The sequence below is a fragment of the Candidatus Cloacimonas sp. genome (assembly GCA_039680785.1).
Classification (GTDB): domain Bacteria; phylum Cloacimonadota; class Cloacimonadia; order Cloacimonadales; family Cloacimonadaceae; genus Cloacimonas.
In genome coordinates this window covers 1-53,582 of record JBDKSF010000036.1, presented here as the reverse complement: position 1 = coordinate 53,582, position 53,582 = coordinate 1, and the positions used below count along the sequence as shown (strand labels likewise).

Sequence of the window (53,582 nt, the reverse complement as noted above, 5' to 3'; positions counted from 1 at the left end):
AAAAGCAATGAAAATATTAGCTATGGGTTTCAGCAAGCCAGAAGTTACTCCTAAAAATTTGGTAAAAAATGGCTCGTTTAACCATTGCATATTAAAATAGCGTAAAAAGTGATAACCTAACTGATCGGTAAAGAAATTGCCGCGCCTTTGTACAAAACTGGTATTGCCATATTGTTTGCGTAATACATATTCTTGAAACATTTTCCAATTACTGGGATTGCCTTCATTGATAAAAGGTCGCTCCCCGGCTCGAACCATTAAATAAATATGTGAAGATAGCCCAACTAAAACTAAGGCAATTCCCAAAAGCCAAATTCTGCGATCCAAAACCTTTCTTAGCTCAATAAACATAATAATAACTGCTACAAGTGCAAAACCCATTTTATCCAGATCGTCAATTTGAACATTTTTTCCCACTACTCCAAAGAGGAAATATCCCACTAATAAAAAGATGGAATAAATAATGAGTTTCGGGAAAAAACTGCCTTGTTTAATGCCTTGCCGCAAAAGAGGATAACATACAATGAACAACATCGCGGGCGCTATCTGTAAGGCAGTTTGATGAACACAAAAACCCAAGAAAAACAGATAGGCAATTAACAGTAAAATGTTCTGATGCGAAAAGTCCCTGCTCTTCTGAACCCAGGTTAAAGTAAGCCAGAAAATTAGGTTTACAAAGAAAACCAAACCCGAATAAACCTCCGCTTCCACTGCATTCATCCAAAAAGTGAAAGAAAAAGCAGTATAAAAAGCTGCGATAACACCTGCGAAAATTGCCTCCCAGGGCTTCACTTTCATCATACTAATTAACTTAATGGCAATTAGATAAGTGAACATAACTGCCAGGGCGCTAAAAAGTCCGGAAATAAAAGCTGCCAAAATGGCATGCGGAATAAAACCACCGAAAATGGCTACAATAGCTCTACCCAGTAAAATATAAAAAGGATTTCCAGGCGGATGAGGAACCCCCAAAATGCTGATACAGGTTGCATATTCTCCGCTATCCCAAAAACTCATAGTGCGGGATTGAGTGCACATATATACAATTAAAGTGACGATAAAAACACTTAAGGCAATCCAGCGATTCAGCTTTATAGGAACAATATTTTGGGGACGCAGCGATTCATCGTCAATAATAATATGCGGAACTGGTTTTTGATATTCTTTTGTTATTTTTTCGGATTCTTTCGCTTTTTGCAATTGTGCTTTTTTCTTTATGTCTTTTACATCCACTGTTTTTCTCCTTTAGTCCTTTAGTCCTGCTTTTGCATAACTGGCGATGATTTGTTTTTGTGCCATAAAGAACAAAATCAAAATGGGCACAATACTGAAAGTGGAAGCAGCCATCAGTAAAGTGGTCTGCGTGGATGCTTCCTGATTAAAATAACTAAGCCCTACCTGTAACACCCTTAGTTCTGGTCTGTTAGTCATAACCAATGGCCACATAAAACTGTTCCAACTGCCAATCAAGGAAAAAATGGAAGCAGTGGCAATCACTGGTTTGGAAAGAGGAAGCATAATTCTCCATAGCATTCCAAAAGTACTACATCCGTCAATGGCGGCTGCATCAAAAAGTTCTTGCGGCAAGGATTTAAAATGCTGCCGGAACAAAAATATGGTAAAAATGTTTACACACCAAGGAACGATAAGCGCTTGATAAGTATCAAGCCAACTAATTTTATCCAGTAAAACATAAGAAGAAACAAGGTAAATTGGCTCAGGAACCATCATCATACTTAAAAAAAGATAGAACAAGAAATCCCTACCGAAAAATTCCATCCTGGCAAAAGCATAAGCTGCCAGCGGAGAAGTAATTAACACACCCAGCAAAGTGAATAAACTAACTAAAATAGTATTTTTAAAATAGATGGCGAAAGGAACTTTGTTAAATGCTTTAATATAATTATCCCAATGGAAACTGGGGACTTTAGTAATCTTTTTTACTTGCGCAGAGGGAACTTCCTTATATTCTTCAATTATCTTATTATCGTTGTTTAATATATGAACTACGCTAATCTTGCCCTTTTCCTGCACCAAAATTATCTTCTGTTGTTGATTTCCCTTATCCCAAACATAATATGTCTCTTTGGGAATAAAAACGCTTTCCTGTTTGTTAAATTCCGATTGGGTCATCAATGAAGTGGAAAGCATCCATAAAAAAGGAATGATCATTGCCAGTCCGCAAATAATGAGAACTATATAAATAAGCGTCATTCTTATTGTTTCACCCATTATGCACTTCCTTAATAATTAACATACTTTTCCAGCCGTTTCTGGTAAATGGTTAAACCCAGAATGATTATAAATAAAGCTAAAGCGACGGCGCTCGCATAACCCATTTCCAGTGTATCAAAGCCCTTTTCATAAATATAGTAAACAATCAGTTTGGTGGTATTTAGGGGACCCCCTTTATCCGTCATTAAATATACCTGCGAAAAGGTCTGAAAAGTAACGATGGTTGTCATTATCAGCACATAAAAAGTGGTTGGCGAAACCAAAGGCAGAGTAATTTTGAAGAATTGTCTGGTTTTGCTGGCACCATCTATTTCCGCTGCTTCATAATAGACCTTGGAAATATTTTGCAAACCGGCAAGATAGATGATTGTGTTATAACCCAGCCCCTTCCAAACAGTCATAATGATAATGGAAAAAAGTGCCTGCGAAGGACCTCCGATCCAACCTTTCAAGTTTATGCCCAAACCCGAAAATAACATTTGGAAAATTCCCCTGGATTCGGAAAGCCATTTTTGAGGAGCAATTCCTACATAACTAAGTAATATGTTCATTAAACCGGTCTGCTCGTTAAACATCAGTTTCCAGACAATGGATACGGCAACCAAAGAAGTTACATAAGGCATAAAATAGACAGTTCTAAAAAGACCTTTGAGCGCTTTTATGTTATTTAGCAGAACGGCAAAAAGCAATGAAAAGATAATGCTGGCAGGAACTACAATTATTACTAACCAAAGTGTGTTGCCCATAGATTGCCAGAAAACATCATCCTTCAACATATTAGCATAGTTCATTAACCCGATGAATTTTCCCGTTCCCTTTAGTGACCAATCAAAAAAGCTGATTACAAAACTCATGACAATAGGGATTAGACGGAAAGCAAGCAACAAAAACAACGCTGGAAGGACATAAAGATAGGGCGATATTTTCCACTTCGTTTTCATACTTTTGTCTCCTTCGTTTCCTCGTGAGGTAGATTGTGGGAACGATATTGATTATAATTAATTCCCAGTTTGGTACATTTATTATACAAGTTTTCTCGGGTGATGCCACTTAGTTTAGCTGCTTTACTGAAATTGCCTTTGCATTGTGTAAGCAGCTGATTCAGATAGCGTTTTTCAAAATTTTGTTTAGCGGAAAACCAATCACCGGATTCTTCCTGTTGATAAGTAGGAGAAACAATATTGGTAGAAGCAACAATGTTTTCAGGTAAGTCCTCAGGTAAAATGACATTATGCTCAGCTAAAATGACTGCATGCTCAATGGCATTTTTCAGTTCTCTGATATTGCCCATCCAGGCATAATTTAAAAAGATGGAGATCACTTCCGGAGAAAGCTTCAAATCCCCTTTGTTATATTTATTGCTGAATTCATTGGTGAAAGCGTTTGCCAACACTTTAATATCATCGCGACGCTCTCTTAAAGGCGGAATATTTAAGTGAAATACATTTAAACGGTAATATAAATCTTCCCGGAAAGTGCAGTTGGCAACGCATTCTTTGATGTCTTTATTGGTGGCGGCAATAACTCTTACATCTGTATGCACATCTTGTTCACCCCCAACCATCCGAAAAAATCCTGTCTCCAAAACCTTCAGTAACTTTACCTGAAAGGAAAGGGAGGTCTCAGTAATTTCATCCAGAAAGAGGGTTCCACCGTTAGCTTCTTGAAAATAACCGATTTTATCTCTGTAAGCATCTGTGAAGGAACCCCGTTTGTGACCAAAAAGTAAGCTTTCCAAAAGGGTTTCTGTTAAGCTGCCACAATTAACGATCACAAATTTTTGATGCTTGCGTAAACTGTTACGATGAATTAAATTGGCAAAAACACTTTTTCCAACTCCGGTTTCACCAGTTATAAGAATAGGCGTATCCAGTTTGGCGATTTTTTTCACTGTTTGAATGAGGGATTGAATTTCAGGTGAATTACCAATAATCATATCCGTTTCAATTTCGCTGTCCAACATAGCGTTCAGTCGTTTATTTTCTGCAATCAGCCTTTGCGTTTGTAAGATTTTTTCTACTTGGATATTGATTATATCAAGATCACGAAAGGGTTTTACCAAATATTCACTGGCTCCTAATTTCATAGCGGCAACTGCAGTTTCAATTGATGCTTGGCCACTAATTACTATAACAGCTGTGTGTGGATAACTTTGAGTAACATATTGAATCAAATCCAGCCCGTTTTCTCCCGGTAGGATAAGATCAATAATAGCAATATGATAACCATATTTATCCAAAAGCCCTTTGCCTGCTTTCAAACTGGTAGCCGTATCCACTTGGTATTTATCTTTCAACTGCAGTTCAAAGAGTTCCAATGTCTCTATGCTGTCGTCCACAATCAAAATTCTGGGTTTGGTTGTATCGTTCATACCAATTTTACCACGATTACCAGATTGGCGTTTTCATATTTGGCGTCAACCGTGATATCTTTATTAAAACAGAGATACTTAGCAGAATGATCTTCAGGCAATACACTGGCAAGTAAATTGTTACCGCTGGCAAAGATTTTTAGTCCCTGCAAGGTAACAAATATCTGCATTGTTATCTGATTTTCAGGGACTTTTGAGGTTATATGCAGTAATAATGCCTCAAACCATTCGCTTAATGAGATGGGACTGATTTTTCCTAACACTTCTTTTTCGAAAAAATGGGGAGTGAAAAGAAAGCGATGTTTAATTTCCAGGTAATTTTGCAAAAAGCTAAGTTCTGCATTCAACCAAGTATTAAGGGCTGTCTTTGAACTTTTTCCCCCGCGAATTTGAATTGCTTCCCAGGTCTCTTGCAGGATGTCTTCCAATTTAATTCCTGCCTTGTAAATTTGATCTGCTTCATCACAATCAACTCGTTGTTTGAGGCGATGAACATAACCTAAAATCAGGTTTAAAGGAGTTCGAACATTATGGATGAGTCCTTCAAGAATGGCAGGAGGTAAATCTTTCATTTTATTTATGGATTTGTTGGTAAGCGTACAGCCCTTTGGCAAAGACATTCATTGCTTTTTTCAGATCTTCTTTGCAAAGGATGTAGGCAATACGCAGTTCATTTTTTCCTAAGCCGGGAGTGGCATAAAATCCCTCTCCGGGAGCAGCCATAACTGTTTCTTGATCTATTTGGAAGTTTTTCAGCATCCAGATAATAAAATCCTCGGCATCTTCAATAGGAAGTTTTACTTGGACATAAAAAGCCCCTTCCGGTTTCTGACAAACAACGCGAGGGATTTTTTTCAGTTCATTCAGAACCAAATCCCTGCGAGATTGATATTCAATTCTAATTTCCTCATAATAGCTTTCCGGTAAATAAATACCAGTATTGGCAGCTAACTGATCAACTGTGGGAGGACAAAGACGTGCCTGGGCAAATTTTAACACGGAAGCCATCAGTTCCTTATTTTTACTAACAATGCAACCGATTCTTGCTCCGCAAGCGCTATAGCGTTTGGAAACGCTATCCACCAAAATGGCATTTTTTTCAAAATCGGGCACTTCCATAACGCTGGTATGAGTTAAACCATCATAAATAAACTCGCGATAGACCTCATCAGAGATAAAATAGAGTCCTCTTCTTTTTGCCAAATCAGCAATGCGGAAAATTTCCTCTTTGCTATATACTGTGCCAGTAGGATTTCCGGGGTTACAGAGCATAATCGCTTTGGTTTTATTAGTTATTTTTGCTTCAATCGTTTTATCATCAGGAAGGGCAAAACCATTTTCAGCATAAGTGGTTAGCGCCACCAGATTAATACCTGCCATTTTAGCAAAACCATTATAATTTGTATAGAATGGCTCGGGAACAATTATTTCATCGCCAACTTCACCTGTAACCATCATTGCAAAAATAATTGCTTCACTTCCGCCGGTGGTTACGATTATATCATCAGGGGTAAGTTCAATATGATAACGATGATAATATTTAACCAGTCCTTCTCTGTATAAATCAAGACCCTGAGAAGGACCATATTCCAAGACCTGATCATTAAATTCGTGATATGCTTTCAGCATTTCAGGGGGAGTGGCAAGATCGGGTTGGCCTATGTTTAAATGATAGACCTTAATCCCTTTTGATTTTGCAGCGTTAGCGACAGGATTTAGTTTCCGAATAGGAGATGCTTGTATTTCTCTTGCTCTTTTAGATAGCTCCATTTTAACATCCTTATTATCTTATTTTTCTTCTGATACCTTTATTTACAGAAGCAGAAAAAAGACAAGGAAAATTTTGGTGTGGCTAAAGTTTGCCAAAACTCAGCCCATTTTTTGAAAGCTAAAAGAAGTTCTTAGAGAAGTTATATGCCTCTGTTGTATCAATATCTATCCACAGATTGGGCTTATTCAGCATAACGGATTTAATGCGTTTTACGAAGATCAATTCCGTGATGGCATTGCTAATGGATTCCTTACCATTTTGAACTGCTTTTTCCACGGCAGAAAAGAAGTCCGATTCCAAACGAAAAATTCCACAATCCAAAGCGTCATAATTAGCCAGTTCTTTTCCGATAGCAGTTATGTAATCATTTTCGGTTTGCACTTTTGTAGCATCATCTACATCAAAATTGTCTTTATAAAAGGGATCGGTAAGCAAAAGATTAATTCTTTCAGGATATTCAATGATTTTTTGCAGCGCTTCCAGTTTTACCAGATGATCAGAAATTGAAAGTAGGAATGGCTCATCATTTACATATTCTTTCACTTTATAAACGGACAGGGCGTTACCATTTTTCCAATCGGGGTTTTCCACTATTGTATAGGGTATGGAAGGTGGGTTATTGTGCAAGTAATTTATGATATAATCTTTCTTAAAACCAACTACGACAATTAGTTCTGTTATTCCAGCCAATTGCAATTGTGCCATAATAGTGGACAAAATAGTTCCTTCATTATATGGCAGCAGGGTTTTAGGAATTTGTTTCGTTGTGTTCCAAAGCCGACTTCCCATTCCAGCGGCAATTATAACTCCCTTCATAACTTATGCTCCATTTTCGTGACCGCCTTCAGAGTAGAGCATTTCCATTTTTGCGATAAAGCGATGAGCGGCTTTTCCATCCAAACCGAAAAAGTATTTATTCCGAAATTCATCGGCTTTGGCAATCATTTCAGGGCTTGGATTTAGGGCGGTCTCAATCGCTTTGGGGAGTTGTTTACCGTTTTGAATATGGGGAAAAGCTCCTTTTAAAAATTCCCTGTTATCAATTTCCAGCAGGGGTTGGCCATCGGAATGGTTCAATTTATCACAATCAAGATCATAAACGATGCCAAATTTATTGAGGGCAATAAAATCAAAGACAGTGCTGGATGCCTCGCTTAAAATAGTATCAGCGGCAGCATAATAAGGAACGATATTGAATTCATTAAAAGGCAGAAGAACGGAATGAGGATATTTTTTCACTCTTTTTTCAAATATTCTGTGTTGCTTATGCGGTGCATATTTTCCCATCCAACTGTAAGGATGAAGTTTTATTATCAGATTATAGTTCTGGGTTTGTTCAAAGATATCGTATTTTATTTCATACATAAAAGTGGGTTTATAATTAGGGGAAAAGAGCACAGTTTTTTTGTCAGGATTCATTCCCCAGCGTTTTAATATTGCTTCCCGCTCAAATTTGCCCTGAAAATAATAATCCAGTTTGGGCAAACCAATTAAGTGAACTTCACTTTTACCTAAGTAGGGGCATTTTAACAATGACTCAACTCGGTGAGGTCCTTCCACAAAAATTTGATATTTCACCCCGGGAGAACGCTCCAAATTACGATAGAGTATATTTTTAATACCTGTTCCGTGATTCAAAAAAATCAAAAGGGTTTTTCCATAGTCCTCTGCATTGCGAAGGGTATCGCCGGCAATAACAATATCAAAGCCCTTGGTCTCATTCGTAAAACGATAACCAAGTTTTTTCCAGTCCTCAATTATTCTTTCTCTATAAGGAAATTCCAAAAAGGCATATTTGATCTTTTCCATATCCAAAGAGAACCAGACATCGTATTTAGCATCATTCAGCAAGAGGTCTATAATAGGATCAAAGGCAGCTTTATGATAAGCGTAACCAATACGAAACAGGAGTTTTATCTTCTTCATTATCTATTTAAGGATTACAAAAATAAAATAAAGTATGGAGGGAAGCTCCATACTTTTTCTTTACATTTCGTTATAATATTCCAGTCCCAAGTGAGTTATAAGGTCTTCTTTCATCATATAACGCAGCGTATTTTTCAATTTCATTTGTTGAATGAAGAGGTCGTTTTCCGGATACAATCCAGGAGCTGTCATCGGGGATTTCCAGAAGAAAGAAAGCCATTCTTGCACTCCCGACAGATTACAACGCTGTGCCAAATCCATAAATAAAATCAAGTCCAATAGAACAGGAGCGGCTAAAATGCTGTCTCTGCACAGGAAATTTATCTTTATTTGCATCGGATAACCGAGCCAACCAAAAATATCTATATTATCCCAACTTTCTTTATTATCGCCACGAGGAGGGTAATAATTAATCCGCACCTTATGATAGAGGTCTTTATAGAGCTGGGGATATTTATCGGGTTCCAGAATGGTTTCCAGCACCGAAAGTTTACTTACTTCTTTGGTTTTAAAGCTATCGGGATCATCTAAGACCTCACCGTCTCGATTACCCAAAATATTTGTGGAGAACCAACCACTAATTCCAACCATTCTTGATTTCAAACCAGGTGCGATAATTGTTTTCATCAGGGTTTGGCCTGTCTTAAAATCCTTACCGCCCACGGGAACTTTTTTCTCTTTCGCCAGCTTTCTTAAAGCCGGAATTTCCAGATTTAAGTTCGGAGCTCCATTGATAAAAGGAACGCCCATTTTTAGGGCAGCATAAGAATAAATCATTGAAGGAGCGATGGCAGGATGGTTATCTTTTAAGCCCTGTTCAAAACTTTCCAGCGTATTATGAACGGGATCTGCTTCTAAATAGACCTCAGTGGAGGCAGCCCAAGCCATAACGAGACGACTGCAATTTTTTGCTTCTTTGAAATGTTTGATATCTTCCATTAATTGCTGTGCCAAGTCCATTTTGTTAACGCCGGTTTTAACATTGGTGCCGTGTAGTTTTTTTACATATTTATTATCAAAAACCGCTTTCTGAGGTTTGAGAGAACGCAAGTCAGGTTCAATTTTACTTAGCAGTTCTTTTTCCAAAACTCCTGCTTTAAGAGCGGCTTCATAGGCATCGTTTTCAAAAATATCCCAAGCCATAAATTCCAAATCGCCAAGGTTTGATAGGGGGACAAAATCCTTAATAAGAGGAGTTCTATTTTCTGTCCTTTTGCCTAAACGAATGGTTGCCATCTGTGAAACCGAACCAAAGGGCTCGGCGATGCCTTTTTTTACTGCCTGCACTCCAGCTACAAAAGTAGTGCTAACTGCGCCTAAACCAACCAACAGAACGCCAAGTTTACCCTCGGCAGGTTTTATTTCATTACCTCTAAGCATTTTATTTCTCCTTTCATTCATTTGCTTATTTAGAGTCACTTATTATGTAATTGCACTTGTGTCAAGCACAATCCGCTGGTCATAATCACTTATTAAAGGTAGGGATTATCCGCCTAAAAGGGAGAGAGAATTGCACAGCATTGTCACCACCCAGAATATTTTCTCCAATAAGTATGGTAGCTACTATGGACTATGCAGCATATATTTGGGTGAATGCGTACTTGCTCGCAAGGCATATATAACCGGTAACCATCGCATAACCATCCCGTATTAAAATATGGGATGGTTATAGCATAGTTCTGAAAAACATAGCGCTTACGAGTAAGGATGGGTTAGCGAATAAATACCCTTGGGTCACTAATGGTAAGTGTAAATATTAGTTTTGTTAAAGGCGGATGCAACAGATATTATTTGGCAAAAGCGAGATATCGGATTATTATATTTTATGGGACTTCTTTTGGGAATGCAGGTTTCTAATAAGCTGGTATTTTAGCCAATATGACATTAGAGAAGGTAGAGTGAAATGATTAAGGACTTAAATGATGTGAATTTTGATCAAGCAACATCCGGAGCGAAAGTTGTGATAGAATTTTGGGCGCCGTGGTGTGGTCCGTGTGAAGTTCTGGGTTCAATTATGGATGAAATAGCAAAAGAGTATCCGGAAATGGAATTCTACAAAATTAATGTAGATGAATATCCTGCTCTGGCAGATAAACATAGTATTCATAGTATCCCCACTTTGTTATTTTATCAACGCGGAAAACTGGTGGATTCCATTATCGGAGTTGTCTCAGTAGGTGTAATTGTAAAGCGATTAGAACGAATTAATTCCTGAAACAAGATAATACTTGTCAGTTCAAGGCAGAAAAAAATAATGGCAACTTGAGAATTTGTGGACTGACGAGGAACCTATAGTGCCTAATCAAGAACTGACCAATAACATAGAGTATATAAGTTTTAGAATAGCTTTGGCAGGATTAAAAATATTACCTTCCCAGATGGCGAAAGCAGTGCTTAAAGGTCTATTCTGGTTTGGAGGTATGGTTATTGGAATTCGTAAAAAGGTTGCTCTAAAACAAATTGGCAAGGTTTATCCCAATAAGACAGCCCGAGAAAGAACTGCAATCATAAAAAAAATGTACCGTAATATGGCGCTATCAGTTTATGAGAGCTATATTATGGATGATAATACGCTTTATAACAATATCCGGCTAAGAGGGAAAGAACATATTGATGAGGCATTATCTTTGAATAGAGGTGCCATATTAGCTACCGCTCATTACGGAAATTGGGAAGCAGCCAGAGTTTTACCCAAAGCAGGTATTCCACTTAGTGGAATTGCAAAACCCCAAAGAAATGTCCTATTTGATAACTATACCAATGCAATTCGGAAAAGATGTGGAATGCACATAATCAATATGAAACGCGGTTTAAGAGAAATGCTAAAGGAATTAAAAGAAAATAGAGTAGTAGCATTTCTGATTGATCAAAATGCAGGTGGGTCTGGTTTAGTGATGGATTTTTTAGGATTTCCCGCTTCTCACTGGAAAGGAGCAGCCAAAATTTCTTTGCGTTATCAAATTCCTATAGTTCCAAGTTTCGCACTTAGAACAGATGATGATAAAATTGAGATAGAATTTTATCCACCTATTTTGCACCCAGATTGGGAAGATAAAGAAGAGAACTATAAAGTAATTTTGGCAGAACTGGATAAGATTTTGGAGCAGCAAATTAATAAACATCCAGAACAATGGTTTTGGGTTCATCTTAGATGGAAGCATTCCTGCAATATGCTTGCCTGATGGAAAGGCGTTAATATTCCTAAAGGCAAGGGAGAATAATTATGTTTATTGACCACCGTTATGAGGTTTTGGAGCAATTAGGCAGCGGTTCTTGGGCTAATGTTTTTAAGGTGCGTGATATTAGAACAGGGAAAATATACAGTTTGAAACTGTTTCAATATATATCTTCGGAGGAATTATACTCGCGATTTACTGCGGAAGAAATGCACCATATAACTCGCTTGGAACATCCAAATCTTAGTAAAGTCGTAGATTTTGGCAATATTGGTGACCACATATATTATCTATGTGAATTTTTTGATGGTAAACAGCTTTCCACCTTCAAGTTCGGTAAAAATAAAATAAATCAAATATATGAAATTGCCGTCCAGATTTGTTATGCTTTGAATGCCTTGCATACCCAAAACATATTGCACAAGGATTTGAAACTGGAAAATGTGCTTTACAGAATGGAAGGGAATACTATAGTGCTTAAATTGTTGGATTACGGTTTTTCCAAAATAGACACAAACAGAGATTCTCAAGCGGTTTCTGGAACTCTTCCTTATCTTGCTCCTGAGGTTTATTTGGGTAAACCGGCGAGCAAAGCCAGCGATTTTTATTCTTTAGGGGTTATATTATATAAACTTACTACGGGCAGTTTTCCTTTTAGCATAGATCAAATATCAGCATTAATAACGGGTGGCAATCAATATATAATTCCCAATTTTCCCAGTGAATTGAATAAAAATATCCCTTTGGCTCTGGAAAAATTAATCCTGCGTCTGTTGGATCAAAATCCGGATAATCGTTTTACTGATAGTGAAGAAATCGTAAATTACATCAATAGAATTCAACCTGTGCAATATCCTTTTTCCGTTTCCTGGTCGATGATCAATACTTTAAAATTCAATAGCTACCTGATAAGAGATAAATTCTCGCATCAAATTCTTGATTATATTCCGGTGATAGAAAAAGGAAACGGCAAAATAATTTCTGTGATTGGGGGAGATGGATTGGGGAAAGACAGCATCATTTCCTTGTTTCGTTACCATCTCTTCAGCGGTAAATACTTTATTTATGACTATACTTGTTCTAAAACTGATCATGAGGCATTTTTTGCTTTAGTTAAAGAATTTGTGCAATCCCTCAGCAATGAAGATATGCAAAAATACAACGGACTGAAAATGATTTCGGAAAAATTCCGCTTGTATCTGTTTGGTTCTGAACAAGAAGCGAAAACAGTCACTCAATCCAGCAGTGAATTGAAACTTGATTTTGAATCCGTTAAAAGCTTGCTGATAGACATTTCCAGTGATAAACCCATTATATTCATCATTCGTAATTTTCAGTTCGTTCATCATAATACGATTGATTTTCTCAATTATATGTCTTCCTATATAGTAAAACATCCTATAATGATTGTTATCAGCAGTAATGATTACAATAAAATAAACCAGATTGAGCATAGTGTGCTGATTAATATTCCCAGCTTGAATTTGGAAGAAAGCCGCAGTTATATAAACCGTTTACTGGCAAGTTTTACTTCTACATATCATAAAGATGAGGTGCCGGAAGAATTAGTCACGGAGATATACAAACGCTCTGCAGGAAATCCTCAATTTATTGTGGAAATCCTGATTGACCTTACTCAACGCAATAAACTTTATTATAACAAGGTGATGCACTATCCTGAGAATCTTTCTGATTATCAATTGCCAAATCGTCTGTTACATTCAATATATTCTCGCTTGAGCCATTTAAAAGAAGTAAACTATCTGCATTTGCAAAAATTGAGCATAGTGCAGACACCTTTAAGTAGAGAACTGATGCTTTCTATCTTAAAAATAAAGGATACGGAACTGTATTCTTTGTTAAATGATGGCATTTATAACGAAATATTGAGGAAACACGGAAAGAATTATTATTTTACCATCAAGGAAGCAAAACAGCGTCTATATAAAGAATGCAACGAAAAAATGCATATCTTAATATCCCAAAGAGTGCTGAAGTTCTATGCCAAAGAAACAATCTTGGATTATGAATCCTGCCGGGGTTTAATTATCAATTCCTTTATAGCTAACGATCCAGTTAGCGCGCGCTTCTACTATTTGAAAATGTATGATTTGCTGAATCAGGAATATAGACAGGAAGAAGCATTTGAAGCAATTTTGAATGTGCTGAATCTGGATTTGGATCCTTCCCTGCAAATATCCGTAAAAGATATTATTACCGATATCAACAAGTTTCAGGAAAAAACGGAAATAACTGGTTTCTATGAAAGAGCCAATTTCATTATTCAGGAATTCAGCAATTTTCCTGATATTTTTGAGAAGTATTATCTGTTGGGGACGGTAGATTTGATGGCGGAAAACATACAGACCGCACTCACTATATATCAACAAGCTGAAAATTTCATCGTTACAGGCAAACAGCAACTACTTATTTGGCTTGGTTATTCGCGAGTTTATGCTAAGATAGATACTGAGAAAATGAAGTATTATGTGGATAAAGCTCTAAAGCAAAAAATGACTCTCGAACTGGAAATAACTTTCATCGATCGTCTGGCTGTTTACTATTCATTGATGAAAGATTTGGATATGGCAATTAAGACGGTAGAGGACTATCTGGAAAAATTGCCTCCCGAGCATAATGCTAATGTTATGATCTGTTTGGCGGCTATTCATAATGACTTAGGTGTTTTTTACAGTGAGCAGAAAAAAATAGAAGAAGCGAATGATCATCTTTTTACATCCTTAAATCTTTGGCGTCGATACAATATCAAACGCTATTTGGGGCTTATTTACAATAATATTTCAGATCTGTATCTGAGACAGGGTTTTACGGTTATCTCAGAACACTATTCAGAACTGGCATATCAATATTCGGATGAGCTTAATCTTCTTGTATCCAAAGCATTGGCTTTGTTGAATCAAGGTGAAGCAAAAATTAAAATGGGAGATTTTCTTACGGCTGAGCAAAAATTGCTGGAATGCGAATCACTGGTTCTTTCCAAAGGTAGCAATATTTTTCTTCAGGCGGTGAAAAGAAACCTTGCCTTGGCAAAAAGTAAAATTAAGGGTTTTGGGCATTACTTCAGTTTCATTATGGACAATGAGCCGGAATTAATCAATGGTCAGATAAAGGAATTGAATCCTCTGGTAAAGACCTATTTCTATTATTTGCACGAAACGGCAAATGCCAAAAAACTGAGAAAATTATTAGCAAAAAATGTACATATCAATTACAAACATATAAATGAGGAAGAGTTTTATCATAATGCCCTTGCCTTGTCAGCAATGGCGGAAAAGGACTTTGAAGGTGCTTTGAATGAACTTAAAATTGCCTTGCGTTATGCAGGTGAGATTAACAATAACTATGCAATAGCGGTCTTCTATGTCCTACAAATCCGTTGCTATTATGGCTTGGGGGAGGTGGAACGAGCTCGTGAACTTATCGAAATAGCTTCGCCTATTATTAGAGAAAATCAATATCGTTATTGGCAATGCGAATTGAATGTGCTATCCTTAAAACTTGACCTTTTGGATGCGGACATTCCCTTGCGAGCAATTTTAAGAAAAGTGAATGAATATCTGGAGGATTGGAGTTCCTACGAGTATTATCAGCTAAATGTTGAATTGTATCAAATAAAAATCCAAATACTCACAGAGCTGAAGCAAGATGATTTTGCCGCGGAAGAATTGAGAAAATATAAAGCATATCTGGAGAAAATAACCGAAAACATCAGCAATGACGATAGGCAGAACTATTTAAGCGTAAATCTCTATTATTTGAATAACCTGAAAAAGTTTACTCTATTGCCCACTGCATCACGCACAAGAGAAATTATCAAAAAATGGAATGAGATGCTATTTAATATAACTAACATTAATAGCATAGACAGAATAAAATTTCTGATAGAGAAAGGCCTGATCCAAGTTTTATCTCCTTGGCAATTCTGCTTGATGCAATATTCAGATAGAATGTCTTCTTATTCTTGTTTCCAAAGCTATAATACAGGGAAGGATAATTTATTCAGCGCAGAATTTGTGCCCTACATAGAAAAAGCGTATAAAATGGATAGTCCGGTTGTCTTTGAACAAGATAACAGGCATTTAATGATAGTTCCTTTTCAGATTGGCTCTAAACGGATTGGGTTTTTGCAACTTTCCGATAAAGGAGAAATGCCTTACACTAAACAAGAATTATCCATTATGCGCAATACAAAACAACATCTTGCCGCTTTGCTTATTAGAATAGAGGATTTTAGTCAGATTACTCTGCGCATAGCAAAAATGAACCAGTTGATGTCCATTACGCATAATTTAATGAGAACGGTAAATATAAATGAACTGGAAACGGCTATTGTTGCCGCTTGCATAGATTTTACCAATAGCACGCGGGGTTTTCTGATTAAAAGAGACAGCGATGGAACTATTATCTATAAAGTGCAGCTAAATTCTGCCAAACAAATTTTACCGGTAGTTTCCGGAGTGAGTAAAACAGTATTAAGCTCGTCTCAAAGTAGTCAGGAAATCATATCTACTTACAATGCCGTGGAAGACAACCGTTTTAAAAGCGCTATTAGCGTTCAAGATTATGTGTTGCATACAATATTTTGTGCTCCCGTGATTGTAGATAACGCTGTTTATGGATATATCTATCTGGATAATTTGAACGATAACACGCGGGAGATGTATTTAAATATCGAGATAATCAAGCTGCTATTGGAGCAAATTAATATTGCCTTAAAGAATGCTATGCTCTACGAGAATTTACTGCAAAAGAATAACGAACTTAATACATTTGAAACGCTGAAGGATGAATTTATGGCTATTGTAGCACACGAATTAAATACTCCTTTAACAACTTTGCAGGGTTATGTAACTCGTTTGAAACGCAATCTCTTTGCTGATGAAGAAGAAAGAACGGATATCATAAACAAGATTGAAAATTCGGTAAAAAAGCTGATTCTCACTACCAATGATATTACGACAATGAATACTTATAACTTAACCAATTCTTTACCTCTTACAACTCTGTCCGTGCAGGAAATATTGGAAATCGTATATCAGGAAGTGCAAATTCTTTCCCGCAATCGCAAGATGTTTATAAAATTGGAAGTTGAGAAAGATTTGCCACCCATTAAAGCTAACTGGGAAGCACTGCATTTGATGGTATATAATTTGGTCTTAAATGCCATTCGCTTTACCAATGATTTTGGCACCGTGATTATTGGTGCACGAAAATCAGCATTCCAAAGTGAAAAAATAGATGGAAAAGAAGCATTAGTCATCTATGTTCAAGATAATGGAATCGGCATACCTGAATATCAACTAAGGAATGTGTTTCGGAAATTCTATGAACTGAACGAAATTTATGCACATAAATCTGGGACCATAGAATATCGTAGCAGTGGACTTGGCTTAGGATTAACTACTTCCAAACGCATTGCAGAATTGCATTCCGGTAAAATTTGGATTAAGAGTAAAGAAAACGAAGGCACCACTGTCTTTGTATCTATACCATTAAAACCTAAAAGCAAGGTTTAACAAATCTAATGAAATGGATTTATACCGCTCTGTTTGCCCTATTCCTGATTTGCTTATATGCAGCTGAGCCAACTGTAAAAGAAGATGGCTCTTCAGTGATGGCGGAAACAAGCAGTGATACATACACTTATAAGTATATAACAGAACTCGTCCAAGAAGGTGATTCTCCTAATTTGGAGAAAGAAATAATTATGTTTAAGGTTACTTATCCCGATTCACCTTATCTTCCTTATGTAAAATACATAGAAGGAAATCTGGCAATGGAACGAGGAGATTATTCAACCGCCATTTACATTTTTGAACCGTTGCTGAAAGTAAACTTAAATCAAACTGTGCTTGCCGATTTGATACTGAATTACGCTTATTGCTTAAGTGAATTAAAAATGTATGATGCATCGCTGTCTTTATTACAGCAGTTGGAAAGAAAAATTGGGAATCCACTGTATAATGACCTTGCCGATCATCTAAGGGGTGATATATATTTCAAACAGGGACAGTTTTATGCTGCAGAAGAATCATACACTAAGGCAGCAAAGGCATTTCCCACTAACGAGGCAATTCGCTATGCTTTGTATTCTACTTATCTGCAACTGGGAAAAGATGAAGAAGCGCTGACACTATTAAAAACACAAGCTGCTGAAAGCGATTATTTTTATAATTATGCTCGTCTCTGGTTGGAATTTTTACTCTCCAATGAACGCTATGCCGATTTTGATCAATTTATTATGGATAATCAGCTGGAAGAAAAAACCATTCCTGCGGAAATTATTGATATTTGCATCCGGAGATACTTGCAAGATTCCGACTACATAAAAGTGGCAGGACTATTACCAAAAGTTAAACAAGATTCTCCTCGCTTTCAATATTATAAAGCGCTGCTGCATATCAACTCAGGTAAGAAACAACAAGCAGATTCACTTTTAGCTGTCTTGTCAACTACCCCAGAAAAAGAAATAGCCATACCTGCCCTGCTGGAACATCTCAAATTGAGCTATGAGATAAATCCCGCAGCGGCAATTGAACAATTGAATAGCTATCTGTCACAGACCTCCGATGAGTTTATGAAAGCGGAACTATATTATACCCTGGGATATTTTTACTATCAAAGTGGAAATTATATTGATGCAATCAAACAACTGGCTCAAGCCAAACACTATGTTATAACCCGTGAGTTAATGAGTAGGATTGATTATTTAACTGCGGAAGCATTTTATGCTGCAGGCCGCATTGAATTGGCAAAAGCAGCATTCAATCGATATTTGAATCTATATCCTACTGGAAACAGAAGAGATAGGGCATGGTTTTATCTTGGCTATATAGATTATCTGGAAAAGGATTATATGGCAGCAAAATCTCTTTTTCAAGAATTTACAGAACTCTATCCCAATTCTCCTTTGATCCAGGAGACAATATTCTATCAGGCGGAGATTGATTTCTTTTTGGCAAACTATGAATCATCCTTGCAGAATTATCTTTACTTATATGATAGGATGCCGGAAAAATCATTTACGGCTTTAAGAATTGCTCAGATATATTACTATCAGGATAACTATGCTAAAAGTGAAGAATTTTTGCAAGACCTTACACTCAATTATGATGTTTGTCTTCTAAAAGGTAATATAATGTTGGCAAGAAAGGATTACTCTTCTGCTCTTGCGCAGTTTTTACAAGCGGAACAATTTGCCAGTGATACTTTGCATAAAGAAGAAGCGCTTAGCTATCGGGCATTGTGTTTGTATCAAATGAAACGCTTTAAAGAAGCATCCGATTTATATCTTCAAATATCCGGACAAAAAGGTAGCCCAGAGACCTATCTGTTATTAGCTGCCAAATCTGCTTTTGCCGCGGGAGATTATAATTCCGCGGTGGAATTAAACAGCTCATTCATTGAACAGTATCCTGAATCGGTTCATTTTTGGGAAGCATTATCTGATATAGCCAATGCTTATTATAATATGGGTAATTACGAAAAAGCCATTGATGACTGGATAAATATTCTTGCTCATTTTAGAAATACGGTTGATTTTGATGATCAGCAGTATAATGTAATCCAAGATGCCTTAAATGGCTTGGAACTGGCTTTGAAAAAAGTAAATAATGAAAATGTCTATAATGAAATGCTTGCGCTGCCCGATAGTTTTTATAGTGAATACATCAAATTTGAATTAAATTATATACTCGTGAAGTGCTATGCTGATAAAGTGCAATGGAATGATTTACTGGCTACGGCTGAACAAATAAAGGCGAAATTTCCCCCAAGCAAAAAGGAAGATATCGAACTGATTATGGCCACTGGCTTGATGGAACTTGATCAATTGGTAGATGCGGATACATTACTATCCAGTATCTATCAGGAAAGTGGAAATAGAGAAGCCCTTTTAAAATGGGCGGAACTCGAATTTTTAGTCGGTAACTATGATTCAGCTTTGGAAAAATATCGCATTGCCTATGATAGTAATCCAGATGGAGAAATCTGGGTTAAAATGCTAAAGTGTTCCGAAGCCAATGAGTACCAAAATTTTGATGAGCTGTGGAAACTTGGCTCTGCCTATTTGGATGATCATCCGGAAGTATATTTGCTCCGCTTGCGTCAGCTCTATAGTGCAGAATGTTTTGAAGAGGCAAGAGATTTGGCTGATTACATAATAAACAATAGTTTTGCCGATTATGATCAATCTTCCGCTTATCTGATGATTGGGATGATTGATTATAGCACAAAAGCATACTCTTCCGCTATAGCTACTTTAAAAAGAGTGATGGCTCTTTCTCCAGAATATAAAGATATTCAGAGCGGTGCAGTTTATTATTTAGTGCTGTCTTTACTTGATTCGGGAGCAAACATAGAGGCAAAGGCATATTTTAGACAATACGAAACGAATTTGAACGAAATAGATAAAAAAGAACTGAACGAGATTATGGAGGGAAAGAGATGAAACGCTCTATCTTTACAATTGCATTATTAATAATTCTGGAAGTCCTAACGGCTCAAGTCCAGGAACAACCAGAATTATTGGTTACTGGGGAGAACTCCTTCAAACCTTATTTATATAGAAGGTCTTTACTTTTTTCACCTTTACCAGATATGGGTGATAGTTTACCTGCTTTTGTGCCTTATGTGTCTCCTGAGCCAGAAAAACCGACAGAGGTGCAAACAATCAAGCATCGTTGCTATATGCAATTTGAGGGTAATGTTGATTATGGATTCAATAGTTTCATCAGCTACTATCCTTCCAGTTCCTTGATAAATGCGTTAACTAATACTTTAGATATGCGTTCCCCGATTCCTGAATTGCTTTCCATTCATAATAATTTATTTCTGGGAGCGCTGATTAATCCAGAATTTCCTCTCTCCTTAAGGATTCAGAATGTGTCCTCGCAGGGTGATGATTATGATAATACAATGATGGATTTTAATATCAGTTATTATAGACCTTATTTTGAGTTAAGTGAAACCAATTTTAAAGATATCTCCGCACAATTAAGCTACAGCTATCTCTATCAAAAGATTGCGGAAGTCCCATACAAACGAAATTATCTTAATCTATATCTTGCTTCCAGTATGGAGATCGAGCCGTGGGACATTAAAGCAAAATTACTTACCAAAGAGGGAGATGCTGGAATCCAAATAGCATCCCTCTATCAGGATGAATTTAAGCGATTCCCTAAAGTAGGAATTAATTTGACTGCGGATGCCTACAATGTCATCCCTTCTATAGAATTTTTATATCGCTATCCTGTTAACGGCTTTGGAGTATTTAGTTTGGCTAATGAACCACTTCTGGAGAGTAACGATTATCTGTCTTTTCTGGAAGCATCTCCCTGGATTGCTTTTAGTGACGCTCACAAACTTAAAAAGGTTCCCCTCAATTTTATAACCAGTTTGGATTATCTCTATCCTGAGAAACTAAACTTTTCTTTAGCACGGTTGAATCTGAAAAATAAGCTGCTCTATGAAGTTGACAGTCCTGTCTTGATAAATAGTGTTGTGTATCGTATTCCAAGCGTTCGCTATACTGATATCTTCTCCAATCAGACGACATTGGATGCTTTTTTTAAACTGGATAAGCTTAATATGCATCAGGATATTGAATTGGATCTTGCATATTTAAGCAAAGATAATTACGAGAGAGTTCCCTACCGATCTCTGTTAAATCTGGATTCGCGTTTTTCTTATAACTATGATGTTTGGTTTTTCAATCTGGATGTTTTACAGCATTATTTTACTAAAGATCATTTAGGCAATGATCTTCCTGAAGCGTTCGTTCTAAATATCGGAGCAGAATATAATAGGGATGACTCGGCAATTTATGTTCAGCTTGCTAATCTGTTCAATCGCAAGCAGTGGGTTTTTTCTGAGCAACCGGGTAGGGGACGCAACTTTTACTTAGGTGTAAAACATCGTTTTTAGGATTTTATTGACAGAAATCAATACATTCAGGATGCAGATTTTAAAAGATAATTAAAAGGAAGATAATGCACTTAACAGCAGGGAACTTTATTCGGAGCATAATGAAAGTTCTGTTTGGAGATTATAACGGAATACAAGTTTTCATAGCGCCAATCACTCTTTTATACTGGATAGATAGTAAAAGCTTAGTATCCTCAGCTACCAGTTTGCTCAGTTTTCGCATTCATTATTTGCCTTTGCTAAGCTTTTTGATCATTTTTGCTTTTGTGCTTTATATGCTGATTAAGCTGAAGTTACTATATTCTTGCTCTTCCGATGAATATCTGGAATTGCTTATTCAGCTGAATGTAAGCGTGATGGCTTTAGTTTTGATTGGTTTAATTATCTACGCATTATCCAATTTCATAGCATATTTTTATGGTATCAAAGGAACCATTAAATCTGGTTTGTATCTGCTGTTAAAGATATATACTTGTATCCTAATATTATATCATTATATGTCAAATGTTGTTTTAACACCATTCTATCAGAAGCAATATAGCTATAAATATGCTCTTAAGTCATTTCTTATCTGGGCGAGAAAAAACCGGTTAACGTTACTGAGCTATGCAATAGTAGTTATTTTGATGGTTTTCTTTGCCGTTCGCATCTATGAAATCGTTTTACAATATGCCTTAATACCTTTTATAAATATAATCGGCAATCAGATTGGGTTCAGTTTTCAATTTCAGCTATATCCTTTTATGGCATTACAAGACATATTTTCCAATTTTCTGGTTCTGGTCGGTGCCTTCTTAGTATCCAATCTGTGTTTCTACCCGATTATTCAATTATTAAGTTTTCTACTTAACTACTTTTTACCTTTTTCTCATATATTGAGGTCTAATTATGCCCAAAACGCATAAAAAGAAACTGCGCAAGATAAAAAGACGCAAAACGAACAAGGGACCTGGAATTTTAATTTTAATCGGCTTTATTTGTTGTGTCCTTATTTGGTGGATAACGAAGGAACCTGTCACTAATCATAATCAGACCGGAGAAACTACCGAAGCTGATAGTGCAGGAACACCCAATACAATGAAGCATAAAGAGAAAAAGCAGCATTTTGCAGATAAGAAAATCAATAAAACAAATACAATATCAAAAGTGAAAGAACTTACAAAACAAGAACCAACTGCCAAGAATAATAGTCCGGAAGCAGTAATTGGCTCCACCATAAATAAACTCGGTATTCCAGCAAGTTACTACCGAAAAAATAAAACCAATGATATCATCGTTTATAATGTCCCCATTGATAAATCCGTTATGGATCTGGTTTATGCAAATATGATATTTAAAGGAGAATTGGAAAGAGGAGGTGGAAAATTTATCCGAGGGACAGACAATCCTGGAAAGCAGACCTTACTATTTAATTTCTCCGAAGCACCCAAACAGTATCAGATAAACATATATTATGATTCCGATTTATATCAAAAGAAACAGAAAAATAGGACTATTACTCTGGTAATTGATGATTTTGGCATTATTGGAGGAGACCTGCTGGAAGGTTTTCTATCTCTGGATAAAGAAATTTGTTTTGCCATTTTTCCTGATGAGAAATACAGTGTGCTTACTATGGAAAGAGCAAAAAAGCAGGGAAGAACTACTATAATTCACATTCCTATGGAACCAATCGGATACCCGGAAGTAAATCCCGGAGATAATGCTATCTTAGTTCAATATGATGATCGGCAGATTGAAAAGATCCTAAATCGTTTTATTGACCAACTTCCTTATTGTGCAGGAGTAAATAATCATATGGGCAGTTTGGCTACTACAGATGAAGATGTTATGAGCACAGTTATGGAAACCCTTAAAAAGCATAATCTCTTCTTTTTGGATAGCCGAACTACGAATGTTTCAGTTGCTTATTCAGTAGCAAGGAAACAACATTTAAAGAGTTATCGGAATGATCTCTTTCTGGATTCTCCCAATATCAGCCAATCTACTATGGACGCAAAGTTGAATCAGATTATTGAGCTTTCTAATCTGAATGATAATGTAATAGCCATCACACACTGTCATAATTATGATAAGCTGCAATACATAAAAAAAATAATAAACCGACTTAAAGCCGCAGGTTTTACTTTGGTTCCTATCACGGAAATTGATAAATTCAATGTTCCGGAAATACTATAGAGGTTAGTAATGAGTTTTATCCTGTCAATTCTTCTGGGCATTTTACAAGGTCTTACGGAATTCATACCGGTCAGCAGTTCAGGGCATTTGGTATTATTTCAACATTTCTTTGGCATAGGAGATAGCAGTGACATTGGTTTTGAGCTCTTCTTACATTTAGGAACTTTGTTAGCGGTTCTTATTTATTTCCGTAAGACCCTTTGGGAGCTTTTTAAGTCACTTTTTTGCTGGGGTAATACGGTAAATCGCGAACAGCATCGTAAAAACAGAACTTTGGTCTATTATCTGTTAATATCCACTCTGGCGACGGGAGCTGTCTATCTTATTTGTGGTGACTATTTTGAACTTGCTTTTGCTTTACCGATGCTGGTGGCATTCTTCTTACTATTAACGGGCAGCATTGTTTTTCTTTCCGATTATTTTAAGGATAAAGGTATCCCATCCTCCAACTTGGGCTTTTTCAAGGCAATTATTATTGGGTTGGGACAGGGGATTGCCATTATCCCTGGAATATCTCGATCCGGAACTACCATTGCCTATGCGTTAGCAACGGGAATGAAACGCAAAGATGCGGCTCAGTATTCTTTTTTATTAAGCATACCGGCAATTTTGGCAGGTAATCTTTCTGCCTATAAAGAACTGGTTACGCTTAATTCAGCGCTTGCCGTAAATTATTTTGCTGGTTTCATTAGCTCTTTTCTGGTTGGTTATTTAGTTATTGCGTTTTTAATCCGTTTAATTGAAATGAGCCGGCTAAAATACTTTGGCATATATTGCTGGGTGGCAGGTTTAATCTCTATTTGTATGATCGCAATGGGATTTTAATGGAATCACCCCTTTTAGCTCTTGATTTTACTTCTGCCAGTGTGCATTTGGGTTCTTCCTATCTACTTATTGGCGCAGATTCCTATCTTGTGGATAGAATTCTTGATATCTTAAAAGCGACCCTGAAAAAGAAAGACAATGTAGATGTATTTATTATCTATGGCGATGAAGTGAAAAGTGCTGAATTAGCTGATTTATTGGATACCTATTCCATCTTCTCTTCCGCTAAACTTGTTATTATCCGAAATGCCGATCAGATGAATGAAAAAGGACAAAAGATACTGCTTAGCTATTTAGCTGAACCATCCGAAATTCAATGTCTGGCTATTGTAGTAGAAAAGATTGAGCTTAAAGATGATATCTGGAAGAAAATTAAATCTCAGACAAAGGTAATTAATTGTGAACCGCCTCGTTTTGGCTCTGCGATTCGTTCCTGGCTGGACAACACTCTGAAAGAAATGAATAAAACTATGACCTATAAAGCCATTGAAGAATTCCTCAATCGAGTGGAACTGGATTATTATAATGCAGCCAATGAGCTTAATAAATTGGACATCCTAACTTCGGATAAAAAAACAATCACCGATACGGATGTTATGAAAAGTTTGGGAACAACCCGCAAAGGAACCCTGATTGATTTTTATCGTGCCTTAGGCAGAAAACAAACAATGCAAGCAATTGAAGCAATGGAAAAAATGCTTAACGCTAACTGGGATTTCTTACAGATATTTTTCCAATTTAATAAGTTCTATAACAACATCTGGCATATTTTGTTATTGAAAAAAGCTCATATTTCCGATAGCGAAATCATCTCTAAGCATCTTGAGGATATCTATTATAACCAGAGGAAGGAATTCTTATCATTAGCAACCTCATGTACGCTTAATTCACTGGAAAAGATATTTGCCATTTTATTGGAGACCGATCATCAATTTAAACTTTCCGTTGCAGATGCCAGAATTTTACTTACTACTTGCCTCATCAAGGTTTTGGAAGCATAATGCATAAAACAGGTATCTTATTGCATATCAGTTCATTACCTTCTAATTATGGTATCGGAGATTTTGGTCCGGAAGCAATTAATTTTGCTGCCTATTTGAAAGCAGAAGGATATACATACTGGCAGATATTACCTGTAACTCATTGCGGCTATGGTAATTCTCCTTATAATCCTCTTTCCGCTTTTGCTTTAAATCCTTATCTGATAAGTCCTGAATTACTTTATCAACAGGGATTAATCAATCAAAGAATGTTGGAAAAAGTGCATATACCACCTGGTAGCATTACTCAATATGAACGCGTTTATGCTTTAAAGGATAAAATGCTGGCTCAAGCAACAGCAAATTGGATGCTTACCAACAACATAGATGACTATATAGAAGAAAATGCCGCTTATTTAAAGCCCTATTTAACTTTTCTCACTTTAAGCAAGATTTATGACGATAGCTGTTGGTATAATTGGAGTGAAGAACATAAACATTATAGCGAAGAACTGTATCAAAAAATCCGTTTGCTGGATTTAGAATTTGTTCATACTCGGGCAGCATCACAAGCATTGGTAAATGAGCAGCTGATTGGCTTTAAGAATTGCCTAAAAGAGCTTGGCATAATTTTAGTGGGGGATTTGCCTTTATACCTTTCTTACGATAGTGCCGAGGTTTGGGCTCATCCGGAATATTTTGATTTGGATGATGAGGGCAGGCGTTTACATTTTGCCGGTGTTCCACCAGATGCTTTTGCCGAAAAAGGTCAGCTTTGGGGCAATCCTCTTTATAAATGGGAAGTTTTAAAACAGGATGGTTTTAAGCTCTTTTTGGATAGAATCGGTAAAGCACTGAATTATTTGGATATACTTCGCCTTGATCATTTTATCGGTTATGTAAATTATTGGCAGGTAGAACCGGATTGGGATAAAGAGGGAAAGCCAATTTTACCCAAAAATGCTATGCATGGCTCTTGGGTAAATGCTTTGCCAGAGGATTTTTTCCCTTTATTATTAAGAAAATATATGCCTGCACATTTTATTGCTGAGGACTTAGGCGTTTTAAATCAGAATGTATGCAAAATTAGGGATAGCTTTGGTTTTCCCGGAATGATAATTCTACAGTTTTGTTTTGAAGAAAGTGTTCCGGAAGTTCAGTATTATCCTTCCGAAAGATGGCTCTATACTGGAACGCATGACAATCACACTCTTCGGGGTTGGTTTGAATCACTTTCTCCCGATTCGCCTTCACTTAAACATTTACAAGAATATTGCCTAAAACACAGATTAATGGATAATCATCCTGTTTTAAACGCTGATAACATTTCTGCCATTATGCGACATATTGCTTTATCTTCCGGATGCCAACAGATTATTTTTCCTTTACAAGATATATTGGGCTTGGGAGATGAAGCAAGAATGAATATTCCCGGAACTGCTTTAGGTAATTGGCAGTGGCGTTTGGATGAACTAATATATTAATTTTAAATAAAATACAAAGGAGAAAAAATGCCAAAACTTATGCTTTTGGGAGATGAAGCCCTTGCTCAAGGTGCTTTGGATGCAGGAATTTCCGGCTTCTATGGTTATCCGGGAACTCCTTCCACCGAGATCATTGAATATGCCCAAAGATCAAAACAGGCAGCGGAAAACAATATTCACCGAACTTGGAGTTCGAACGAAAAAACCGCTCTGGAAACAGCTTTGGGGATGAGTGCATCAGGAAAAAGAGCTATGGTAACGATGAAACATGTGGGTCTGAATGTGGCAGCCGATCCATTAATGAATTCAGCCATCACAGGAGCCAGCGGTGGTTTAATAATTGCCGTGGCGGATGATCCTTCTATGCATAGTTCTCAAAACGAGCAGGATAGCCGTTATTATGGTCACTTTGCGATGATTCCTGTTTTAGAGCCAGGTAATCAACAAGAATGTTATGATATGGCTTTTTATGGTTTTGAGCTATCTGAAAAGTATCATATACCTGTTCTTTTGCGTTTAACCACTCGCTTAGCGCATTCACGCTCTGGCGTAATAACCAAAGAACCTATTCCTCAGAATAAAATGCGTAAACCGGAAGATATGTATCAGTTTATGCTTTTACCTGCCATTGCCAGAAAGAAATATCAACATCATTTGGAATTGCAAAATAATTTTCTGGCAGAAGCGGAAAATTCACTTTATAATGTCTATGAAGGGGAAGCAAATTCCAAAAAACTGGGTATTATTACAACCGGCTTAGCTTATAACTATCTGCGAGAAGCGTTTAAGGGTGAAAAAATCCCTTATCCGGTTTTGAGAATAGGTCAGTATCCTATTCCTGAAAAGCAAATTCACCAGCTTTACGATAGTTGCGACGAACTGTTAATTATCGAAGAAGGAATGCCTATAGTGGAAGAACAGTTAAAAGGACTTGCTTTTCCTTGTTTAAAACCCATTCATGGTCGTTTGGACGGCTATCTCCCACGCGCTGGGGAACTGAATCCCAATCTTGTAGCTAAAGCATTTTTAATGCCAGATACAACTGGTAAGCCAGTTCCGGAAATTGTAGTTGGCAGACCTCCTGCTTTATGCGTCGGTTGCCCTCATTCCGATACTTTTCTTTCGCTGAATGAAGTTATGGCTGAATATGGAAGAGGCAATGTTTTTAGTGATATTGGTTGTTACTCTCTTGGTTTTATGCCACCGTATAATACCATCAATTCTTGTGTGGATATGGGCGCTTCCATTACAATGGCAAAAGGGGCTGCCGATAGTGGACTTTTTCCAGCCATAGCTATAATTGGAGATAGCACTTTTTGTCATTCCGGATTAACTGGATTGCTGGATTGTATTTACGATAAAGCTAATGTAGTGATTATTATTTTGGATAATTCCACCACTGCTATGACCGGTGGGCAGAATTATACGGGATATGGAAAACTGGAAGATATTTGTTCAGGTTTGGGAGTGGAAAAAGAACATATCAGGGTATTTGTTCCCCTGAAGAAAAATTATCCCGAAATTATCAATATCTATAAGGAAGAACTCGCTTACAAGGGTGTTTCCGTTATTATTGCCCGCAGGGAATGCATTCAGACCTTAAAGAAAAAGAACAAAATGGAGACGGAAGAATGAAACAGGATATAATACTTGCTGGTGTTGGTGGACAAGGTATATTAACCATAGCCACCATTCTTGGAACCGCTGCAATTAATAGAGGAATGAATTTAAAACAGGCAGAAGTGCATGGAATGAGTCAAAGAGGGGGAGATGTGCAATCTCACTTACGCCTTTCCGATGATCCAATTTGGAGTGATTTAATACCTTTTGGCTCAGCGGATATGATTTTAAGCGTGGAACCCTTGGAAGCATTACGCTATCTGCCATATTTAAAAGAAGACGGTTGGATTATATCTAATTCCACCCCCTTTAAAAATATTCCCAATTATCCTCCGGAAGAGGATATCTATAAGGAAATCAGAAAAATACCCAATTATGTTCTTTTTGATGCAGATACTTTAGCCAAAGAACAAAAAGCCAATCGTAGTATGAATATTGTGGTTTTGGGTGCGGCGATAACTCATCTTGGTTTTACTTTAGAAGAAATTGAAGAAGCAATCAAAGTGATTTTTGCTCCCAAAGGGGAAGCAATTGTAGAAGCAAATTTACGCGCTCTCCAAGCCGGAATGGCAGCAAATTAAAGTCATTGTTAGGGCGTGGATTTTCTACGCCCTTTTTCGTTTCTTACAGATTGCTTAAGTATATCACGCAGATTACGCAGATAACGCAGATTATATTTATGTAATTATATCGCTTCAGTTAATTCAGTCGCTCCAGTTATGTGTGTTCTTTTTTGTGAACATCCAGACCGCTCAACTTTTTATATTGCCAAAGAAACTTATCTACTTCCTAAATTTCCATCCCACCAGTTTACTATCTGTCTTTTACAGAGTTGACCCATAAGCCAGCGTTACCAAAGCCATTATTGCTTCAAAGATAACTCCATAATCGTCATCAATATATTCAATGGTTCTCCCATTTAGGCGTTTTGTATGTGGCATCAGAGCTGCACAATCGGTCATAGAAGTAGAATGAAACTCAATTTTTAGACGGATAGGGCTGGTAAAAGTATAAAGTGGAATATTTTTTTGAGCTAAAGCTGACTGAACTGCTTTTACGAGTGTTTCTTTCACTACTATGGAAGAATAATTTTTCGCGGCAAATTTGGCAACCGCTTCTTTAGTTCTAACAAAATGAACCCAAGGCATAGCTACTGCAATTTCTTCTTCCAATGCTTTGTCACCACTTATTAAAGCCACCGGCACACCCAAATGACCTGCGTAAGCAGAATTTATGATTGCCTCGTTCATTGGGATATCATTTATCCAGATCTTAAATATTTTACTGTTAGAATATGTATGGTCCATATTCCCTTTCAGAGCGCCAGTTCCAGAATGATAACCCAGCAAAAAGACCATAGAATAATCCTTACTGAAAGCAGGCATCATATATTGAGGTCGAGGTCCGCCTGAAATTAGCGAAATTCTTTTATCCAAAGCGGTTATATCATAGCTCAAATTATCTCCTCCGCTATGAGAATCGGCAATGGTAATTTCTTCTATGAATTCGTTAAAACCGCTGAATAAAATAGCATTCAGGCAATCGGTTATATGTGCCTGGTAATTTTTCATCACCTCCGGGCGGTTGGTTTTTTCTTGTTCCCAGTTAAAAGTTCCCGGCATTCCTTCCATATCGGTGGAAATGAAAATTTTCATTATAGCTCCTTGGCGATTTGTGCGCCGATTATTATATTATTTTTTAGCAAAGCCAGATTGGTCTGAACCGATTTGCCAACCGTTTTTTCTGCTAACTTTGCCAGTAGGAAGGGGGTTAAATCCTTTCCACAAATCTTTTTTGCTTTGGCTTCTTCAACCGCTGCTGCGATATATTTATCCATTTCCGCAAAAGGAATTTCGTCCTTTTCCGGCACGGGATTTGCCACTAAAATTCCGGTAGGTTGCGGATACAATTCTTGCATTACTTGATAGATATTTACCACATCTTTGGCGCTTTCAATTCTGTCTATCTTTTTTCCGCTTCGGCGTGAATAAAAAGCAGGAAATTCATTGGTCTTCCATCCCAAAACTGGAACTGCTTCACTTTCCAGAACTTCCAGCGTAGCAGGAATATCCAAAATGGCTTTACACCCAGCGGAAATTACTATTATCGGTATTTGAGCAAGAGCTTTTAAATCAGAAGATATATCCAATGTCTCATTCCAATTTTTATGAACCCCTCCAATTCCTCCGGTAGCAAAGACCTTTATACCTGCCTTAAAACAGAGCAGCATTGTGGCAGAAACGGTTGTTCCTCCGCTTTTTTGATTACTTATGGCATAGGGAATGTCTCGCATACCAAATTTATGCAGCTCTTGTTTCCGTATTATTTTTTGTTTCAGAATCGCTTTTTCCGCTTCACCCATTCCGATGTGAATTTTGCCATCCAAAATAATTACTGTTGCTGGCTCCACTTTCAGATCTAAACAAAGGGCTTCCAGATCGTCTAAGATTAATAAATTATCGGGATAAGGCAAACCATGAGTAAGGACGGTTGATTCCATTGCCAGAATTGGTTTATTGGTTTTTAACGCTTGTTGTATAGCGGATGTATAATATAATGGCGGACGCATCTTCCAATTACCTGCCTTTATTTAAAACAGGATGAAAATAAAAAAAGCTTTATATCTATCGTTTTGCCAGCAAAGAATCCGTTGGTGTGGGAGATAATATTTCCACAATTACAGGTATTACACCAGCAGAAAGCATATCAATTTCTTTTGCCGCAGCATAAGAAAGATCGATATCTCTGCCACGATTGAAGGGACCTCTGTCGTTAACGCGCACGGTTATGGATTTGTTGTTTTGAGGATTGGTTATTTTTAATAAGGTTTGAAAGGGGAGGGTCTTATGGGCACAAGTGAGGGCATCGCGATCATATTTTTCGCCACTTGCCGTTCTTCTACCCTGAAATCGTTTAGAATAAAAAGTAGCGACCATTTTTTCACCCGGGGGAGCTCCCGGCGGTTCTTGAGTTTGCAAAGAATCAATTACAACCCCTCTTTGTTCCGTAATTAATTCTTCTTCATTTAAGCTTGCTATGGTTTGGGCAATTACAGGCGCAATAAACATAACCTGAATTCCAATTAAGCAAGCCAATAATTTCTTTTTGTGTTTCTTCATCATTTTCCTTAGTTATGTGATGGGTGTGATAATTTTTTAGGCCTACTATATTGTCAAGAAAAATAATGCCAAAACAACCTTATAATATTGTGTAACAATTAGTTATGGGATCGCTCTTCTAACTTAATCTGGCATTATGTAAGTTTGGCAAATATTCCCTGTCCTCAGCATAATCCATATTATTGATTTATATCCTTATATCGTGTAATATCAGCGTATTTAAGCTGTTTTACCCTTTCTTTATACACTTATTCTCTTGTTACATTTCTCTAACGATTCAGTAACGCTATTACGGAAGTGTTACGGAAATGTTACTGGGTCGTTACTGAATTGACTATGTTACAATCAGTTACAGTTCTCTTACTATATCAAGTGGAAATATTTAGTATTTATATGCGTTGCAAAGAACTATGTATAAATTATAGACACAGGTGTGTAGCCGGAGGACGCTGATCCTCTGCAAAAAGCGTAGTCGGAGGACGCTGATCTTCCGCAAAAAATGTAGCCGGAGGACGCCTTTCTTCCGCAAAAAGTGTAGCCGGAGGACGCTGATCCTCCGCAATTTTAAAGTCCTCATCAACTTCAATTTTATATTTTATATCGTTACTATAAAAAGCGCAATAACGAGATAACTCGGTTGCCAGTGGAACGACAAGATGTCGTTCTTCCAGATGTTAATGTTCTCGTCAACTCCAATTTTATATTTTATATCGTTATTATAAAAAGCGCAATAACGAAATAACTCGGTTGTAAGTGGAACGACAAGATGTAGTTCTTCCAGGTTTAAAAAGAAATAGTTTGACAGAATAAGCCAAAAAATTGATGTATCACATAAAGAAGAAAAACATATAAAGAGAGGTGTTTATTATGCCCAAAATGACTGTTGATCCCAATTACTGCAAAGGTTGTGGTTTGTGCATAATTGCTTGTCCGAGAAAGATTATTCATTTATCGGAAAACATTAATGCCAAGGGCTATAACTATGCAGAGTGTATTGAGCAGGAAAAGTGTACTGCCTGCAAACTTTGTTATATAACCTGTCCCGATGTGGCGATTACGATTGAGAAGTGAGGTTATAATGTCTAAAATTTTAATGAAAGGTAATGAAGCAATTGCAGAAGCGGCAATTAGAAGTGGTTGTCGATTGTATTTTGCCTATCCCATTACACCCCAAAGCGAATTAATTGAATATATGGCAAAAATGATGCCTAAAGTAAAAGGCACTTTTATTCAAGCAGAAAGTGAAGTTGCTGCCATCAATATGGTTTACGGTGCTGCTGGAAGTGGAAAAAGAGTGATGACTTCCTCCTCTTCACCTGGCATTTCTTTAAAAATGGAAGGTCTTTCATATATTGCTGGTGCAGAACTTCCTTGTGTGGTAGTTAATGTTCAACGCGGTGGTCCCGGTTTGGGAGACATCCAACCCGCCCAAGGTGATTATTTTCAGGCAACTAAAGGCGGTGGTCATGGCGATTATCGTTTAATTGTTTTGGCTCCAAGTTCGGTTCAGGAATTTGCCGATATGGCAAGTGAAGCATTTGATTTGGCAGATAAATATCGTAATCCCGTTATGATTCTTGCCGACGGAATGCTGGGACAAATGATGGAGCCGGTGGAATTTAAGCCGGCAAAAACGGAAGAGGAATTACAAGAGCTTGCCAATCAACATCTTTCCTGGTGTATTTGTCCCAATGAAGATGGCGATAAAAAGCATCATCATGAAATAAATTCCTTGGAACTTGATCCCCAAGTTTTGGAACAGCATGTTCTGAACCTCTATAAAAAATACGCGATAATAGATAAAAATGAAATTCGTTATGAGACCTATAATGTCTCCGATGATAATGAAGTTCTTTGCGTTGCATGGGGAACTGCCAGCCGGGTTGTAAAATCAGCCATCAATGAAGTTCTTAAGGAAGGGAAGAATGTTGGTTTAATTCGTCCCATTCGTGTTTGGCCCTATCCCTATGATGCAATTAAACAAGCAATTGGGAAAAATGTGAAAAAAGTATATGTATTTGAACTCAATTCGGGACAAATGGTAGAAGATGTAAAAATTGCCGTAGAAGGAAAGGTTCCGGTTGATTTTTGGGGAAAAGTGGGAGGCGTCGTTTTCACTCCTGCTGAGATCAAAGAAAAACTGGAATCGTGTTTTTAAGGAAGGAGGAAAAATGGAAATTATTGCAAAACGCCCTGAAGCACTTACAAAAGTCCCTTTCCATTATTGTCCTGGATGTATGCATGGTGTAGCTCATAGATTAATTGCCGAAGCAATAGATGAAAATGGTTTAATCAATCAAATAGCTGGTGTGGCACCCGTCGGTTGTGCTGTTTTTGCCTACAATTATTTTAATTGTGATATGGCTGAAGCAGCTCATGGAAGGGCTCCTGCCGTTGCTACTGGAATAAAAAGAGCCCGTCCTGATATGCATGTATTTACTTATCAGGGAGATGGTGATTTAGCTGCCATAGGAACTGCTGAAATTATCCATTCTGCAAATCGGGGAGAAAAGATAAGCGTGTTCTTCGTTAATAATGCAATTTATGGTATGACCGGAGGACAAATGGCTCCTACAACTTTGCCTGATATGAAAACCACTACCAGTCCTTATGGAAGAAATGTAGATGATATTGGTTACCCAATTAGGGTTTGTGAACTATTATCTACTTTGGTGGCTCCCTATTATATTGAAAGGGTCTCACTTTTAAGTCCTGCCGATATCATTAAAGCCAAAAAAGCGGTTAGCAAAGCAATTCGTTATAATAAAGAAAATCGCGGTTTTACCTTTATAGAATTTATCAGCACCTGCCCTACCAATTGGGGTTATGAACCTGAACAAGCAAGGCAATGGGCAAAAGAAAATATGCTACCTTTCTTCAAACCAGGTGTCTTTCGCGATAAAGGTGAAGGAGTGGAATAATGACTACGGAAATGATTTGTGCTGGTTTTGGCGGTCAAGGAGTTCTTACTATAGGCAAATTTATTGCCCAAGCAGCAATGCAAGAAGGGAAGAATGTTTCTTGGCTACCTTCTTACGGTCCCGAAATGAGAGGTGGAACTGCTAATGTATCTACTGTTGTTTCCACTGAACCGATTGCCTCTCCAATCGTCAGTTTTCCAGATGTGCTGGTAGCTTTAAATCAGCCCTCCATCGATAAATTCGCTCCTTCTATGCGCGCTGGCGGCATATTAATTTATAATACCAATATGTGTCCTCGCGGATGTAAAAGGGAAGATATAACCAAGATAGCGATACCGATGAATGATATTGCAACTGAGATTGGAAGTATGATTGTGCTCAATATGCTGGCAACTGGTGTTGTTATTGGGAAAACAAATATCATCCAATACGAAACTCTGGAACAGAATTTAACTTCCTTTATGAAGGAGAAAAATCCTGATTTGCTTGCCAAAAATCTCACTGCCATCAAACGCGGAATAGAGATCGCTAAACAACATACTTGATCTTATTACAAAAAAATATGAGGAACCGGATAGATCTTTATCTGTCCGGTTCCCCCAAAAATTAAGACAGTGAATTCCATTTTACCCAAAAGGTCATTGACCTAAGCTTAAAAATATATTTGCCGAATTTTATACGGCGAAACATAAAGGAAGAAGAAAAATGGAAGAGAATGAACTTATCACCATTGCTACCTATACAAATCCCTTTGAAGCTGAATTAGCAAAGGGTTTTTTGGAAGAATCCGGTTTTCATCCCTATTTACTAAATGAAAGAATGATGAGTATGTATGCTTCCATCGCCGGGGATATGTATAAAATTGAATTGCAGGTTCCGGAAAATGAGGAACACGAAGCTAAAGAACTTATCACAGGTCTGGAAGATTCGGACTATGTAACAAAGATTTTGCATAGCGAAGGAGCTCTGCTGAAAGGTCATTTTCAATTAACCTCAGGCAAACATAGCAAACAGTATATAGAAAAAATCAGAATCCTCCAAAATCCGGCTGCGGCTCATAATCTCTGTAAGCTCCTTGCCAATCGTCTTGCCGATTATGATTTTGATGCCATTGTGGGTCCCGCTTACGGAGGCATCGCTCTTGCTTTTGATGTTGCTTTGCTGATGAACAAAAGTTTTCTCTTTACGCAACGCAAAGATGGAGAAATGACTTTACGCAGCGGTTTTGACCTCTCTAAAATTCGGAAAACGGTAATTGTGGAAGATATTCTTACTACGGGTGGAAGTATTCAAGAAGTTATTAACTGTCTGGAAAATAAGGGATTGGAAGTTATTGCCATTGGAGTTTTAGTAGATAGAAGCGGTGGGAATGTGCAATTTTCTCTTCCGATGGAACCATTGCTAAGCTTAGATATTCCTGCCTATGAGCCCGAAAATTGTGATGCCTGTAAGCAGAGTATTCCTCTCATAAAACCCGGCAGCAGTGATAAAGTATAAAGTTTAGTATGCCAAAAATATCCATTATAACCTACTTGTTTTCCGATATTGAAAAAATAATCGACGCCTGTGAATTCTCTCCGTTAAATGCGGAACTTGAATTGGAAATTATTTGCCCAGACGAAGAAATCCCCAAACACACTGTAGATAACATTCATTTCAGAGGCATTAAGGAAATAGGCAAACTTCCTGTTCCTACTGAAAATAATATCTGTTTCTTTGCCGATTCTGCTTCTTTTGTTTATTACAGCAAGCAAAACGAAGTAAAATCACCGATTCTATTTGTCCATCCCGAAATAGCAATTTTGGAACTGAAAGAGACCGATATATTTCAAACTGATCTTTCTATCTATGGCTTGAGCCCTTGTGTTCTGGAAAATGATTCTGCGGAACAACTTTATTGTAAAAGAGAGGGTCTTTTTGTTTATAAGAATCTACAGATGTTTTTGGAAAGTAAAAAACCCAATTCTGTTTTGCTAACCACCAATAACAGAATTGCTGAGGCACTTGTAAGTATAGACAATGAAAAGTGGCAAGTGTTTTATCCTGAAATCAATTATCGAGACCTGAGGGTGGAAGACAGTAACGCATACCGGTTATTGTATATTGCCCAAAAGCAATTACTTAGCCAAATGCGGGGATTGGAAAACAGTTATGATTTGGCAGGAATACGCTATTGCCAAAAGAACTATTCACAGTCCTATTCATTTTTTGCCAGCCATTACGATGAATATATGGCACAGGTAGATTACGATATATGGGTGAACTATATCTTATCTTGGTATAAACAATACTCTTCTTTGAAACTGAATAAAATTCTGGAGCTTGCTTGTGGAACGGCAAATGTAGCCCAGAAACTGGTTCAAAAAGGTTATGATGTTTATGCTTGCGATATGTCTTTAGATATGCTGAAAATGGCATCCAAAAAGCCATCAAAACCAAAATTATATTATGCTTCTATGACCGATCCCATTCCTGGTAAGGATTATCAACTGGTGCTTTGTATATTTGACAGTATAAACTACCTTACACAAGCAAAACAGATTAGTAAAACTCTTTCCGAGGTCTCGTTGGCTTTAGAAAAAGGGGGATTGTTTATTTTTGATATTTCCACTCTGGAAAACAGCATTGATAATTTTGCCAATATCTGTGATTTGCAACATTATTCTGATGGTTTTATGGTTCATCAAGCGTGGTTTGAAAGTGTTCAACTGTGGCAAAAATCAGCTCTGCACTTCTTTCAAAAAGATGCCATCGGTTATAACTATCAATATGAACAACATTTACAAAGAGTTTATTTTACAACTGAACTGCTGGAATTGATCAATAATTCTTCTCTTAAAGTGAAAGCCATTCATAGCGCCCAAAACAAAACAAATCTATATCCAAAACACTTGTCTGGCATAGATGAAAAATATAGTCGCTTGTTCTTCATCTTAGAAAAGGTGTAATCATTGACAACTCTCTATCAGAACGATATTGACTTCTATCGGGAAAATGGACTTTTTGCTGGAATCGATGAAGCCGGTAGAGGCGCCTTAGCCGGTCCTGTAGTGATTGCGGCTGTGATCTTAAATTATGATATAATTATCGATGGCATCAACGATTCCAAATTGCTTTCCCCTCAGAAACGTGCCATCCTCTTTCCGCAAATTGTAAATAGCGCCATTGATTATAGCATTGTGGAAATAAGCCCTGCCTATATTGATGAACATAACATTCGGCAGGCAACTTTGCAAGGATTCCAAAAAGCTTTTTTTCAGCTAAACAGCAAACCGCAACATTGCTTAATAGATGGGAAGGATATACCCGGTGAGCTTAAATCCTATGCTCAAGCAATCATTAAAGGCGACCAACTTTATGCTGCCATAGCTGCCGCTTCCATTTTGGCAAAAGTCCATCGAGATAAGCTAATGATTGCTTACGATGAAAAGTATCCAGAATACGGTTTTGCTTCTCATAAGGGCTATGGAACTGCTTTTCATAGCAACAGAATTCATATCCTTGGGCTTTCTCCCATTCACAGAAAGAGTTTTACTGTGCCAGATAACTGGGGAACTGGAGAACAGTAGAAAGCTTCTCTTATCTCTCTATTTTCGAACTATTCACTTTTAGTAAAGCGACTATTTAAAAGCTTCCTGACCAGTGAATTGACGGTAGGGATCAAAACTCTTTAGTATTTCTCTGTCCTTATCAGTAGTGTTTTCCAAACAGATCCGAGTAACCAATTCACCCATTCCGGGACCGAGCATAAAGCCCTGACCGCACATTCCCACTGCATTAATCAAATTTTCTGTTTCTTCCATAATTCCCACAATAGGAAATCCATCCGGAGTCATAGGATACTGTCCTCTCCAAGTTCTGCGCACTTTCAAATTGCGCAAACGGGGATAGATGGTCAACATTCTTTTACTGCACATTGGCAAAAAGACAGAAGTGGAACGGATATCTATTCCTGCTATAGGTGGTTCGGGAGTAATACAAAAAACAACCTGTCCTTCACTATTTTGATAGAAATAGAAATTGGAACTGCCAGGATCTAACCGCATATCAATAACCATAGGTCCAAAAAATCTTTCTACCGGTTCAGTTATGCCTGCTTCGTGATTTTCCGGGAAAACGGGTAAATCCAAATTAGCCAATGAACCAATTTCACGAGCATTGCTTCCTGCCGCATTCACTACTTTGGCTGAAGAATATATGCCTTTATTGGTGATGACCCTATTTATTTTACCGTTTTCTATATTGAATTCGGTAACTTTTTCCTGAAAATGAAACTCCACACCCTCATTTTTACAGTGTTCAAAATAAGCGGCAGAAACCAGTAAGGGAGAGCAAGAACCATCTTCCGGAGAATAGGTGGAACCTTGTAAGTCATCTTTCCAAATACCGGGAACTATATCACTATACTCATCTGCGTTAAGCCATTTTATATTTAGTCCAAAACTAAGCTGAATTTGCATCAGGTCTTTTAGCGCTTTGGCATCTCTTTCATTATAAGCGGGATAGCTATAGCCATTGGAAAGCCAACCAATATCCTCGCCCATTTCGTTTTGCCAATTCTTTAGAATATCTATTGAACGCAGGCATACACTTATCTTGCCAAAATCGGAATGGGTAGCTCGAACTCCTCCGATGGCTTTTTTGTTATTTCCCTGTCCGGGACAGTGTTCTGCTTCAATAACTAATACCTTCATTCCTGCTTTTGCTAAATTATAAGCGGTTGGAAGTCCTGTTGAGCCAGCGCCAATTACGATTACATCATATATTTTATTCATTTTTTACTCCCGTCGGGAAATTTCTCCAGTGGAATTTCTATAAATAGAGGCCTTTTTGTATTAGTAACAATGTCGTTATCTGAAATGCCTTCTTCTCGAAGCAAACCCTTTATCAACACTTCACAGGTCTTCGAGCCACAAGGCCCCATTCCTGCTCTGGTAATTGCCTTTATCAGATTCAGGTCTGTAATTCCTTTTCTTATTAAGCTACGCACTTCTCCCACACTAACCCTTTCACACAAACAAACCATTGCTTCATCGGGTGTTTTATCTAAAAGAACTGGTTTTGCTAAGGGTGCAGAAACATTTGCATCCTGAATTCTGAACCCAGCTACTTTTTTAGCAATTGCTTTAGGGACTTTAAATTTTACTATTTGAGTATGCTGCTTGGGAAAATCCTGGACTGCGGAAACGACAAATTCACCTAATTCTTTGGAATTTATATCGCTTAGTATTTTCTTATCTCCTACTTTCACAGGATAGTTACTTACTTCGTAAACAATGCTGAGAGTGGGATTTTCTTTATCTTTTCTATAGTCCACTAAAGTGATCGCTAAACCGGGACATATTAATAAGCACTTTCCACAGCCAATGCAAGAACCCGTATATACAGGAACGGCTGTTAAAGAGCCATCTTCCGTTTGAATACTATTTGTAGGGCAAACAGTTGTGCAAGGATTACAGGGTATTTCTTGTAGGCAATGCAGAATAGGGAAGACCCCTTCTTCTTTTTCTGGTGTATTATAGTTCTTGATTTTTCCTGGAGCAGATTTAAGCTCTTCTGCTTTTCTAAACCACTCGTCAGGAATGGGATTCTGTTTTTCTCCCATAAGAATGGAAGCTATTTTTTTGCCGGCTATTTTTCCATTGAACATTGCCGAACTTGCTTCTGCAATTTCTAATGCATCACCGGCTGCGTCAATTGGTATGCCTGCAGCTTCTGCCTCTAAAGTGAATTCACTTAAAGGATTAAGACCTACCGCTATTAAAATTGTATCACAGGTAAAGGTCTTTTCCGTTCCAGCTATGGGTTGGAATTTTTTATCAATTTCCGCTATGGTTATACTTTCCACTGATTCATTTCCATTGGCGCAAAGAATGGAATGAGAAGTATAAATCGGAACTCCAAATCTTTTTAACTTATCAGCGTGAACTTTATATCCACCACAAGCAGGCAATGCTTCCGCTAAGCCAACAACATCAATTCCTGCTTGCAAAGAATGATATCCGGCTATTAAACCTACATTACCGCCTCCGATGATAAAAAGTCGTTTAGTAGGGCGCACAAGATCACGATTTACAAGAGTTTGAAAAGCACCTGCACCATAAATTCCGGCTAAATTATTACCAGGGAATCTTAAGAATTTTTCTCTGGCGCCGGCAGCATTTAGAATACGCTTGGGTTGAATAATTTTATACACACCATCTTTTAAGATACCTACTTTTTTATCGCTGAAAATATAAACGACGGTGCTATTCAACCAAATGTCCACACTTGCATAATTGGCAAGTTCTGTAGATAGGTTTCTGCCAATTTCGATACCTCTGGTTCCAGCACTGCTATCTGCTTGCGAACCAAAGAACTTATGAGTTTGCAAAACCAGCTTTCCGCCCAATGCGTTTTTATCGTCTATCAGCAGGGTTTTGATATTCTGTTTACCAAGTTCAATGGCTGCAGAAAGTCCCGCAGGGCCTCCTCCAATAATAAGAACATCGGTTTCCATCTGTTCCAAAGGTTCAAAAGAGACAGGATTATCAGCCGCAGGTAAAACTGGAAGTCCTTCCAGCGATTGCACTATCATATTTTCACTAACAGCGGTCATACAAGATTTAACGGCTAAACCATTTGCGATCACACTGCATTGAGCACATTGACCATTAGCGCAAAAAATGCCTTGAGCGCTGCCATCTTTATGGTGATGGCCAAAAACGGAAACTCCATTGGCTATAAGAGCGGAAGCAATCATTTCTCCCTTTTTTGCCTTCATTTTTTGCTGATTCCAATAAAAACATACTTCCTCCCTTTCGGGCACTGGTAAAATGGGATGTATGGCAATACGATTGTTATCTGCCATTTGTATTAAACTCCTTATTATTCAAGGGGTATGAAGCTTGCATCATTAGCTTGGTTCATACTCTTCTAATATTATTTATCTACCCTCAATATTTTTATTTGGCTGTTTGTCAAGCAAAAATGCCCATCGAGGCATTAAATTTCTGCTTTATATAAGAAACCCAATCCTATCAGGGAAAAGAAAAGGTTAGGAAACCAGGCAGCCCAAATAGGGCTTATTACACTGTTGTAGCCCAAACTTTGGCAGATTCTCACTACAATTAAATAAGTAAAACAGACCACCAAACCAAGCATTATGATCAGTCCTCTGCCTTTAGAACGTATATTGGAAGTGGCAATTGGGATGAAAAAAAAGATCACGATCAGATTAGTGAGGGGGAAGGAAATTTTCATATATAAATCTACGATCTCGCGAGCTGGATTATCACCCAGCTTTTTCATTCTATTTATGTATTCTTTGAGCTGCCAAAAATTAAGAGATAGCGTCTTTTGAGTAATTCGCACAAAATCCTGCGGTTGAACATCCAAAACTACCAAATCGGTTTCTGGATAGTGAGCCATAAAGACCTGCCGTCCATTCGCAAAGCGTCTTATATCACAGTCCTTTAACATCCATCTATTGCCATTCCAATCAGCAGAAGCGGCTGTTATGTGTTCACTTATTTGATGGGTCTTAAAATCAATGCGGGTGAGGTCTATAATTTTCAGGTTATTCTTATAGCCATCAAAAAAACCGAAGTAGTAAAAATCGTTGGCTTTTCCTTTATAATGAATTCTGGCTTTCAACATTTGATCATCAGGTTGCTGGCCCTTGATTTGCACATTATAAACATAATTTTTGGTGGTTTCTGCCCAAGGGACTACATATTCTCCAAATAAAGCCACGATTACACTGATTATCAGTCCGATACCGAAGAGAGGCAGCATAGCTCTTTTAATGCTAATTCCAGCAGCTCGAATAGCTATACTTTCATTATGTTTGGAGAGTGCACTCATCATAAACAGACCAGCCAAAAGAACTGTGACGGGAGATGTTAAGACAAGCAAATAAGGTAACCGCATTAAATAGTATATAGTTGCCTGTTGGACATTTGCACCGTTACGAATTAAACGAGGTAGATTATCTATCACATCTATTACAATAAATATGGCTACGAAAGATAAGAAGATTATTAAATAGGTACGCAGAAACTCACGGGTTATATATTTATCTATGATTTTCATTTTAATGCACTATCTCATCTGGGACGGGAGATTTTCTACTGCGAAAGTGTTTAATTTTCCACATTAAAGTTGGCATATCAATAATTCTTTTCTCTTTGATGGAGCCGTTAATTAACAGAATTGCCAAAAGTAAAAATACTATATTGGCTAACCACATAGAAATGAAAGGAGGAATATTTCCTTTATCGGCAAGTTGTTCACCTGCATTTAGAGCGATATAATAGACCAGAAAAATTACGGAAGAAACCGAAAAAGACATACCTATCCCACTGGTGCGTGTCATTAGCCCAAGTGGAATGCCAATTAAAATAAAGATTACGATAGCAAAAGAAAGAGAGAACTTTTTATGATATTCCACCTGTAAAGAGCTGATCAATTCTTTTAATTCTTCAGCTCGATCCTTAGCCATTTTTTGCATTGCTTGCAAGCGTCGCAATTGCATATTGCGATTAAAACTGGGAGAGCTTTTTTGCATTAGTTCGATGCGCTGATTCAAGGTTTCTATTTCCTGTTGTCTTTCCTTCAGTTCTTTTTTGTGCCCGGCAATAGCGGCTACTATTTGATTGTAGGTCATTTCTCTATCGCTTCTATAGCCCGTCTCAAACATATCAACATTACTGCCTAAGTTGCGGACATTTATTACATAGCGAGTGAAGGTCGTTTTTTGATATTTTCCGGTTTCTTTTTCATTGCGTTCATGCATTTCACCGTTATTTAATATGATTTGCAAAGCATTTCCATTGTCTTTTTGAATGACATTTCCGGTTTTGGCAAAAATAGTTCGAGGATAATGTGTTTTACTTCTATCATAGATTAATACATCCGTTAGTAAAGAATCAGTTGCCTCATTCGTATAGATAGTATAATCCATAAAGTTGGTAAATTCTCTTTCTTTGATAATGGTCATTGGTTTATAGTAAGCAATTTTCAGCATTAGGTTCTTTAATTTATGATTAGTATCGGGCAAAAACCAGTGATTGAAATAAACCATTAGTCCAGATAGCAATATGGCAACTATTACAAGAGGCCCAATAAGTGAATAGACATTAATTCCGCTTGATTTTATGGCTGTAATTTCCCTATCAACGCTCATTCTTCCAAAAGCAAGAATTGTAGCAACTAAAACTGCCATGGGTATAGATAGGGCAAGCATATAGGGCAGCGACAAACCAAAAAGCTCAAAGATCGTTTGCCAAGGGAGTTTTTTTTCTATGATCAGGTTCAATAAATCAATAATCCTATCGCTTAGCAGCACAAAAGTTACTACCATCAAAGCGATTAAAAAAGGAGCAATATGCTCTTTCAGGATATATCGTTTGAGAATCTTCATTTCAGCATATCCATTAGTTCCGCTTCACTGATAATTTGCACAGTTCCCATTTGGCGCGCTTTGTCCAGTTTGGAACCGGGATTTTCACCTACTACAAGGTAATTTAATTGTTTACTTACTCCGCTTAAGATTTTGCCTCCGTGTTCCATTATGATAGTTTCCATTTCTTTTCGTCCATAGGAAGGCAGAGTTCCAGTTATTAAAAAGGTCTTGTTGGCTAAGATATCCGAGCTTTGCTCACTTTTATATGAAAATTGCAAGCCAACTTCTTTCAAGGCATCTATCATTTCCAGGTTTTTGGGTTGAGCGAAGAAACTAATTATTGACTGGGCTATGATAGAACCAATGTCGGGGACAGTTAACAGGTCTTCTTCCGTTGCTTTTATTAAAGCATCAATGTTGTTAAAATGTTGAGCTATTGTTCTGGCTGTAATTGAGCCAATATGTCGTATTCCCAATGCGAAAAGCACTCTATCAAAATTCTTGTTTTTGGATGCTTCAATGGCTTTCTGTAAGTTGTCAGCGGACTTTTTGCCCATTCTATCCATATCTGCAATTTTAGCATAATCAAGATGATAGATATCGGGAATGCTTTTTATTTGATCCGTTTCGATCAAACGAGCAATTAAAGAACTGCCTAAACCATAAATATCCATTGCTTCGCGAGAAACAAAATGTTCCAGTTTACGCTGAATTTGAGCCGAGCAATTAGCATTGGGACAATAATTTATACTGCCTTCTTCATCGCGTTCAAGAGGAGTATTACAAACTGGACAGTTAACTGGAAATTCAACTGGTTTAGCATCAATAGGGCGTTTACTTAAGTTTACGGACAGAATTTTAGGGATTATTTCTCCGCTTTTAACTACCAGAACAGTATCTCCATAATGCAAATTTAGCCGTTTGATTTCATCTGCATTATGCAAAGTAGAATGCGAAACAGTGCTACCAGAAATATAAACTGGTTTTAAATTTGCCACAGGAGTTACTGCACCGGTTCTACCAACCTGAAAACTAACCGATTCCAAGATGGTCTCTTTTTCTTCGGGTTTAAATTTATAGGCAACAGCCCATTTAGGACTTTTAGCTGTCCAACCCAAGCGTTTTTGATCTTCCAGATTATTTACTTTAATTACAATGCCATCTATATCATAAGGCAGGGTATAGCGTTCTTGTTCCGTTTGCAGACAGAACTTTTCCACTTCTTGATAATTTTTGCAGAGTAATCTTTTTCCAGTAGGAAACCCTATACTCGCTAAAAAATCTAACAGCTGATACTGAGTTTCAATTATGGTGTTTTTATATTGTAAAGGTATTTTGTAATAGCCCAAAGCATAAAATAATGCTTTTAGATGTCTGGATTTCACTTCTTGTGCATTTTTTAACTTTATGGAGCCGGCGGCAGCGTTACGAGGATTAGCAAAGGTTTTTTGTTCATTTTCTCTCCGGATTTCATTCAGAGCCAGAAAATCTTGCACCGGCATATATATTTCTCCCCTGATTTCGATGGGCTCTTTATAATCAATGCTAAAAGGAACATCAGGTAGCAAGCGAAAATTTTCCGTAACATCTTCACCTTCCAAACCATTTCCTCGGGTAGTGGCATAAATCAAGCTGCCGTTTTCATAATAAAGATTGATGCTAAATCCGTCTATCTTCAATTCAGCACAATATTCGCTATTATAGTTCAGCTCATTATTTGTCCTATTCATAAAAGCCAATACCTCTTCCAGAGAATAGGCATTTTCCAAACTTGCCATCCGAACTTTATGAGGTATGGTTTTAGCTCCGGGCGTTAAATCACTACCAACTTTTTGAATGGGAGATTCTTCCATCGAAGTTCCCGCATTTTGTGCTTCCAATTCCTGCAGCTGTTTAACCAGCATATCATATTCATAATCGCTGATTTCCGGTTTGGCAAATTGATAATAAAGCTGATTATGATGTTCTATTTCAGCTCTAAGCTTAGCAATTTTCGCTTTTAATTCCGCATTATTCATAAGCGATAAAACTCCGGTCGTCTATCTTCAAAGGCATCATTGAGTTCAGTTATGGTTTTGTCGTTTGCTTCATCTGGTTTTATTTCTGCCGTTGATATATTTTCTTCGTTAACTGACAGTGCAGAAAGAACTTCACCTTTGGTATTGAGAATTTGGCTTCTACCTGTAAAGCTAACTGTAACTCCTGCATTAGATTCTGTCCCAATTCTATTAGCCGTTATGGCAAATACACGATTTTCCAGACAGCGAATTTTCATCGCTTCCTGACACCAGGGCAAAACTAAATTGGCAGGATGGCAAATAATTTGTGCTCCAGAGAGAGCAAGAGTCCTTGCCGCTTCAGGAAACTGCCAGTCAAAACAAATCATCATCCCTATTTTTATCCCATTTGTGTTCGTAAACACTTGAAAACCTGTATCGCCAGGACTAAAAAATAATTTTTCGCGGTTGAATAGATGCGTCTTACGATAATTATAATATCTACCATCAGGCATAATTAACATACAGGAATTAAAGAGTTTATCACCACAAACTTCAGGATATCCATAAACTATATCACAGTTATTTGTTACTGCAATGTTAGTTAGCAAATCAAATGCTTCTCCTTTACCTGCTTCTTCAGCAACAGATAAAACCTCGGATTTAGAGGCAAAAACATAACCGCTTAAGCATAGTTCCGGCAGAACTATTAAATCAGTTTTTAGCTTTATAAGTAATTCAGATATGCGTTTAAGATTATATTCCTTATTTAGCAAGCGGGGAGCAAATTGTAAAGCCGAGACCTTCATTATTCTTTATTATCCTTTATGGGAGAGGAAGATAAGGAATTATTAATTTCTGATTTGCACGCTGCCTCGGAGACATTTTCATTTGTAACTCCGCTTCCAGAATTTGCCCAATCGGGATTTTGGTACTTATCATTTTTATCCTTCAGCAAGGGCTGCATTGTTCTCTCCAAAACACCTTGCAATAAAGAAATGGTCATTCCGTAATTGGTGATGGGAACTCCGCGTCTATGACATTCCATAATGCGTCTGTTCATTTCCATAGAAGTAATCATACATCCACCACAATGGACGCAAACCGCATACTCTTCCAGATTTTCTGGAAAATCGTGTCCCGCATAGACCTCAAAAATCAGATCCTTATGGCTGAAATTCTTCATCCAGTAAGGGATTTTAACTCTACCTATATCATCTTTTTGAATGTGATGAGAGCAGGCCTCAGCAATCAAAATTTTATCGCCATCTTTTAAGGTTTTCAGGCGGTTAACGCCTTCCCAAAGGATATCCAGTTCACCTTTGTAGCGTGCAAAAAGAATGGAGAAAGTGGTTAAAGGAATTTCCTTAGGCACTGTTTTTGCCACAAATTCAATTGCCTGAGAATCGGTTATTACCAATGCCGGTGGTTCATTTCCATTATCTAAAGCAGATTTTAATTCGGATGGCTGTAAAACAGTCACGCTACAATTTCGGTCCAGCAAATCGCGCAAGGTCTCAACCTGAGGTAAAATTAACCTACCTTTGGGAGCGGAAGAATCAATAGGAGTAACTAAGATAACATTTTCACCCGGTTTTACCAGGTCGCCAGCAATAATTCTATTCACTTTTAAAATTTCGGGTGCCAGTTGGATAATTTTGTCTTTGCATTCGTTTATGCCCTCTTTAGTAACGGAAGAAACGCTTAAATAAGGCAAAGCATTTTGTTTGCAGAAGGCAATGTTTTCCGGGCTGGCTGGGTTTTGGTCACTTTTATTAAATACAACCAGAATAGGCAATTCCATTCGCATAATTTTAGCTATTATATCCAATTCGGCTTTAGTAAAGGGTTTCCCGTCGGAAACGAAAATTGCTATGTCGGCACGGTAGAGTATTTTTTGAGTCGCCTGCACTCTTTTTAAGCCCAATTCACCGCTATCATCAACTCCGGCAGTATCATAAAAAGTTACGGGACCCAAAGGCAGAAGTTCATAATGTTTATCAACTGGGTCTGTAGTTGTGCCGGCAATATCGGAAACAATAGCTATTTCCTGACCGACTATGGCGTTTATCAAACTGCTTTTGCCGGCATTGCGTTTTCCGATTATGGCTATAATTAAGCGTTCACCTCGGGGTGCAGAGCTCATATATTCTCCTTTTCCAATTTTAGCTTATTCCTTATATAAAGAAGTTCAGTATTAGTCAAGTTCTTTTTACGGTTAGTTGATATTTTTATTCGTTCAGCAAGCATCTGTAAAACTTTACTTTCTGGCTCACTTCACTGAGGCAGAGCATTGGTAATATTCAGCTTGCTCGCTAAAGTAATAATCCAGTAACATATCTCTTACAATGCAGTAACGAAGTTAGAGAAGTGTTACGGAAGCGTTACGGCGTTATAAGACAATTTACTAAATAGCAAGAAATTAGCTTACAATAGAAGGATGAATTTTGTCCAATTAAAAAAATGCCTTTTAGGGAGCAGTAAATATGTCTGATGCGGACGCAAAAAACACAGCTTTTTGGGGCTTTCCAGATAGATAATTACTGCTGTAACTAATGAAAACTATCAAGCCAATGCACGGGATAAAAGGATTTCAGAGAAATATTTAAAAAAAAGCGGAAGGCAATAACCTTCCGCTTAAATATGGGTTGAACATTCTTATTTATTCAAATTTTAGAATTACTACCGAGGGCTGTTTATTAGTATCCAGCACATAAAGCCGAATGGTCTTGCGGTTTTCTTTATCCATATTGGTTTTGGCTATTTCCAGCTCAGTATTGAATTCTTTGGGGCTATTAATTTCTTTGCCTTCAATTTTAATGATGACATAGCCGACTTTTAATCCGGACTTGGCGGCGGGAGAATTTGGTTCCACTTTAGTAACTACCACACCCTTATCGCTGGTGACATTTAAACGCTTGGCTGCTTGGCTATCAATTGATTCTACGCTGATACCTGTGGCCGGTCCTCCTTTTGCATTATCGTTGGCTGCGACAATATCTTCGGGATATGCTTCTAAAACGACGCGCACAGATATTTCTTTTCTATCACGCACAATTTTGAGAGGAAGTTCTTGTCCTACTTTGGCAGTAGCGATGGCAATGCGGAATTTAGGCACACTGGTTACTTTTTCACCGTTAATTTCAGTAATGATATCTTCTTCGTGAATGCCGGCTTTATCGGCGGGAGAATCCTTTTCCACTTTGGTAACAAGGACTCCGGCAACTTCTTTCAAACCGTAAGCTTCCATAATATCCGGGGTTATTTCCTGGGGTAAAATGCCGATGTAGGCACGGGTAACTTTTCCACTGGCAACAAGATCTTGCACAACTCGCTTAGCAAGATTGATGGGAATGGCAAAACCGATGCCGACATTGCCTCCATTAGTGCTTGCCAAAGCTGAATTGATACCTATGACCTCGCCTTTGATATTTAAAAGAGGTCCGCCACTGTTACCACTATTGATGGCTGCATCGGTTTGGATGAAATCCTGATATATGGGAGAATTTTCACCCAAATTTAAATTGGCTCTGCTCGTGGCTGATATAACACCCAAAGTAACTGTTCGATCCAGTCCTTCGCTGAAAGGATTACCTATGGCGATTGCCCATTCTCCGATTTGGAGTTTATCGGAATCTCCTAAAGGTGCAACGGTCACTTTTTCGCCTTCTTTAACTACAACTTTGATAACGGCTACATCTGTGCTGGGGTCTAAACCAACTACAGAACCCGTGTAAACAACTTTATCTGCCATAGTTACAGTGATTGTTCCTTCCCGACCTTTTTCCACAACATGGTTATTGGTAAGAATAAATGCTTCACGAGTGGAGGCATTATATTCATAAATAAAACCGCTACCTAAAGAGACGATGGGGCGAGTTTGTTCTTGAGGAAACTGGAAAAATTGACGGAACCAGGGATCGTCAGAGAAGGGATTCATATAATTTTGAACGGTCACTTTTGCCTCAACTCTGATTTGAACAACCGCCTCGCGCACATTTTTTACTACTTCCACTACAGGATTGGGACTATTGAGGTCGATCATATTATCTTTCGCTGTGGCGCAACTCATAACAGATAATGTCATCAGCACCAGGAATAATTGTTTCCACATTTTCATAATTTAATCTCCTTGTTTTTTAAGTATAGAATTTTCCTGTATGTTATACTTGGGAAAGAAAAAAAACCTGCGGGAAAACCCGAAAAAAATTATTTTATAAACATAATAATCGAATGAGGCCTTGCAGTCAAGTAGAAAATTATCAAATTTAACTAAAACAATGCCTCTATGGAAAAATGAGTAAGTAACTTCATATATACCAAATGGTTATTGAGTTCAGGAAAATAGCAGCTACATTATTTTGCTATATTGGAATTAGGTGACTATCCCAATCTAATATTTGTCTAAAAAGAAGAAAGGATCAGGCATAGGGATTTTTAAATTCACTTTTGCCACAGAGTAAAACACTTGCTTGCGGCGCAGCATTTTTTACTTGTTTTGTCATTAGTTGGGATATTTCTCTTATTTCCCACTGAGCATTTTCGTCACTGCGCAGACGCGTAAAATGATAAATTTCGCGCAGATTCATCTTAACCAAAATAGTAACAAGCGAAGCATTAGTTCTAAAATAAGGAGTTAAATAAGCAAATTTAGGAGGGAGGGAACTTCCTAAACGGCTTAGTTCATTATTTAAATCGCTCCATATTTTTTCTCGCTTAATTGCTTTAATGGCAGGTGGAATTTTGGCTACAAATGAACTGCTGCCTTTGCGTAAAATAGTGCAATAACGATGACGCTTGAATTGAGCCCAGCAGCTTTCGCTCATTGTTAATTCAAAAACGAAATCAACAATTTCAAAGGCGCGAGGAACTTTATGCCAGGGCTTAAGATTACGAAAAACCTGGTTCCAGAGCTGCTGTTTAATTACGCGGGGTAAATGGGAAACGGTCTCGAGGGTTTCATTCCAATCAAGTTCTCCCTGCTGATAGATTATGGCAGCTAAAACTTTGTCATCGGCATTATCCGGAACACTTATTACTTTCAGTTTATTAGCCATATCCAGTTCTTTAACCCAGGGAAGTTCCTGTTGCAAAAAACCGCTAAAACCTACTTTTTCCAGATCAATCTTTCCGTCGTATTGAGAATCTTCCGTGTAGCGAATTAAAGATGGAGCTATGGCTGAAACATTTTGGAGAAGAAGTTCTTTTAGTTCGTCCGCTTCTTGGAAAGGATGTTTAGCTAAACGCCTCAGTAAATTTTCCAAACTGCGGGCATTGATGGTCATACCCATTTGAGTTTTGGTAGAAAGAGGCAAAATATAACGCGCATCCTCTTTGGCAAGACATTCTCTTTCCTTTGTTTTTAATTTGGGTTTTTGGGTCTTATACAATTCGTTCAAAGCATTAAAACAGAGCTCATATTCCTGAAAAAGAGAATCCATCATTTGCTTATAGGGCTTTTTCAACTTTGGTCTATTGGCAAATTCCGCAGGAACTACATAATCCTTGTTAAAAGTTACATATCTTTGAGATTTTTCTGTAAAAGAGGCAATTCTGCTGCGCTGAACCAATTCCGTAAGCACTCTGGAAATTCCTACAATGTCAATATTAAAAACAGCATGTTCAGCTACGGAACTGTGTCCCATTTCAAAAATAATATCAGTATTGGTTTTGCGGGCTTTTTCCAGTTCTGTAAGCGCTTCTTTGCGAAGCTCTTCAATGCTTTTATTGCTGCGACTTATTCTGGCGTAAGAGGCAGAAATTAGTTCTGGTGTGGCTATGGAACTGTTCAGTTTGTCCACAAGCTCTTTATCGATATTGAATCCGGCAATATTAACTTTCATAGTGATAACCTTTATTTTAAGATGGCTGTAACATTGGAAGCACCAATTCTATTGGCTCCTGCATTTAGCATTGCCAATGCTTGTTCTTTTGTTTTAATGCCCCCCGCTGCTTTCACACCGATTTTTGGGCCAACCACTTTTCTCATTAAAGCGATATTTTCTACTGTTGCCCCAGCGGTTCCAAAACCAGTAGAGGTCTTGATAAAATCAGCGCCTGCTTTTTTAGCCAGCAGGGAACTGATGATTATTTGTTCTTCCGTTAAATAGCAGGTTTCCAGAATAACTTTTAACAGTGCTTTATGCTCTTTACATAATATCACTACATTTTGGATGGTCTGCAAGTCAGTATCATAATCTCCACTTAGTAAAGCACTTAAATTTTGAACCAGATCAACTTCTTTTGCTCCCTCTTTTAAAACGGACTCTGCTTCATAAGCCACTGCATTGATATTAGAGGCACCCAAAGGAAAATTAATGACCGTGCAGGAAATGACCGGTTTTTCCAGTAGTGTGTTTGCCAGTGGGATAAAAAAGGAATTAACGCATACGGATGCGGTTTTATATTGGTTTGCCGTATTGCAAAGTTCTTCAATGTTCTTTTTGCTGGCGTCGGCTTTTAGTAAGGTGGCATCTATATAGGAAGCCAAATTAAGAGATGGATCATAAACTCTGTCAGGATATTTTAAATGGCATTTAAAACAATTCAAACATATTTTATGTCCTCCTCCGCATTGGGCGGGATGATTGTCTCCCAAAAGGTCTATGGCAATTTTTGAAATGTCTTTCATAGCTAATCTCCTTGATTACTATTGGCAAGCTGTCCGCATGCGCCTAAAATATCTGAACCTCTGCTTTTGCGTAATGTTATTGCCTGGGGAAGGATTTGAGCTCTCTGCATAAAGTCCGTTATCTCAGCTTCGGTGGGAGCTCTAAATTTTGATTTTCCGTCTACATTGAAAGGAATGAAATTTATTTTACAGGAAATGTCTCCGATATATTTACGCAAAGCAGCCAAGTCCTCATTGCCCATATTGTAACCAGCAAAAAGAATATATTCTATGGTAACTCGGTAGGTACTGTTTCTTTGATAATAAAGCAATGCCTGTTTCAATTCCAGCAGGTTATATTGTTTGCATATTGGCATTAGTTCTTTTCTTTTGGATTCTATGGCAGAATTTAAAGAAAGCGCCAGTTTTACTTTGATGCCGCTATTGGCAAGAGAGATAATGCCAGGAACTACTCCACAAGTGGAAATTGTTATATGCCGGGGACTAATGGATAGGCCTTCATTACTTTGTAGCATTTTTAGGGCATCTAATACATTTTCCAAGTTATCCATTGGTTCACCCATCCCCATAAAAACCAGATTGGTAAGATGAGACGATCCGTTATTTTTTAAATAACTTGCTGCATTTATAACCTGACCAACAATTTCATAACTTTGTAAATTGCGGATAAAACCCATTTTACCGGTAGAACAAAACTGACAATTATGTGCGCATCCAACTTGAGTGGAAATGCAGAGGGTATTTTTCTTAGCTGCCGGAATTAGAACACTTTCAATTAATTCACCATCTTCCAAGCGTAAACGATATTTTATTGATCTATCTTTGGAAACTACCATCGCATCAACTTCAGGTAAGAAAAAAGAATAGTTATCTTTCAGCAAAAGTTTTATCTGCTGAGGCAGATTGGTCATAGCATCTGGATCATTTATTAGTGATTTGTATAGCCAAGATAGTATCTGTTTTGTTCTATAAACAGGTATATCCGGTTGTAAAGAGATAATGTTTTCTGCCAAATCTG

42 protein-coding genes are annotated in these 53,582 nt (G+C 37.6%); 19 read left to right on the top strand and 23 right to left on the bottom strand.

The genetic code is table 11. From position 1 onward, the window contains the following. The 9 genes from ABFC98_02245 to ABFC98_02205 all read right to left on the bottom strand — a co-directional run. On the bottom strand, positions 1 to 1,233 hold a 1,233-nt coding region (locus ABFC98_02245), incomplete at its 3' end, for a DUF2723 domain-containing protein (GenBank protein MEN6444849.1). Positions 1,234 to 1,245: 12 nt separating this feature from the next. After that, positions 1,246 to 2,232, bottom strand: coding sequence for a carbohydrate ABC transporter permease (locus tag ABFC98_02240; GenBank protein ID MEN6444848.1), 987 nt, complete (start codon positions 2,230 to 2,232; stop codon positions 1,246 to 1,248). Between the two features lie 11 nt (positions 2,233 to 2,243). Next, positions 2,244 to 3,176 carry a sugar ABC transporter permease gene (locus ABFC98_02235; GenBank protein ID MEN6444847.1) on the bottom strand — a complete coding sequence of 311 codons (933 nt, stop codon included), beginning with the start codon at positions 3,174 to 3,176 and terminating at the stop codon, positions 2,244 to 2,246. Continuing rightward, positions 3,173 to 4,606, bottom strand: a complete 1,434-nt coding sequence (locus ABFC98_02230; GenBank protein MEN6444846.1) for a sigma-54 dependent transcriptional regulator — start codon at positions 4,604 to 4,606, stop codon at positions 3,173 to 3,175. Before ABFC98_02230 ends, ABFC98_02235 begins: the two co-directional genes overlap by 4 nt. Then, positions 4,603 to 5,178 carry a hypothetical protein gene (locus ABFC98_02225; GenBank protein ID MEN6444845.1) on the bottom strand — a complete coding sequence of 192 codons (576 nt, stop codon included), beginning with the start codon at positions 5,176 to 5,178 and terminating at the stop codon, positions 4,603 to 4,605. The genes ABFC98_02230 and ABFC98_02225 overlap by 4 nt, the downstream gene beginning before the upstream one ends. Position 5,179: 1 nt before the next feature. Then, a complete protein-coding gene (locus ABFC98_02220) occupies positions 5,180 to 6,376 on the bottom strand; it encodes a pyridoxal phosphate-dependent aminotransferase (GenBank protein ID MEN6444844.1) in 1,197 nt (398 codons plus the stop codon). Between the two features lie 118 nt (positions 6,377 to 6,494). After that, positions 6,495 to 7,193 carry a sugar phosphate nucleotidyltransferase gene (locus ABFC98_02215; GenBank protein MEN6444843.1) on the bottom strand — a complete coding sequence of 233 codons (699 nt, stop codon included), beginning with the start codon at positions 7,191 to 7,193 and terminating at the stop codon, positions 6,495 to 6,497. A 3-nt stretch (positions 7,194 to 7,196) separates the two neighbouring features. Continuing rightward, a complete protein-coding gene (locus ABFC98_02210) occupies positions 7,197 to 8,303 on the bottom strand; it encodes a CDP-glycerol glycerophosphotransferase family protein (protein ID MEN6444842.1) in 1,107 nt (368 codons plus the stop codon). Positions 8,304 to 8,363: 60 nt separating this feature from the next. Further along, positions 8,364 to 9,683, bottom strand: coding sequence for an inositol-3-phosphate synthase (locus ABFC98_02205; GenBank protein ID MEN6444841.1), 1,320 nt, complete (start codon positions 9,681 to 9,683; stop codon positions 8,364 to 8,366). Positions 9,684 to 10,206: 523 nt separating this feature from the next. Between ABFC98_02205 and ABFC98_02200 the strand changes: the two genes are divergently transcribed. From ABFC98_02200 to ABFC98_02145, 12 genes are all read left to right on the top strand, one after another. Beyond that, the gene (locus ABFC98_02200; GenBank protein ID MEN6444840.1) at positions 10,207 to 10,518 is read left to right on the top strand and encodes a thioredoxin family protein; all 312 of its coding nucleotides are present in this window, start codon (positions 10,207 to 10,209) and stop codon (positions 10,516 to 10,518) included. A gap of 79 nt (positions 10,519 to 10,597) precedes the next feature. Continuing rightward, a complete protein-coding gene (locus tag ABFC98_02195) occupies positions 10,598 to 11,485 on the top strand; it encodes a lysophospholipid acyltransferase family protein (GenBank protein MEN6444839.1) in 888 nt (295 codons plus the stop codon). A gap of 41 nt (positions 11,486 to 11,526) precedes the next feature. After that, complete coding sequence (locus tag ABFC98_02190; protein ID MEN6444838.1) at positions 11,527 to 17,016, top strand: ATP-binding protein; 5,490 nt, start codon at positions 11,527 to 11,529, stop codon at positions 17,014 to 17,016. Between the two features lie 8 nt (positions 17,017 to 17,024). Next, complete coding sequence (locus tag ABFC98_02185; protein ID MEN6444837.1) at positions 17,025 to 19,949, top strand: tetratricopeptide repeat protein; 2,925 nt, start codon at positions 17,025 to 17,027, stop codon at positions 19,947 to 19,949. After that, positions 19,946 to 21,424: a hypothetical protein gene (locus tag ABFC98_02180; protein ID MEN6444836.1), complete on the top strand. Its 1,479-nt coding sequence runs from the start codon at positions 19,946 to 19,948 to the stop codon at positions 21,422 to 21,424. The genes ABFC98_02185 and ABFC98_02180 overlap by 4 nt, the downstream gene beginning before the upstream one ends. A 101-nt stretch (positions 21,425 to 21,525) precedes the next feature. Next, positions 21,526 to 22,329, top strand: coding sequence for a hypothetical protein (locus ABFC98_02175; GenBank protein MEN6444835.1), 804 nt, complete (start codon positions 21,526 to 21,528; stop codon positions 22,327 to 22,329). Beyond that, positions 22,313 to 23,602 (top strand): divergent polysaccharide deacetylase family protein, encoded by a 1,290-nt coding sequence (locus ABFC98_02170; protein ID MEN6444834.1) that lies wholly within the window; start codon positions 22,313 to 22,315, stop codon positions 23,600 to 23,602. Before ABFC98_02175 ends, ABFC98_02170 begins: the two co-directional genes overlap by 17 nt. Positions 23,603 to 23,611: 9 nt before the next feature. Then, positions 23,612 to 24,427 carry an undecaprenyl-diphosphate phosphatase gene (locus ABFC98_02165; protein ID MEN6444833.1) on the top strand — a complete coding sequence of 272 codons (816 nt, stop codon included), beginning with the start codon at positions 23,612 to 23,614 and terminating at the stop codon, positions 24,425 to 24,427. Further along, positions 24,427 to 25,428, top strand: coding sequence for a DNA polymerase III subunit delta (holA, locus tag ABFC98_02160; protein MEN6444832.1), 1,002 nt, complete (start codon positions 24,427 to 24,429; stop codon positions 25,426 to 25,428). The genes ABFC98_02165 and holA overlap by 1 nt, the downstream gene beginning before the upstream one ends. Further along, positions 25,428 to 26,891: a 4-alpha-glucanotransferase gene (gene malQ / locus ABFC98_02155; GenBank protein MEN6444831.1), complete on the top strand. Its 1,464-nt coding sequence runs from the start codon at positions 25,428 to 25,430 to the stop codon at positions 26,889 to 26,891. The genes holA and malQ overlap by 1 nt, the downstream gene beginning before the upstream one ends. A gap of 27 nt (positions 26,892 to 26,918) precedes the next feature. After that, a complete protein-coding gene (locus tag ABFC98_02150; GenBank protein ID MEN6444830.1) occupies positions 26,919 to 28,526 on the top strand; it encodes a thiamine pyrophosphate-dependent enzyme in 1,608 nt (535 codons plus the stop codon). Next, entirely contained in the window at positions 28,523 to 29,092 is a 570-nt protein-coding gene (locus ABFC98_02145; protein ID MEN6444829.1) for an indolepyruvate oxidoreductase subunit beta, read from the top strand. The genes ABFC98_02150 and ABFC98_02145 overlap by 4 nt, the downstream gene beginning before the upstream one ends. A gap of 243 nt (positions 29,093 to 29,335) precedes the next feature. On the opposite strand, the gene ABFC98_02140 is transcribed toward ABFC98_02145, so the two are convergent. Genes ABFC98_02140 through ABFC98_02130 form a run of 3 tightly spaced genes read right to left on the bottom strand, consistent with a single transcriptional unit; the run spans position 29,336 to position 31,633 of the window. After that, entirely contained in the window at positions 29,336 to 30,166 is an 831-nt protein-coding gene (locus ABFC98_02140) for a M55 family metallopeptidase (GenBank protein ID MEN6444828.1), read from the bottom strand. Then, complete coding sequence (locus tag ABFC98_02135) at positions 30,166 to 31,080, bottom strand: pseudouridine-5'-phosphate glycosidase (GenBank protein MEN6444827.1); 915 nt, start codon at positions 31,078 to 31,080, stop codon at positions 30,166 to 30,168. The genes ABFC98_02140 and ABFC98_02135 overlap by 1 nt, the downstream gene beginning before the upstream one ends. A gap of 55 nt (positions 31,081 to 31,135) precedes the next feature. Further along, the gene (locus tag ABFC98_02130) at positions 31,136 to 31,633 is read right to left on the bottom strand and encodes a septal ring lytic transglycosylase RlpA family protein (GenBank protein MEN6444826.1); all 498 of its coding nucleotides are present in this window, start codon (positions 31,631 to 31,633) and stop codon (positions 31,136 to 31,138) included. Positions 31,634 to 32,497: 864 nt separating this feature from the next. On the opposite strand from ABFC98_02130, the gene ABFC98_02125 reads away from it, so the two are divergent. The 7 genes from ABFC98_02125 to ABFC98_02095 all read left to right on the top strand — a co-directional run bounded on the left by ABFC98_02125 (position 32,498) and on the right by ABFC98_02095 (position 38,120). Next, positions 32,498 to 32,701 carry a ferredoxin family protein gene (locus tag ABFC98_02125; protein ID MEN6444825.1) on the top strand — a complete coding sequence of 68 codons (204 nt, stop codon included), beginning with the start codon at positions 32,498 to 32,500 and terminating at the stop codon, positions 32,699 to 32,701. Between the two features lie 7 nt (positions 32,702 to 32,708). Further along, the gene (locus tag ABFC98_02120; protein ID MEN6444824.1) at positions 32,709 to 33,788 is read left to right on the top strand and encodes a 3-methyl-2-oxobutanoate dehydrogenase subunit VorB; all 1,080 of its coding nucleotides are present in this window, start codon (positions 32,709 to 32,711) and stop codon (positions 33,786 to 33,788) included. Between the two features lie 13 nt (positions 33,789 to 33,801). After that, a complete protein-coding gene (locus ABFC98_02115; protein MEN6444823.1) occupies positions 33,802 to 34,551 on the top strand; it encodes a thiamine pyrophosphate-dependent enzyme in 750 nt (249 codons plus the stop codon). Beyond that, positions 34,551 to 35,096, top strand: a complete 546-nt coding sequence (locus ABFC98_02110; GenBank protein MEN6444822.1) for a 2-oxoacid:acceptor oxidoreductase family protein — start codon at positions 34,551 to 34,553, stop codon at positions 35,094 to 35,096. The genes ABFC98_02115 and ABFC98_02110 overlap by 1 nt, the downstream gene beginning before the upstream one ends. A gap of 160 nt (positions 35,097 to 35,256) precedes the next feature. After that, positions 35,257 to 36,048, top strand: coding sequence for an orotate phosphoribosyltransferase (pyrE, locus tag ABFC98_02105; GenBank protein ID MEN6444821.1), 792 nt, complete (start codon positions 35,257 to 35,259; stop codon positions 36,046 to 36,048). 8 nt (positions 36,049 to 36,056) lie between these two features. Further along, complete coding sequence (locus ABFC98_02100) at positions 36,057 to 37,499, top strand: class I SAM-dependent methyltransferase (GenBank protein ID MEN6444820.1); 1,443 nt, start codon at positions 36,057 to 36,059, stop codon at positions 37,497 to 37,499. A 3-nt stretch (positions 37,500 to 37,502) separates the two neighbouring features. Then, a complete protein-coding gene (locus ABFC98_02095) occupies positions 37,503 to 38,120 on the top strand; it encodes a ribonuclease HII (GenBank protein MEN6444819.1) in 618 nt (205 codons plus the stop codon). Between the two features lie 51 nt (positions 38,121 to 38,171). Here ABFC98_02095 and ABFC98_02090 read toward each other — a convergent pair whose 3' ends face one another. The 11 genes from ABFC98_02090 to rlmN form a co-directional block, all read right to left on the bottom strand. Next, positions 38,172 to 39,326 (bottom strand): FAD-binding oxidoreductase, encoded by a 1,155-nt coding sequence (locus ABFC98_02090; GenBank protein ID MEN6444818.1) that lies wholly within the window; start codon positions 39,324 to 39,326, stop codon positions 38,172 to 38,174. Beyond that, positions 39,323 to 41,401: an FAD-dependent oxidoreductase gene (locus ABFC98_02085; protein ID MEN6444817.1), complete on the bottom strand. Its 2,079-nt coding sequence runs from the start codon at positions 41,399 to 41,401 to the stop codon at positions 39,323 to 39,325. The genes ABFC98_02090 and ABFC98_02085 overlap by 4 nt, the downstream gene beginning before the upstream one ends. 134 nt (positions 41,402 to 41,535) lie before the next feature. Then, positions 41,536 to 42,624: an LPS export ABC transporter permease LptG gene (gene lptG, locus ABFC98_02080; GenBank protein ID MEN6444816.1), complete on the bottom strand. Its 1,089-nt coding sequence runs from the start codon at positions 42,622 to 42,624 to the stop codon at positions 41,536 to 41,538. A 1-nt stretch (position 42,625) separates the two neighbouring features. Then, positions 42,626 to 43,954 (bottom strand): LptF/LptG family permease, encoded by a 1,329-nt coding sequence (locus ABFC98_02075; protein ID MEN6444815.1) that lies wholly within the window; start codon positions 43,952 to 43,954, stop codon positions 42,626 to 42,628. Then, positions 43,951 to 45,954 (bottom strand): NAD-dependent DNA ligase LigA, encoded by a 2,004-nt coding sequence (ligA, locus tag ABFC98_02070; GenBank protein ID MEN6444814.1) that lies wholly within the window; start codon positions 45,952 to 45,954, stop codon positions 43,951 to 43,953. Before ligA ends, ABFC98_02075 begins: the two co-directional genes overlap by 4 nt. Continuing rightward, a complete protein-coding gene (locus ABFC98_02065; protein MEN6444813.1) occupies positions 45,951 to 46,742 on the bottom strand; it encodes a nitrilase-related carbon-nitrogen hydrolase in 792 nt (263 codons plus the stop codon). Before ABFC98_02065 ends, ligA begins: the two co-directional genes overlap by 4 nt. Continuing rightward, a complete protein-coding gene (gene hydF, locus ABFC98_02060) occupies positions 46,742 to 48,079 on the bottom strand; it encodes a [FeFe] hydrogenase H-cluster maturation GTPase HydF (protein ID MEN6444812.1) in 1,338 nt (445 codons plus the stop codon). Before hydF ends, ABFC98_02065 begins: the two co-directional genes overlap by 1 nt. 516 nt (positions 48,080 to 48,595) lie before the next feature. Continuing rightward, positions 48,596 to 50,053 carry a Do family serine endopeptidase gene (locus ABFC98_02055; GenBank protein ID MEN6444811.1) on the bottom strand — a complete coding sequence of 486 codons (1,458 nt, stop codon included), beginning with the start codon at positions 50,051 to 50,053 and terminating at the stop codon, positions 48,596 to 48,598. A 301-nt stretch (positions 50,054 to 50,354) separates the two neighbouring features. Beyond that, complete coding sequence (thyX, locus tag ABFC98_02050) at positions 50,355 to 51,776, bottom strand: FAD-dependent thymidylate synthase (protein MEN6444810.1); 1,422 nt, start codon at positions 51,774 to 51,776, stop codon at positions 50,355 to 50,357. An 11-nt stretch (positions 51,777 to 51,787) separates the two neighbouring features. Further along, on the bottom strand, positions 51,788 to 52,564 hold the full coding sequence (deoC, locus tag ABFC98_02045) for a deoxyribose-phosphate aldolase (GenBank protein ID MEN6444809.1): 777 nt from the start codon (positions 52,562 to 52,564) through the stop codon (positions 51,788 to 51,790). 2 nt (positions 52,565 to 52,566) lie between these two features. Continuing rightward, positions 52,567 to 53,582: 23S rRNA (adenine(2503)-C(2))-methyltransferase RlmN (gene rlmN / locus ABFC98_02040; GenBank protein MEN6444808.1), on the bottom strand; the 1,016-nt coding region annotated here is incomplete at its 5' end.

Coding starts and splice junctions, on each gene's coding strand:
- ABFC98_02125 (MEN6444825.1), top strand. CDS start 32,498: ATGCCCAAAATGACTGTTGATCCCAATTACTGCAAAGGTTGTGGTTTG.
- ABFC98_02085 (MEN6444817.1), bottom strand. CDS start 41,401: ATGGCAGATAACAATCGTATTGCCATACATCCCATTTTACCAGTGCCC.
- ligA (MEN6444814.1), bottom strand. CDS start 45,954: ATGAATAATGCGGAATTAAAAGCGAAAATTGCTAAGCTTAGAGCTGAA.
- ABFC98_02065 (MEN6444813.1), bottom strand. CDS start 46,742: ATGAAGGTCTCGGCTTTACAATTTGCTCCCCGCTTGCTAAATAAGGAA.
- ABFC98_02190 (MEN6444838.1), top strand. CDS start 11,527: ATGTTTATTGACCACCGTTATGAGGTTTTGGAGCAATTAGGCAGCGGT.
- ABFC98_02200 (MEN6444840.1), top strand. CDS start 10,207: ATGATTAAGGACTTAAATGATGTGAATTTTGATCAAGCAACATCCGGA.
- ABFC98_02150 (MEN6444830.1), top strand. CDS start 26,919: ATGCCAAAACTTATGCTTTTGGGAGATGAAGCCCTTGCTCAAGGTGCT.
- ABFC98_02130 (MEN6444826.1), bottom strand. CDS start 31,633: ATGATGAAGAAACACAAAAAGAAATTATTGGCTTGCTTAATTGGAATT.
- hydF (MEN6444812.1), bottom strand. CDS start 48,079: ATGAGCTCTGCACCCCGAGGTGAACGCTTAATTATAGCCATAATCGGA.
- ABFC98_02240 (MEN6444848.1), bottom strand. CDS start 2,232: ATGGGTGAAACAATAAGAATGACGCTTATTTATATAGTTCTCATTATT.
- ABFC98_02110 (MEN6444822.1), top strand. CDS start 34,551: ATGACTACGGAAATGATTTGTGCTGGTTTTGGCGGTCAAGGAGTTCTT.
- ABFC98_02135 (MEN6444827.1), bottom strand. CDS start 31,080: ATGCGTCCGCCATTATATTATACATCCGCTATACAACAAGCGTTAAAA.
- ABFC98_02090 (MEN6444818.1), bottom strand. CDS start 39,326: ATGAATAAAATATATGATGTAATCGTAATTGGCGCTGGCTCAACAGGA.
- ABFC98_02140 (MEN6444828.1), bottom strand. CDS start 30,166: ATGAAAATTTTCATTTCCACCGATATGGAAGGAATGCCGGGAACTTTT.
- ABFC98_02115 (MEN6444823.1), top strand. CDS start 33,802: ATGGAAATTATTGCAAAACGCCCTGAAGCACTTACAAAAGTCCCTTTC.
- pyrE (MEN6444821.1), top strand. CDS start 35,257: ATGGAAGAGAATGAACTTATCACCATTGCTACCTATACAAATCCCTTT.
- deoC (MEN6444809.1), bottom strand. CDS start 52,564: ATGAAAGACATTTCAAAAATTGCCATAGACCTTTTGGGAGACAATCAT.
- malQ (MEN6444831.1), top strand. CDS start 25,428: ATGCATAAAACAGGTATCTTATTGCATATCAGTTCATTACCTTCTAAT.
- ABFC98_02220 (MEN6444844.1), bottom strand. CDS start 6,376: ATGGAGCTATCTAAAAGAGCAAGAGAAATACAAGCATCTCCTATTCGG.
- ABFC98_02225 (MEN6444845.1), bottom strand. CDS start 5,178: ATGAAAGATTTACCTCCTGCCATTCTTGAAGGACTCATCCATAATGTT.
- ABFC98_02055 (MEN6444811.1), bottom strand. CDS start 50,053: ATGAAAATGTGGAAACAATTATTCCTGGTGCTGATGACATTATCTGTT.
- ABFC98_02120 (MEN6444824.1), top strand. CDS start 32,709: ATGTCTAAAATTTTAATGAAAGGTAATGAAGCAATTGCAGAAGCGGCA.
- ABFC98_02230 (MEN6444846.1), bottom strand. CDS start 4,606: ATGAACGATACAACCAAACCCAGAATTTTGATTGTGGACGACAGCATA.
- ABFC98_02215 (MEN6444843.1), bottom strand. CDS start 7,193: ATGAAGGGAGTTATAATTGCCGCTGGAATGGGAAGTCGGCTTTGGAAC.
- ABFC98_02180 (MEN6444836.1), top strand. CDS start 19,946: ATGAAACGCTCTATCTTTACAATTGCATTATTAATAATTCTGGAAGTC.
- ABFC98_02235 (MEN6444847.1), bottom strand. CDS start 3,176: ATGAAAACGAAGTGGAAAATATCGCCCTATCTTTATGTCCTTCCAGCG.
- ABFC98_02145 (MEN6444829.1), top strand. CDS start 28,523: ATGAAACAGGATATAATACTTGCTGGTGTTGGTGGACAAGGTATATTA.
- holA (MEN6444832.1), top strand. CDS start 24,427: ATGGAATCACCCCTTTTAGCTCTTGATTTTACTTCTGCCAGTGTGCAT.
- ABFC98_02205 (MEN6444841.1), bottom strand. CDS start 9,683: ATGCTTAGAGGTAATGAAATAAAACCTGCCGAGGGTAAACTTGGCGTT.
- ABFC98_02185 (MEN6444837.1), top strand. CDS start 17,025: ATGAAATGGATTTATACCGCTCTGTTTGCCCTATTCCTGATTTGCTTA.
- ABFC98_02210 (MEN6444842.1), bottom strand. CDS start 8,303: ATGAAGAAGATAAAACTCCTGTTTCGTATTGGTTACGCTTATCATAAA.
- ABFC98_02170 (MEN6444834.1), top strand. CDS start 22,313: ATGCCCAAAACGCATAAAAAGAAACTGCGCAAGATAAAAAGACGCAAA.
- lptG (MEN6444816.1), bottom strand. CDS start 42,624: ATGAAAATCATAGATAAATATATAACCCGTGAGTTTCTGCGTACCTAT.
- thyX (MEN6444810.1), bottom strand. CDS start 51,776: ATGAAAGTTAATATTGCCGGATTCAATATCGATAAAGAGCTTGTGGAC.
- ABFC98_02100 (MEN6444820.1), top strand. CDS start 36,057: ATGCCAAAAATATCCATTATAACCTACTTGTTTTCCGATATTGAAAAA.
- ABFC98_02175 (MEN6444835.1), top strand. CDS start 21,526: ATGAAAGTTCTGTTTGGAGATTATAACGGAATACAAGTTTTCATAGCG.
- ABFC98_02165 (MEN6444833.1), top strand. CDS start 23,612: ATGAGTTTTATCCTGTCAATTCTTCTGGGCATTTTACAAGGTCTTACG.
- ABFC98_02075 (MEN6444815.1), bottom strand. CDS start 43,954: ATGAAGATTCTCAAACGATATATCCTGAAAGAGCATATTGCTCCTTTT.